General features: G+C 70.1%; 51 protein-coding genes, 1 tRNA gene and 4 pseudogenes (1 of these 56 running past the window's edge). 31 read left to right on the forward strand and 25 right to left on the reverse strand.

Features of this window, described 5'->3' with window-relative positions:
• Nucleotides 1-265: 265 nt before the first annotated feature.
• Both ACIPC1_RS02525 and ACIPC1_RS02530 read right to left on the reverse strand, forming a co-directional pair.
• Nucleotides 266-937, reverse strand: a complete 672-nt coding sequence (locus ACIPC1_RS02525) for an HAD family hydrolase (protein ID WP_384392090.1) — start codon at nt 935-937, stop codon at nt 266-268.
• Nucleotides 938-1,221: 284 nt separating this feature from the next.
• On the reverse strand, nt 1,222-1,803 hold the full coding sequence (locus ACIPC1_RS02530; protein ID WP_384392087.1) for a TMEM165/GDT1 family protein: 582 nt from the start codon (nt 1,801-1,803) through the stop codon (nt 1,222-1,224).
• Nucleotides 1,804-2,226: 423 nt separating this feature from the next.
• Between ACIPC1_RS02530 and ACIPC1_RS02535 the strand changes: the two genes are divergently transcribed.
• The 4 genes from ACIPC1_RS02535 (at nt 2,227) to ACIPC1_RS02550 (ending at nt 7,309) form a co-directional block, all read left to right on the forward strand.
• A complete protein-coding gene (locus ACIPC1_RS02535; protein WP_402512613.1) occupies nt 2,227-2,871 on the forward strand; it encodes an HNH endonuclease family protein in 645 nt (214 codons plus the stop codon).
• 93 nt (nt 2,872-2,964) lie between these two features.
• Nucleotides 2,965-4,602, forward strand: a complete 1,638-nt coding sequence (locus ACIPC1_RS02540; protein WP_402512615.1) for an alkaline phosphatase D family protein — start codon at nt 2,965-2,967, stop codon at nt 4,600-4,602.
• A gap of 190 nt (nt 4,603-4,792) precedes the next feature.
• Entirely contained in the window at nt 4,793-6,748 is a 1,956-nt protein-coding gene (locus tag ACIPC1_RS02545) for an FAD/NAD(P)-binding protein (protein ID WP_402512617.1), read from the forward strand.
• Between the two features lie 96 nt (nt 6,749-6,844).
• Nucleotides 6,845-7,309 carry a DoxX family protein gene (locus ACIPC1_RS02550; protein ID WP_402513368.1) on the forward strand — a complete coding sequence of 155 codons (465 nt, stop codon included), beginning with the start codon at nt 6,845-6,847 and terminating at the stop codon, nt 7,307-7,309.
• Nucleotides 7,310-7,383: 74 nt separating this feature from the next.
• Here the strand turns inward: ACIPC1_RS02550 and ACIPC1_RS02555 are convergent, their stop codons facing one another.
• Nucleotides 7,384-7,947: a superoxide dismutase family protein gene (locus tag ACIPC1_RS02555; protein WP_402512618.1), complete on the reverse strand. Its 564-nt coding sequence runs from the start codon at nt 7,945-7,947 to the stop codon at nt 7,384-7,386.
• 259 nt (nt 7,948-8,206) lie between these two features.
• Between ACIPC1_RS02555 and ACIPC1_RS02560 the strand changes: the two genes are divergently transcribed.
• Nucleotides 8,207-8,833, forward strand: coding sequence for a DedA family protein (locus ACIPC1_RS02560; RefSeq protein WP_402512620.1), 627 nt, complete (start codon nt 8,207-8,209; stop codon nt 8,831-8,833).
• On the opposite strand, the gene ACIPC1_RS02565 is transcribed toward ACIPC1_RS02560, so the two are convergent.
• Entirely contained in the window at nt 8,830-9,057 is a 228-nt protein-coding gene (locus tag ACIPC1_RS02565) for a DUF2277 domain-containing protein (protein ID WP_402512622.1), read from the reverse strand. The two genes, ACIPC1_RS02560 and ACIPC1_RS02565, sit on opposite strands and share 4 nt — an antisense overlap.
• Before the next feature lie 241 nt (nt 9,058-9,298).
• On the opposite strand from ACIPC1_RS02565, the gene ACIPC1_RS02570 reads away from it, so the two are divergent.
• Nucleotides 9,299-10,210, forward strand: coding sequence for a ketopantoate reductase family protein (locus ACIPC1_RS02570; protein WP_402512623.1), 912 nt, complete (start codon nt 9,299-9,301; stop codon nt 10,208-10,210).
• Nucleotides 10,211-10,398: 188 nt separating this feature from the next.
• On the opposite strand, the gene ACIPC1_RS02575 is transcribed toward ACIPC1_RS02570, so the two are convergent.
• From ACIPC1_RS02575 to ACIPC1_RS02585, 3 genes are read right to left on the reverse strand one after another with little or no spacing between them, the layout of a single operon-like run.
• Nucleotides 10,399-10,986, reverse strand: a complete 588-nt coding sequence (locus tag ACIPC1_RS02575; protein ID WP_402512624.1) for a hydrolase — start codon at nt 10,984-10,986, stop codon at nt 10,399-10,401.
• A 2-nt stretch (nt 10,987-10,988) separates the two neighbouring features.
• Nucleotides 10,989-12,395 carry an MFS transporter gene (locus ACIPC1_RS02580; protein WP_402512625.1) on the reverse strand — a complete coding sequence of 469 codons (1,407 nt, stop codon included), beginning with the start codon at nt 12,393-12,395 and terminating at the stop codon, nt 10,989-10,991.
• Nucleotides 12,396-12,420: 25 nt separating this feature from the next.
• Entirely contained in the window at nt 12,421-12,891 is a 471-nt protein-coding gene (locus tag ACIPC1_RS02585; protein ID WP_402512627.1) for a MarR family winged helix-turn-helix transcriptional regulator, read from the reverse strand.
• Nucleotides 12,892-13,029: 138 nt separating this feature from the next.
• Between ACIPC1_RS02585 and ACIPC1_RS02590 the strand changes: the two genes are divergently transcribed.
• The 5 genes and pseudogenes from ACIPC1_RS02590 to ACIPC1_RS02610 all read left to right on the forward strand — a co-directional run.
• Nucleotides 13,030-13,635: a GPP34 family phosphoprotein gene (locus ACIPC1_RS02590; RefSeq protein ID WP_402512629.1), complete on the forward strand. Its 606-nt coding sequence runs from the start codon at nt 13,030-13,032 to the stop codon at nt 13,633-13,635.
• A gap of 26 nt (nt 13,636-13,661) precedes the next feature.
• The gene (locus tag ACIPC1_RS02595; protein ID WP_402512631.1) at nt 13,662-15,011 is read left to right on the forward strand and encodes a HEAT repeat domain-containing protein; all 1,350 of its coding nucleotides are present in this window, start codon (nt 13,662-13,664) and stop codon (nt 15,009-15,011) included.
• Between the two features lie 123 nt (nt 15,012-15,134).
• Complete coding sequence (locus ACIPC1_RS02600; protein ID WP_402512632.1) at nt 15,135-16,079, forward strand: Dyp-type peroxidase; 945 nt, start codon at nt 15,135-15,137, stop codon at nt 16,077-16,079.
• A gap of 108 nt (nt 16,080-16,187) precedes the next feature.
• On the forward strand, nt 16,188-18,536 hold the full coding sequence (locus ACIPC1_RS02605) for an FdhF/YdeP family oxidoreductase (protein ID WP_402512634.1): 2,349 nt from the start codon (nt 16,188-16,190) through the stop codon (nt 18,534-18,536).
• A 22-nt stretch (nt 18,537-18,558) separates the two neighbouring features.
• A pseudogene (locus ACIPC1_RS02610) lies at nt 18,559-18,741 on the forward strand (MarR family transcriptional regulator); the annotation flags it as partial.
• 575 nt (nt 18,742-19,316) lie between these two features.
• On the opposite strand, the gene ACIPC1_RS02615 reads toward ACIPC1_RS02610, so the two are convergent.
• Entirely contained in the window at nt 19,317-20,078 is a 762-nt protein-coding gene (locus tag ACIPC1_RS02615) for a maleylpyruvate isomerase family mycothiol-dependent enzyme (protein WP_402512636.1), read from the reverse strand.
• Between the two features lie 86 nt (nt 20,079-20,164).
• Here ACIPC1_RS02615 and ACIPC1_RS02620 point away from each other — a divergent pair.
• Nucleotides 20,165-20,269 (forward strand): annotated as a pseudogene (locus ACIPC1_RS02620) (transposase); the annotation flags it as partial.
• Nucleotides 20,270-20,325: 56 nt separating this feature from the next.
• Here ACIPC1_RS02620 and ACIPC1_RS02625 read toward each other — a convergent pair.
• Entirely contained in the window at nt 20,326-20,679 is a 354-nt protein-coding gene (locus tag ACIPC1_RS02625; protein WP_402512637.1) for a hypothetical protein, read from the reverse strand.
• A 583-nt stretch (nt 20,680-21,262) separates the two neighbouring features.
• On the opposite strand from ACIPC1_RS02625, the gene ACIPC1_RS02630 reads away from it, so the two are divergent.
• A complete protein-coding gene (locus ACIPC1_RS02630; protein WP_402512638.1) occupies nt 21,263-21,595 on the forward strand; it encodes a hypothetical protein in 333 nt (110 codons plus the stop codon).
• Between the two features lie 10 nt (nt 21,596-21,605).
• Here the strand turns inward: ACIPC1_RS02630 and ACIPC1_RS02635 are convergent, their stop codons facing one another.
• Nucleotides 21,606-22,250 (reverse strand): chloramphenicol phosphotransferase CPT family protein, encoded by a 645-nt coding sequence (locus ACIPC1_RS02635; RefSeq protein ID WP_402512639.1) that lies wholly within the window; start codon nt 22,248-22,250, stop codon nt 21,606-21,608.
• A 154-nt stretch (nt 22,251-22,404) separates the two neighbouring features.
• Nucleotides 22,405-22,476: transfer RNA gene (locus ACIPC1_RS02640), tRNA-Val, on the reverse strand.
• A gap of 251 nt (nt 22,477-22,727) precedes the next feature.
• Between ACIPC1_RS02640 and ACIPC1_RS02645 the strand changes: the two genes are divergently transcribed.
• The 4 genes from ACIPC1_RS02645 (at nt 22,728) to ACIPC1_RS02660 (ending at nt 26,133) form a co-directional block, all read left to right on the forward strand.
• On the forward strand, nt 22,728-23,558 hold the full coding sequence (locus ACIPC1_RS02645) for a DUF4097 family beta strand repeat-containing protein (RefSeq protein ID WP_402512641.1): 831 nt from the start codon (nt 22,728-22,730) through the stop codon (nt 23,556-23,558).
• 74 nt (nt 23,559-23,632) lie between these two features.
• Complete coding sequence (locus ACIPC1_RS02650) at nt 23,633-25,069, forward strand: hypothetical protein (RefSeq protein ID WP_402512643.1); 1,437 nt, start codon at nt 23,633-23,635, stop codon at nt 25,067-25,069.
• A 223-nt stretch (nt 25,070-25,292) separates the two neighbouring features.
• The gene (locus ACIPC1_RS02655) at nt 25,293-25,877 is read left to right on the forward strand and encodes a DUF4383 domain-containing protein (RefSeq protein ID WP_402512645.1); all 585 of its coding nucleotides are present in this window, start codon (nt 25,293-25,295) and stop codon (nt 25,875-25,877) included.
• Nucleotides 25,878-25,917: 40 nt separating this feature from the next.
• Nucleotides 25,918-26,133 carry a zinc ribbon domain-containing protein gene (locus tag ACIPC1_RS02660; RefSeq protein WP_384392035.1) on the forward strand — a complete coding sequence of 72 codons (216 nt, stop codon included), beginning with the start codon at nt 25,918-25,920 and terminating at the stop codon, nt 26,131-26,133.
• A gap of 144 nt (nt 26,134-26,277) precedes the next feature.
• On the opposite strand, the gene ACIPC1_RS02665 is transcribed toward ACIPC1_RS02660, so the two are convergent.
• From ACIPC1_RS02665 to ACIPC1_RS02675, 3 genes are all read right to left on the reverse strand, one after another.
• Nucleotides 26,278-27,156: an HAD family hydrolase gene (locus ACIPC1_RS02665; RefSeq protein ID WP_402512647.1), complete on the reverse strand. Its 879-nt coding sequence runs from the start codon at nt 27,154-27,156 to the stop codon at nt 26,278-26,280.
• On the reverse strand, nt 27,156-29,621 hold the full coding sequence (locus ACIPC1_RS02670) for a phosphoribosyltransferase (RefSeq protein WP_402512649.1): 2,466 nt from the start codon (nt 29,619-29,621) through the stop codon (nt 27,156-27,158). Before ACIPC1_RS02670 ends, ACIPC1_RS02665 begins: the two co-directional genes overlap by 1 nt.
• Before the next feature lie 82 nt (nt 29,622-29,703).
• On the reverse strand, nt 29,704-30,873 hold the full coding sequence (locus tag ACIPC1_RS02675; protein ID WP_402512650.1) for an HpcH/HpaI aldolase/citrate lyase family protein: 1,170 nt from the start codon (nt 30,871-30,873) through the stop codon (nt 29,704-29,706).
• Nucleotides 30,874-31,061: 188 nt separating this feature from the next.
• Here ACIPC1_RS02675 and ACIPC1_RS02680 point away from each other — a divergent pair, with 188 nt between their 5' ends.
• Complete coding sequence (locus tag ACIPC1_RS02680; RefSeq protein ID WP_402512652.1) at nt 31,062-31,934, forward strand: TerD family protein; 873 nt, start codon at nt 31,062-31,064, stop codon at nt 31,932-31,934.
• A gap of 62 nt (nt 31,935-31,996) precedes the next feature.
• Here the strand turns inward: ACIPC1_RS02680 and ACIPC1_RS02685 are convergent, their stop codons facing one another.
• The 6 genes from ACIPC1_RS02685 to ACIPC1_RS02710 form a co-directional block, all read right to left on the reverse strand.
• Nucleotides 31,997-32,734: a Tellurium resistance gene (locus ACIPC1_RS02685; protein ID WP_402512653.1), complete on the reverse strand. Its 738-nt coding sequence runs from the start codon at nt 32,732-32,734 to the stop codon at nt 31,997-31,999.
• A 122-nt stretch (nt 32,735-32,856) separates the two neighbouring features.
• Nucleotides 32,857-34,005: a DUF475 domain-containing protein gene (locus ACIPC1_RS02690; protein WP_402512654.1), complete on the reverse strand. Its 1,149-nt coding sequence runs from the start codon at nt 34,003-34,005 to the stop codon at nt 32,857-32,859.
• Nucleotides 34,006-34,080: 75 nt separating this feature from the next.
• On the reverse strand, nt 34,081-34,656 hold the full coding sequence (locus ACIPC1_RS02695) for a TerD family protein (protein WP_384385520.1): 576 nt from the start codon (nt 34,654-34,656) through the stop codon (nt 34,081-34,083).
• Nucleotides 34,657-34,756: 100 nt separating this feature from the next.
• The gene (locus tag ACIPC1_RS02700) at nt 34,757-35,332 is read right to left on the reverse strand and encodes a TerD family protein (protein WP_384385523.1); all 576 of its coding nucleotides are present in this window, start codon (nt 35,330-35,332) and stop codon (nt 34,757-34,759) included.
• Nucleotides 35,333-35,444: 112 nt separating this feature from the next.
• Entirely contained in the window at nt 35,445-35,903 is a 459-nt protein-coding gene (locus tag ACIPC1_RS02705) for a peroxiredoxin (protein WP_402513370.1), read from the reverse strand.
• Between the two features lie 212 nt (nt 35,904-36,115).
• Nucleotides 36,116-36,556, reverse strand: a complete 441-nt coding sequence (locus tag ACIPC1_RS02710) for a DUF3052 domain-containing protein (protein ID WP_402512656.1) — start codon at nt 36,554-36,556, stop codon at nt 36,116-36,118.
• A 470-nt stretch (nt 36,557-37,026) separates the two neighbouring features.
• Between ACIPC1_RS02710 and aceE the strand changes: the two genes are divergently transcribed.
• Together aceE and ACIPC1_RS02720 are read left to right on the forward strand one after the other, a co-directional pair.
• Nucleotides 37,027-39,759 (forward strand): pyruvate dehydrogenase (acetyl-transferring), homodimeric type, encoded by a 2,733-nt coding sequence (aceE, locus tag ACIPC1_RS02715; RefSeq protein WP_402512657.1) that lies wholly within the window; start codon nt 37,027-37,029, stop codon nt 39,757-39,759.
• A gap of 105 nt (nt 39,760-39,864) precedes the next feature.
• A pseudogene (locus ACIPC1_RS02720) lies at nt 39,865-40,584 on the forward strand (potassium channel family protein); the annotation flags it as partial.
• A gap of 135 nt (nt 40,585-40,719) precedes the next feature.
• Here ACIPC1_RS02720 and ACIPC1_RS02725 read toward each other — a convergent pair.
• Nucleotides 40,720-41,028: a small hydrophobic protein gene (locus ACIPC1_RS02725; RefSeq protein WP_384385533.1), complete on the reverse strand. Its 309-nt coding sequence runs from the start codon at nt 41,026-41,028 to the stop codon at nt 40,720-40,722.
• A 200-nt stretch (nt 41,029-41,228) separates the two neighbouring features.
• Nucleotides 41,229-42,913, reverse strand: a pseudogene (locus tag ACIPC1_RS02730) (MFS transporter).
• 146 nt (nt 42,914-43,059) lie between these two features.
• Between ACIPC1_RS02730 and ACIPC1_RS02735 the strand changes: the two are divergent.
• The 3 genes from ACIPC1_RS02735 (at nt 43,060) to ACIPC1_RS02745 (ending at nt 46,078) form a co-directional block, all read left to right on the forward strand.
• Complete coding sequence (locus ACIPC1_RS02735; RefSeq protein ID WP_402512659.1) at nt 43,060-43,719, forward strand: TetR family transcriptional regulator; 660 nt, start codon at nt 43,060-43,062, stop codon at nt 43,717-43,719.
• A 214-nt stretch (nt 43,720-43,933) separates the two neighbouring features.
• Nucleotides 43,934-45,142 (forward strand): alpha/beta hydrolase, encoded by a 1,209-nt coding sequence (locus tag ACIPC1_RS02740; protein ID WP_402512661.1) that lies wholly within the window; start codon nt 43,934-43,936, stop codon nt 45,140-45,142.
• Between the two features lie 75 nt (nt 45,143-45,217).
• Complete coding sequence (locus ACIPC1_RS02745) at nt 45,218-46,078, forward strand: DUF4429 domain-containing protein (RefSeq protein WP_402512662.1); 861 nt, start codon at nt 45,218-45,220, stop codon at nt 46,076-46,078.
• Nucleotides 46,079-46,224: 146 nt separating this feature from the next.
• Here the strand turns inward: ACIPC1_RS02745 and ACIPC1_RS02750 are convergent, their stop codons facing one another.
• Together ACIPC1_RS02750 and ACIPC1_RS02755 are read right to left on the reverse strand one after the other, a co-directional pair.
• The gene (locus ACIPC1_RS02750; RefSeq protein WP_402512664.1) at nt 46,225-47,241 is read right to left on the reverse strand and encodes an aldo/keto reductase; all 1,017 of its coding nucleotides are present in this window, start codon (nt 47,239-47,241) and stop codon (nt 46,225-46,227) included.
• Nucleotides 47,241-47,723, reverse strand: a complete 483-nt coding sequence (locus ACIPC1_RS02755; protein WP_402512665.1) for a MerR family transcriptional regulator — start codon at nt 47,721-47,723, stop codon at nt 47,241-47,243. Before ACIPC1_RS02755 ends, ACIPC1_RS02750 begins: the two co-directional genes overlap by 1 nt.
• Nucleotides 47,724-47,817: 94 nt before the next feature.
• On the opposite strand from ACIPC1_RS02755, the gene ACIPC1_RS02760 reads away from it, so the two are divergent.
• The 3 genes from ACIPC1_RS02760 to ACIPC1_RS02770 all read left to right on the forward strand — a co-directional run bounded on the left by ACIPC1_RS02760 (nt 47,818) and on the right by ACIPC1_RS02770 (nt 51,025).
• A complete protein-coding gene (locus tag ACIPC1_RS02760; RefSeq protein ID WP_402512666.1) occupies nt 47,818-48,288 on the forward strand; it encodes a GNAT family N-acetyltransferase in 471 nt (156 codons plus the stop codon).
• A gap of 19 nt (nt 48,289-48,307) precedes the next feature.
• Nucleotides 48,308-49,132 carry a serine hydrolase domain-containing protein gene (locus tag ACIPC1_RS02765; RefSeq protein WP_384385557.1) on the forward strand — a complete coding sequence of 275 codons (825 nt, stop codon included), beginning with the start codon at nt 48,308-48,310 and terminating at the stop codon, nt 49,130-49,132.
• Nucleotides 49,133-49,228: 96 nt separating this feature from the next.
• Nucleotides 49,229-51,025 carry a serine/threonine-protein kinase gene (locus ACIPC1_RS02770; RefSeq protein ID WP_402512668.1) on the forward strand — a complete coding sequence of 599 codons (1,797 nt, stop codon included), beginning with the start codon at nt 49,229-49,231 and terminating at the stop codon, nt 51,023-51,025.
• 49 nt (nt 51,026-51,074) lie between these two features.
• Here ACIPC1_RS02770 and ACIPC1_RS02775 read toward each other — a convergent pair whose 3' ends face one another.
• The gene (locus tag ACIPC1_RS02775; protein ID WP_402513372.1) at nt 51,075-51,728 is read right to left on the reverse strand and encodes a pirin family protein; all 654 of its coding nucleotides are present in this window, start codon (nt 51,726-51,728) and stop codon (nt 51,075-51,077) included.
• Nucleotides 51,729-51,822: 94 nt separating this feature from the next.
• Between ACIPC1_RS02775 and ACIPC1_RS02780 the strand changes: the two genes are divergently transcribed.
• The 5 genes from ACIPC1_RS02780 to ACIPC1_RS02800 all read left to right on the forward strand — a co-directional run.
• Nucleotides 51,823-53,028: a PucR family transcriptional regulator gene (locus ACIPC1_RS02780; RefSeq protein ID WP_402512670.1), complete on the forward strand. Its 1,206-nt coding sequence runs from the start codon at nt 51,823-51,825 to the stop codon at nt 53,026-53,028.
• A gap of 89 nt (nt 53,029-53,117) precedes the next feature.
• Nucleotides 53,118-54,032: an ACP S-malonyltransferase gene (locus ACIPC1_RS02785; RefSeq protein WP_402512671.1), complete on the forward strand. Its 915-nt coding sequence runs from the start codon at nt 53,118-53,120 to the stop codon at nt 54,030-54,032.
• 16 nt (nt 54,033-54,048) lie between these two features.
• Nucleotides 54,049-55,080: a ketoacyl-ACP synthase III gene (locus tag ACIPC1_RS02790; protein WP_402512673.1), complete on the forward strand. Its 1,032-nt coding sequence runs from the start codon at nt 54,049-54,051 to the stop codon at nt 55,078-55,080.
• 71 nt (nt 55,081-55,151) lie between these two features.
• On the forward strand, nt 55,152-55,400 hold the full coding sequence (locus ACIPC1_RS02795; protein ID WP_266463227.1) for an acyl carrier protein: 249 nt from the start codon (nt 55,152-55,154) through the stop codon (nt 55,398-55,400).
• Between the two features lie 105 nt (nt 55,401-55,505).
• Nucleotides 55,506-56,173, forward strand: partial view of a beta-ketoacyl-[acyl-carrier-protein] synthase family protein gene (locus tag ACIPC1_RS02800; protein ID WP_402512675.1) — the 5' portion only. It continues 604 nt past the right edge of the window; the window shows 668 of its 1,272 coding nt (coding positions 1-668); it begins with the start codon at nt 55,506-55,508; the stop codon falls past the right edge of the window.

Consider the following 56,173-nt stretch of genomic DNA (forward strand, 5'->3'; position numbering starts at 1 on the left):
GGCGTTTGAGGACAAGGCCGTTCAAGCCGATCCCCCACCCACCCGCGGGGGCAGCACTTTCAGCCCGCCGGGCACTTGAGGACAAGGCCGTTCAAGCCGATCCCCCACCCACCCACGGGGGCGGTGTTTTCAGCCCGTCCGGCGTTTGAGGACGAGCGCGTTCAGCGCGACTGCGGGGGTCTGGGGGCGGCAGCCCCCAGGGACAAGGGACGGGTAGGGGCGGAGGGGGCGAAAAAACTCACGGCCCGCACCGGCGCAGCCGCCGTCACCCCACATGCAGCCGAATCCCCCCGCCCCACATGGCCTCCACCCGCACCTGGGTCAGGTCACGGACGAGGGCGTCGGGACGGTGGACGGATGCCCGAGGGCCGACCCCGACGACGCGCATCCCCGCGGCACGCCCCGCCGATATCCCCGCCCCGGAGTCCTCGAAGACGACACAGTCCTCAGGCGCGACGCCGAGTTCAGCGGCGCCCTTCAGGAACCCCTCGGGATCCGGCTTGCTCGCCCCGACGGACTCGGCGGTGACCCGCACATCGGGAAGCGCAAGCCCGGCGGCAGCCATCCGCGCGGTGGACAGCCCCACGTCCGCGGAGGTCACGAGCGCGTGCGACAGCCCCCCGGCGGCAAGGGAGGCCAGAAACTCCGACGCACCCGGGATCGCGAAGACGCCGTCCATGTCGGCGGTCTCCTCGGCGAGCATCCGCGCGTTGTCCGCGTAGTTCTGCTCCATCGGCCGGTTCGGCAGCAGCACCGCCATGGAGGCGTACCCCTGCCTGCCGTGGACGACCTTCATGACCTCGTTCCCGTCCAGCCCGTGCCGGTCGGCCCAGCGGCGCCAGCAGCGCTCGACGACGGCGTCCGAGTTGACGAGGGTGCCGTCCATGTCGAGCAGGAGGGCGCGGGCGGTCAGAACGGTGGGAGCCGTCATCGGCATGCTCCAGAGCGCGAGAGACGTGGGAAACGCGGGACGTGGGACGTGGGAAACAAAACTGGAGCGTGGAGAACCCAGTAAAGGGGATCGGCTACGCCTCCCAGGAACAAGGTGACCCCGCCCGCCGGTCAGGGAGTACGGACGGGAGTCACTTTGTTCCTCAACCATACAAAAGGGGAGACTTCGGCGCCACCGCCTCCGACCAGGCATTCAATCGCCAGGTCTACGTACGGTCACAATCAGAGCAGCGGAAAGTCACCGCCAGGACGCCACAGGGACCGCCCGCCTCATCCCGTCACCGCCTCGAACAGGCTCCATACCCCCAGCCCCAGCATCAGCACCGCCGCGACCTTGGTCACCAGGCTCAGCGGCACCCGCTTCATCAGCGCCTTGCCGCCGACGATGCCGAGCCCGGCGACCGCCCACAGCGCGAGAACCGCGCCCAGGCCGACGGAGAGCGGGTCGTCGTAGCGGGCCGCGAGGTTCGCCGTCATGATCTGGGTGAGGTCACCGAACTCGGCGACCAGGATGAGCATGAAACCCGCCCCGGAGACCTTCCAGAAGCCCTGGTTCTCGGGCTTGCGGATCTCCCCCTCGTCCTCGTCCTTCTTGAAGAGGAGGACGGCGGCGCCGCCCAGGAAGAGCACGCCGGTGAGCGCGTGCAGGATCTGCTGCGGCAGCAGGGTCAGGACGCTGCCCGCTGCCACGGCGAGCGCGACATGGAGGGCGAAGGCGGCGGCGACGCCGACGAAGACGTACGAGGCGCGGTAGCGCGTGCCGAGGACGAGTCCGGCGAGGGCCGTCTTGTCCGGGAGTTCGGCGAGGAAGACGACGCCGAAGACGAGCGCCATCACGCTGAAGCTGATCAAAATTCCTCAATCGGTCGGGCTGCCCCACCGAGAGTCTGTGCTGCGCTGCGACACCTCGGCATGGCAGCGCACAAGGAGCCCGGGCCGAAAGGCACAGGCAGGTGCACTGCTTGCCGAAGGTCTCGCTGGCCGGCCCCGTGTGACGAGGTCTGCCTCCGGGCGCCGGCTCAGACGAGCTGAGCAGTATGTCGACGGTCCGGCGAAGAGCTACTCCCCTTCTGCGCCATCCATCGTACGGGATGGCGCTGCGGGCCCCGCAGGGGCATTGGTCCCGCCGCAGGCGTAGGAGTTCTCGTGCGTCAGAAGTGTTGATATGTCATGCGCACGTCACTAGCTTCTCACCTGGCACACATCTCCTGGAAACACGCCGCCGCAAGCATGTGCTCGCCCGCCCCAACGTCCCCCCACTCCCATGGAGTTCGCATGCCCAAGGTCTACGCGCGTCGACGGCTGAGCATACTCGCAGCGGTCACCGGTCTGATAGCCATGGTCGGGATATTCAACGGCCCGACCGCCTCCGCCGCACTGCCCACCCCGGTCACCGCCGCCACCGCCCGCACCTACCTCGCCTCCCTCACCGTCGCGACGGAGGACCGCACCGGCTACGACCGTGACCTCTTCCCCACCTGGATCACCATCTCCGGCACCTGCAACACCCGTGAGACGGTCCTCAAGCGGGACGGCACGGGCGTCGTCACCGACTCCGCCTGTGCGTCCACCAGCGGCAGTTGGTACTCCGTCTACGACGGCGCGACCTGGACCGCCGCGTCCGACCTCGACATCGACCACCTCGTGCCGCTGGCCGAGGCCTGGGACTCCGGCGCCGACAGCTGGACCACCGCCCAGCGCCAGGCGTTCGCCAACGACCTGACCCGGCCGCAGCTCATCGCCGTCACGGACAACGTGAACCAGTCGAAGGGCGACCAGGACCCGGCCACCTGGATGCCTTCGCGCACCGCCTACGCCTGCACCTACGTCCGCGCCTGGGTCCAGGTGAAGTACTACTACAACCTCTCGGTCGACACCGCGGAGAAGACCAAGCTGACCTCGGTCCTCAGCGGCTGCTGAGCCTGCGGGATCGTTAGCAGGTCGGATCCCGGAACCTCCCCGCCGACCTCCGTCGTTCCGTACCGTACGGGGCGACGGAGGAGGCTGATCAACTTGGCGGAACTGCGCCTGGGACCCCTGCTGAGGTACGTCGACGGCTCGTCCGCGACCTTCTGGGTCGAGACGAGCCGTCCGTGCACCGCCGAGGTGAGCTGCGCCGACGGCAGCAGCGGCGAGGCCCGGACCTTCCAGATCGCCGGACACCACTACGCGTTGGTGGTGGTGAGCGGACTGACCCCGGGCACGAGGACCGCGTACGAGGTGCGGCTGGACGACGTACCCGTGTGGCCGCTGCCCGACTCCGCCTTCCCGCCCTCGGTCGTCAGCACCCCCGACGGCGAGGCCGTGCGGGTCACCTTCGGCTCCTGCCGCTGGGCCGCGCCGCCCGAGAACGAGAAGGACCCGGTGGGCCCGGACGCGCTGGACACCCTGGCGGCCCGCATCGCCGGAGCGCCGGAAGGCGAACGCCCGGACGTTCTCCTGCTGTTGGGCGACCAGGTGTACGCGGACGAGGTCTCCCAGGCCACGCTCGGCTGGATCGCCGCCCGCCGCGGCCTCGACGACCCGCCGGGCCACCAGGTCGCGGACTACGAGGAGTACACCCGCCTCTACTACGAATCCTGGCTCGACCCCGAGATCCGCTGGCTACTGTCCACCGTGCCGAGCTGCATGATCTTCGACGACCATGACGTCATCGACGACTGGAACACCAGCGCCGCCTGGGTCGCCGACATGCGCGCCACCCCGTGGTGGCGTGAGCGGATTCTGAGCGGCCTGACCTCGTACTGGGTCCACCAGCACCTCGGCAACCTCTCCCCGCGCGAACTGTCCGAGGACCCGCTGTACGCCGCCGTCCGCGAGACCCCCGACGGCACCGACGTGCTGCGCGCCTTCGCCGCACAGGCGGAGGCCGACCCCGCCTCCGTCCGCTGGAGCTACCGCCGCGACTTCGGCCGCGTCCGCGTCGTCATGCTCGACACCCGCGCGGCCCGCGTCCTGGACGAGCAGAACCGCCGGATGATCGACTCCGGCGAGGCACAGTGGCTGCGCGAACAGGCGCTGGAGGACCCCGGATCGTACGACCATCTCCTCATCGGCACCTCCCTGCCCTGGCTGCTTCCCCCGCTCATACACGACGCCGAGACCTGGAACGCGGCGCTGTGTGGGGGTGAACGGGGCGAGCGGTGGGCGCGGTTCGGGGAGAAGGTGCGCAGGGCGGCCGATCTGGAGCACTGGGCGGCGTTCCCTTCGTCGTTCACCGCGCTCACCGAGTTCATCGCCCAGGCCGGGTCGGGGGACGACGCCCCGGCCACGGTGTGCGTGCTGTCCGGGGACGTGCACCACGCGTACGTCGCCGAGCCGTCCTGGGTCGGCGGCACACAACCCGACGCCCGGGTCCTCCAGTTGACCTGCTCCCCCGTGCACAACTCCATCCCCTCCTACATAAAACTCGGCTTCCGCTTCGGCTGGAGCCGACTGGGGCGCACGATCGGACACCGGCTGCGCCGGCACGGCCGCTGCGCGCACCCGCCCGTCAACTGGGGCAGAACCGGCGGGCCCTGGTTCGGCAACCAGCTGATGACCCTGACGCTGCGCGGGCGTTCCGCGTCCCTGCGCCTGGACCAGGCACAGGAAGTACGCGGTGGAGACGTCCGCCTGAGGACGGTGGACGAGTCCGTACTCACCCCCTGATAAGCGATAAGCGCATTGGGTACGGTTGTTGTACGCGTTGTCCCTGATGCTCGTGAGGCATCCCACATGCGGCGCCGATGAGCTGCCCCGGGTCTCGGCTCCCGCACCGTACGACGGCATGATGAGGCGGACCGTCCGCTTCCGGTGGACGGTCCGCCGCCTTGCGCCCCACACGCCGGGAGTCCTCTCTTTGTCCGCACCCCCCGCACCGCCCACCGCGCCCACCGGAACCCGCCATGTCTCCGTCGCCCTCGTCGGTGCCGGGCCGCGCGGCACCAGCGTCCTGGAGCGCCTCTGCGCCTCCGTGCCGGAGCTCCTCGCACCCGGGGTACGGCTGACGGTCCACGTCGTCGATCCCGCCCCACCGGGACCCGGCCGCGTCTGGCGCACCACGCAGTCGCCGCAGCTGCTCATGAACACCGTGGCCTCGCAGGTGACCCTTTTCACCGACGAGAGCGTGGACTGCTCGGGACCGATACGTCCGGGGCCGAGCCTGCACACCTGGGCGGCAGGCGAAGTCGGCCCCGACGACTATCCGACCCGCGCCCGGTACGGCGACTATCTGGAGTGGGTCTTCGGCGAGGTGGTGCGTGAGGCGCCGCCCGAGGTGCGGGTCGAGGTGCACACCGCCCGCGCGACCCGGCTCGACGACGCGCGCGACGGCCGCCAGACGCTCACTCTCTCCACCGGCCGCACCCTGTCGGGCCTCGCCGCCGTGATCCTCGCGCAGGGCCATCTGCCGGTCCTCGCGGACCCCGCGGAGCGGCACCTCACCACGTACGCCGAACGGCACGGCCTGCGCCGCGTCCCGCCCGCCAATCCGGCCGATGTCGACCTCTCCCCGCTCGCCCCCGGCGAGCCGGTCCTGCTGCGCGGCCTCGGCCTCAACTTCTTCGACCACATGGCCCTGTTGACCACGGGCCGCGGCGGCCGCTTCACCCGCACCCGCCAGGGCCACCTGCGCTACCTCCCCTCGGGCGACGAGCCCCGTCTGTACGCCGGCTCCCGGCGCGGCATCCCGCACCAGGCCCGCGGCGACAACGCGAAGGGCCCGTACGGCCGGCATCTGCCTCTCGTCCTCACGGACGACGTGATCGCCTCCTTCCGCAAGCGCACGGACTCCGGTGACGCGCCGGACTTCCTGCGCGAGATATGGCCGTTGGTGGCGAAGGAGGTGGAAACGGTCTATTACGAGGGAATGTTGGAGGGGCGTGAGTCGAGGAACTTCAGGGACCGGTTCCTCGCCGCACCCCATCGCGGTCCCCAAGAGGGTTCGATTCTGGCCGAGTTCGGCATCACTTCCGCCAACCACTGGTCCTGGGACCGCATTTCGCGCCCCTACGCCGGACGGGTCTTCGCCGGCCCCGGCGCCTGGCGGAACTGGCTCCTCGGACATCTGCGCGAGGACGCCGAGGAGGCCGCGCGCGGCAATGTCGAGGGCCCGCTCAAGGCCGCCCTGGACGTGCTGCGCGACCTGCGCAACGAACTTCGCCGGATCGTCGACCACGGAGGGCTTTCGGGCGCTTCCCGCCGGGAACACCTGGACCGTTGGTATACGCCGCTCAACGCGTTCCTCTCCATCGGACCACCCCGGCAGCGCGTGGAGGAGATGGCGGCGCTGATCGAGGCGGGCGCACTGACCGTTCTCGGACCCCGCCTCGGCGTGCGGGGCGAGGACGGGGCCTGGGTCGCACACTCCCCCGACGTGCCGGGTTCGGCGGTACGCACGACGACGCTCGTCGAGGCACGGCTGCCGGAAGCGGACGTGCGGCGGACCGCCGACGAGTTGCTCGGGCGGCTGCTGAAGACGGGCCGGTGCCGTCCGCACACCGTCGACGGTTACGAAACCGGAGGCCTGGACGTAACACCGCGCCCTTACCGTCTGATCGACCGTCAAGGCCGGGCGCACACACGGCGTTTCGCGTTCGGCGTGCCCACCGAAGGGGTGCACTGGGTGACCGCGGCCGGGGCCAGGCCAGGCGTGGATTCGGTCATGCTGTCCGACGCCGACGCGGTGGCACGGGAGGTACTACGGGTCGCACAACGGGGCGCACCGCGTGCGGCGACGGCCGACACGGAAACCCAAACGGAAGCGCAAACGGAAGCAGATCCGTGGCCGAATGTTGAACTTGCAAGCATAGATTAAGCGCCCCTACCGTAAGGGGCTCACTCGGTTCCGTCCCCACGACCGGTCCGTCCCACCGGACCGGCCCTGACCGAAGGAGACCCCATGAGACCCGGCCTGTCCGGACGCCTCAACAGCGCCCAGCCCTACGCCATCGCCCTGTTCCGCATCGTCGTCGGCCTCCTCTTCGCCTGCCACGGCGCCGCCTCGCTCTTCGGAGTCCTCGGGGGCGCGATGGGCGGCGGCAGCATCGACGCCGGCACCTGGCCCGGCTGGTACGCGGCCGTCATCCAGTTCGTCGGCGGCATCCTGGTACTGCTCGGCCTCGGCACCCGCGCCGCCGCGTTCATCGCCTCGGGTTCGATGGCGTACGCGTACTTCGACGTCCACCAGTCGGGCGCCCTGTGGCCCATCCAGAACGGCGGTGAGGCCTCGGCGATGTTCAGCTGGGCCTTCCTGCTGCTGGTCTTCACCGGCTCCGGCGCCCTCGGCCTCGACCGCATCCTCGCCTCCCGCACGTCCTCGGGCTCGAACTCGGCGGACTCGGCGGACGAGCGGGCCTCGGAGCCCGTCCCGGCCTGATCACTTGCAGGACGGCGCCCGTCCCCTCGTACGAAGGCGTACGAGGGACGGGCGCCGTCGACCGTCGTACCCGCTCAGCCCGTCCCGGCCCCCCACCCGAACGGCACGGTGAAGCAGGCCACCCTGGAGCCGGCCATGCCCGGCGCGGAGTGCAGCACCACGGAGGAGGCCTCACCGCGCCTGAAGTTCCAGTCGTGCCGGGCGCTCGCCCCGCCGTCGCCGCGGTCGTCGGCGGTGAAGTCGAGCCAGACCTCGTTGTCGGCGTTGGCGTAGGCCGGGTCCGTCGGCGGCTGCACGGGGTCCTTGCGGTGCTGGTAGTGCCCGCCCGCGGCGGCCGGCTCGGTGCCGCACGGCTTCTGGTGCACATGCACGCCGTACACGTGCCCCGCCATCAGGCCCTCCACCTTCAGCCGTACGGTCGTGGCGCCACTCGCCTCGGTGTTTTGGCTCACCTCGATCCGGGCGGCCGCGGGTACGAGCGTCGTGTCGTACGTCAGTGCCGCCGACGGGACGAAGGCGGTGGGCGGCGCGAACCGCGCGTCCGTCTTCATCCAGTAGCCGTCGGGCGCGGCCGTGCCGCTGCCGCCCGACGCCAGTAGGGCCGACGCCAGAACGCCGACGAATATGCCTGCCACCATCGCTGTCCAACTCCTCTTGGGCTTGTGCTGCGCACCCCCGCCGAATCGATCTCCCTTTCGTTGGTACGGGAAGTCGGCGCGGTGCGCCGCGCGGAGGCGGCAGCCGGGTGAACGTGGTGTGAGAGACCCACGAGCCCCCCGTGGAACTCCTGTCACACCCGCGGCGTACGCTGTATGGCTGTCACAGGCCGCCCTGCCGCTCCCCGCTACGCCGCGGCGTGGTTGTGCCTACGGGGGGAAGTACAGGGGAGTGTTGCGGGTGCTGGAAAGTGTGGGGCTGCTGACAGGCGGCCCATGGATCTACGTGGCGGTGGCCACCTCGGTCCTGCTCGATGTCTTCCTGCCGGTGCTGCCGAGTGGCGTGCTGGTCATCATGGCCGCGACCGCCGCGGCGGCGGGCTCCGCGACCGGCGAAGTACCGCAGGCGGTGCCCGACATCCTGTTCCTCATCCTGTCCGCGGCCACCGCCTCCGTCCTGGGCGACCTGGTGGCGTACCACCTGGCCTGGCGCGGCGGCGAGCGTCTGGACCGGGCCATCGCCCGCTCCCGCCGCCTGACCAGTGCGCAGGAACGTCTCGGCGCGGCCCTCGCGCGAGGCGGCGGCCCGCTGGTCGTGGTCGCCCGCTTCGCCCCGGCCGGCCGCTCGGTCGTCTCACTCGGCGCCGGCGCCGCCCATCGCCGCGTCCGCGAGTTCCTGCCCTGGTCGATCCTCGCGGGCCTGTCCTGGGCCGTGTACAGCGTCGCCCTCGGCTATTTCGGCGGCCAGTGGCTGGGCACGACATGGCTCGCCACGGGGGTTTCGCTCGTGGCGCTGTTCGGCGCGGGCGCCGGCGCGGCGTATCTGATGCGACGGCCCGCGCCTGCGGAGTCGGGCAGCGGCGCCTAGGCGCTGTGGGCTGCCGCCCCGCGTACTTCCAGGCCGTCCAGGAGTTCGGCGGTGGCCGCCGCGATCGCCTCGACGGCCTGGTCGAAGACCGCACGGTTGTGGGCGGCGGGGGCACGGAAGCCGGACACCTTGCGGACGTACTGGAGGGCGGCGGCGCGGATCTCCTCCTCGGTGGCCTCTTCGGGGATCACGGGCGGACGGAGTGTCTTGATGCTGCGGCACATACGTCCAGTGTCGCGCGTACGCCGATGTCCGGTCTCGCGCTTACGCCGACGCCCGGTGTCACGCCCACGCCGGCGCCCGGTCCCACGCCCACGCCGGCGCCCGGTCTGGCGGTTGCGGCGGGCCGCGGCTGTCGTCCCCGTCTCCGTCCCTGGGGTATCGACAGGTCCGTACCGGCTGCGATGATCCGCTCCGAGGCGGCCACCCTTCCCGGGGGCCGACCGGCGAGAGGATCGAACCACCATGGAGACAGCACAAGTCACGCGTATGACCGTCGCGGTACTGGGCCCCGGCGGCGTCGGCGGTCTGCTCGCCGCGTTGCTGGCCCGCGCCGGGCACCGGGTGATCTGCCTGGCGGGGGACGAGACCGCGCGGACTCTGGGCGCGGGCGGCATCCGCGTACGCAGCGGGCACTTCGGCGACTTCACGGCGCGGGTCGAGGCGGACACCGAGCTGCGTGAGCCCGTCGACGCGTGTCTGATCGCGGTCAAGGCCACGGCGCTGGAGGCGGCCCTGGAGCGCGTCCCGGTGAAGGCGCCGGGCGCCGGGCTGCTCGTACCGTTCCTGAACGGTGTCGAACACCCGGCGGCCCTGCGCGAGCGCTACGGCCCCGACCGGGTGGCCCCCGCGGTGATCCGCGTGGAGTCGGCTCGCGTGGCACCGGGGCTGATCGAACACGGCAGCCCCTTCGCGGAGGTCGACCTGACCGGCGAGACGGTGGAGCGGGAACGGCTGGACGCACTCGCGGGCGCGCTGGAGGGGGCCGGGCTCGGCACCCGCGTCCAGGACGGCGAGGCGGCGACGCTGTGGGCGAAGATGTCCTTCCTCGCCCCGTTCGCCCTGCTGACCACCCGGTACGGGCTCCCCCTGGGTGACGTACGCACCCTCCACCGCGAGGAACTGGCGGCGCTGGTCGAGGAGACGGCGGCCGTCAGCGCGGCGTGCGGCGCTCCGGCCGACCCGGCAGCCGCCCTCGCCCGCTACGACTCCTTCCCGCCCGCCGCCAAGTCCTCCATGCAGCGCGACGCCGAAGCGGGCCTCCCGCTCGAACTGGACGCGATCGGCGGGGCGTTGTTGCGGGCGGCCGAGCGGTACGGGGTGCCTGTACCGGTGGCGAGCGGGCTGGTGCGGGAGTTGGCGATGGCGGGCCGCTGACCCGCGGGCCCTCAGGGGCGACTGGCTGCTGGCCCTCTGCCCCTCAGGGGCGACGGGCCACTGACCCGCAGACCTCCAGGGCGCCGCGCTGGCCCATGATGTCGCTGTTCTTCCCCGGCGGAGACGAGACGCCCGACCCGACCCGACCCCGGGGGCGGGTGTTGCCGACCCGTGCCCCTGGGGTCTCGTCAGGGGCGGGTCTTCGCCAGCAGCTCGACGATCTCGGCGGACGTCCCCGTCTCGCCGAGGCGGGGGAAGATCCGCTCGACGCTGTTGCGGTGGCTGTCGGGGTCGAGGTCGGACATGACGTCGGTGGCGAGGGTGACGTGGTAGCCGTGTTCGTGGGCGGCGCGGGCGCTGGACTCCACGCCGATGCTGGTGGCGATGCCGCCCAGCACGATCTGAGTGATCCCCCGGCGGCGCAGGTGCACATCGAGGTCGGTGCCGTGGAAGGCTCCCCAGTTCCGCTTGGTGACGGTGATGTCCTCGGGGCGCCCGGCCAGCTCGTCGACGATGACGTCCCAGCCCTCCGGCCAGCTGCGGGGCTGGGTGCCGCCGTCCGTGCGGCCGGGTGCGGCGTCCGCCCCGTCCGCGGCGAAGCTGACCCGTACGAGGACCACGGGGAGGCCGTGGCCACGGAAGGCGTCGGCGAGTTCGCCCGCGCGCTCCACGACCTCGGCGGCGGGGTACGGGGTGAGGGCCGGGTGCCCGACGACCCCCTTCTGCAGGTCGATGAGGACGAGCGCGGTACGGGGGTCGAGCGTGCTGAGAGCCATGATCAGGAGGCCTTTCGAGGAACGGGGGTGATGGTGCGGAGGGAACGGTCCAGGAGGGTCACCGCCAGGAGCAGTACGGCTCCGGCGAGCATGAACAGGGCCAGGTCGTGCAGCCCGTGGGAGTCGGCGCCGTGGGCGAAGAAGGTCGCGGTGGCGGCGGAGGCACCCATCGCGCCGAGGTAGGTGAAGGTGCGCAGCAGCCCGGCGGCGGAGCCGATGCGTGCGGGGTCGGCCTGCCGGTAGAGGGCGTTCTGGTTGGCGAGGCCGAGGAGGCCCTGCGGTACCCCCATGAGGACGCCGACGGCGGCGAGCAGCCAGACGGGGCTGCCGGAGCCCACCACCAGCAGCAGCGAACAGGCGGCGATCTGTACGAGGCCGCCGACGACGAGCTTGGCGCGGACGTCCTCACGCCGTCCGGTGGCGGCGGAGACGGCCAGCGCGCTCAACGACAGCGGCAGCAGGAGCAGTCCGGCGGCGGACGCGTGCAGCCCGCCGCCCTCCTCCAGCCACTGCGGGAAGCCGTACAGGAAGCCGTAGACGGCGGTGAAGCTCAGGAACTGGCGCAGAAAGGTGGCCAGCATGGGCAGGTTGCCGCCGAGTACCCGCAGATCGATGAAGGGCTCCGCGACGCGGAGTTCCCGCAGGACGAGCCCGGTTCCCGCGGCCGCCGTCACCCCGAGCAGATACAGGTCGGCGATCTCCGGCTTCATCAGGAACACCATCAGCGAGACGAGCATCGCGGCGAACAGGACCATGCCCACGAGGTCCACGGCCTGCTTCGTACGCGGTGCCTTGAGCCGGTGCTTCGGGAGCCGCAGCGCCCCGAGCACCAGACAGGCCAGCGAGAGCGGGACGTTGACGGTGAAGATGACGCGCCAGCCACCCGCACCGATGAGCAGTCCGCCCAGGGTGGGGCCGATGGCGACGACGGTCTGGTTGGCGACCGACAGCGCGGTCAGGACACCGGCCGGGCTGTCCTGCCCGGTGCGCTCGGCCTCGCTCCGGGTGAGGGACATGGACGCGGGGTACGCGGCCGACGTACCGAATCCGAGCAGTACCCGGGCGGCGATCAGCACGCCGAGAGACGGCGCGAGGGAGCCCAGCAGTCCGGCGACACCCACCAGTGCCGTACCGATGAGGTAGAGGCGACGGGGTCCGTACGTGTCGACCAGCCGTCCGACGACAGGCTGGCCGACGGCGGTGGCGAGGTAGAGCGCGGAGACGAGCCACGCCGTCTCCGAGGCCGGCGCCCCGAAGGCGGCTCCGATCGGCACCAACGCCACCGCGATCATCGAGGAGTTGATCGGGTTGAGGATGGAACCGAGGATCATCGGGGCGATGAGCCGCCGGTCGAATCCCGCGGGGGCCCCGCGCGGCGGCCGGGTGGAGCGGGTGAGTTTGGGTATCACGGGCGGGTGAGCCGTTCCCTTGCGTTCACGGGCGGGTGAGCCGTTCCAGTACGGCCATCGCCTCGACGACGGTCTGCCGCTCGGCCTCCGTGCAGTGGTCCTGGAAGGCCCGGGCCAGCCACTCCTCGCGGGCCTGCCGGGTGCCCTCGACGCGTTCGCGACCGGCGGCGGTCAGCGTGACGAGTTGGCGGCGGCCGTCGGACGGGTCCGGGTTGCGTTCGACGAATCCCTGCTCGTCGAGTGCGGCGAGTGTGGCGGCCATCGACTGCGGGCGGACCCCCTCGGCCGTCGCCAGCGCACTGGCCGTGGCGGCCCCGCTCTTGCTGACCAGCGTGAGCGCGGACACCTGCGAAGGTGTGAGGTCCTCCGTCTCGGAGACCTCCCTGATCCGCCGCCGCAGCCGGCTGAACGCCACCCGCAGATCACGCGCGGCACGGGCGGCGGACCCGGAGATGCCCTCGCCACGCTCCATGTCCTCGTCGCTGTCGTCGTCCATGCGACCAAGCTAATTCCTACAGTCCAGACTGTCCAGTCTGAACTGAACAGCCTTCCCTGAGGAACTCCTGGCAGGTCCGGATGCACGCCGACCCCTCGGCGACGTATCGTCACCGATGTCTCAGACATGGAGCCCAAAATGACCACACCGCGGGACCTGTTGATCATCACCATGGACGTCTCGTCCACTCGTCCCGTCGAGCAGGGCGACCTGTCACTGGCCCTCGCGGGAGCCGAACTGGTCGACCTCCTCGGCGCCCTGGCACTCACCCTGGACGACGACCGCATCGTGCCCGGCCCGCAGGGGACCGTGGGCGATCGCCTGCTGGACGAGGCCGCGTCGTCGCTCGTCCGACAGCAGCCGTACGAGTCGGTCGAGGACCGGCTGTGGCGGCGGGGCCGTGACCTGTCCTCGGCCTATCTCGCCGACCTGGAAGCGGAGGGCCGGCCCACCCCACGCCGCCACCGCTGGATTCCGGGCCGCACCGACCGCCCGGAACCGACCGACTCACCGGCCCGTCGCCGGGCGACCGACCGCCTCACCTCTGGCGAGCCCGTCCTCGCCGCCCTCGCGGCCGCCGTGGGCATCCAGGACGCGGGGCCCGAAGAGGCCACGACCATCACCGACGACTCGGTCGCGACCGTACTGGCCGCCGTGCACGACGCCATCACGGAACTGGAAGCCGTACGGCAACGGAAACGTGTCGAGGACGCGGCCTTCGACAACATCTGGCGAGGCATGTAAACGGTCGGCCCAAGGGGGGTGGGGACATGAGCGAGAGCGACGGTCGGCTCGGGGTGGCCGTCCGGGCGGGCGACGCCGAGACGGTGCGCGCCCTGGTGGCGGCGGGCGCGGATCCGGACGTGCTGGACGCGGACGGACTGCCGCTGCTGTGCGTGGCGGTGGCGGCGTACGACGGACCGGTCGCCGGCGCGTTGGTGGTGGGCGGCGCGGACCCCGACCGGGTGCTGCCGGACGGGAGCACGCCACTGTGGCGGGCCATCGAGGGCGGCTCCCCCGCGGTCTTCTCGGCGTTGCTGGGCGACGAGCCCCGGCTGCGGCTCCCGGAAGCCACCCGCGAACGGCTCCTCGCCCTGGCCCGGGGCTGGTACGAGACAGGCGCGGTCGAGGAGTTGCGGCGCAGGACCGGCGCACCGGGTCCCGCCACGACGGTCCGGGTCCAGGACGACGAGTACGACTGGGTCGATCAGGTCTCGCTCGGCGGTCTCGTCGTACGAGCCGGGCACGGCTCCATCCTGACCTCGCTGGAGTGGGCCTTCCGTATCCCGACCCCCGTCGACGAGCTGATCGCCCGCGCCGTCGAGCAGCCGGACGAGGACCATGTGAACTGGTCGACCGTCCGCTCGATCCTCTGCCAACGCCTCAGCCATGAGACCTGGTCGGCCGTGGTGGCCCAGCACCGCGACCCCGACCCGGCGCGCCGCCGGTTGGTGGTGGATTACCTGCGGTCGCGGGCGGTCAGGTGTTTCGACCGCCCCGATCCCTACGAGAAGGAGGAGAGCGAACTCCTGGTCACCTGGGCGGCCGAGGAAACGGACAGCGCGCTCCTCGCGAGGGTGCTGGACATCTTCGTCGGGTACGAGCATCCCGGCCAGGAGGCCGTCGGGCTCCGTCACGTCGGCCATCCGGACCCCCGCGTACGCCACGAAGTGCCCTACGCCCTCTGTAGGGACTACGTCGCCCGCAGCGCCGCAGCCAGGGCGGCACTGGTCACCCTCACACGCGATCCGGACACCCAGGTTCGGCTCAGCGCGTGCATGGCGGGCTCGCGGGACGCCGGCCTCCGCCCTGACATCACCCGGGCGCTGCTCCTCATGGCCGAGGATCCGGATGCCGAGACGCGGGGTGCGGCCGTTTCGACACTGGCCGAGGTCCAGGACCTGCCGCCGGCCGTCGCCGATGCCTTGGCGGGATTGCTCGACGACGACGACCTGCTCGTACGCCTGGCGGCCACCTACGGTCTCGCCCGCTGCGACGATCCGCGCACCGCCGAGGCCATCGAGCGACTGGGGCCTCTCCCAGCCGCCTACGAGCACGACCACCGGTCCAGCGCGCTCTGGCGGTGGAGTTGGCGGAAGGCGAACCCGGGCAGCGAGTAGTGGTGACGGACACCGTCGGGGCTGGTTCCCGCGCGGTTTTCTGCCGGACCGATCAGGATGGCCAGTGGGACCGGCGGTAGGGCCCAGGACAGATACTTCCGCATCTCATGAGGAGGCCGGTTCGTGGTCGAGTCGCAGGCCGTGATCGTCTCACCGGCCAGGGCCACCCTGTTTCTGGTGGCCACCCTTACGCCGGGCCACGAGGACACGGTCCGCGATCTGCTGGAAGACCTCTCGGGTCTGCGGCGTTCGGTCGCCTACCGCGCGCCCGACGACGAGCTCACCTGTGTCGTCGGCATCGGATCGGCGGCATGGGACCGGCTGTTCAGCGGGCCGCGCCCACAGGAACTGCATCCGTTCGCGGAGTTGACCGGTGAGCGCCACCGGGCCCCGTCCACGCCGGGCGACCTCCTGTTCCACGTGCGGGCCCGTCGTATGGACCTGTGCTTCGAACTGGCGCGGCTGATCGCGGAACGGCTGAGCGGCGCGGTCACGGTCGTCGACGAGGTGTATGCCTTCAAGTACTTCGACGAGCGCGACCTGCTCGGCTTCGTCGACGGCAGCGAGAACCCGGAGGGTGGGACGGCGGTCGAAGCCGTGTTCATCGGCGACGAGGACCACGCCTTCAAGGGCGGCAGTTACGTGATCATCCAGAAGTACCTGCACGACATGACCGCGTGGAACGCCCTGCCGTCGGGCGAGCAGGAGAACGTCATCGGGCGGACGAAGCTGGCCAACATCGAACTCCCCGACGAGGTCAAACCCGTCGACTCCCACGTGGCGCTCAACGTCATCACCGATGAGGACGGCAACGAACTCAAGATCGTGCGGGAGAACATGCCCTTCGGCAGTGTCGGCGACGGCGAGTTCGGCACGTACTTCATCGGCTACGCCCGTACCCCGGCGGTGACCGAACGGATGCTGCGGAACATGTTCCTCGGCGACCGGCCTGGCGTGCACGACCGCATCCTCGACTTCTCGACCGCGCTCACCGGATGCCTCTTCCACGTGCCGACGGAGACCTTCCTCGACGACCTGCCCGCCGCTCCCGGCGAAGGCGTCACCTGATCGCGTCACCTGATCGCGTGGCGTGGCAGCGTGCGAGTCCCCGGCATAGCCTGTGGAGAAGTGCCGGGGACCGGTCCACGACGCCCGGCCGGTGAGAGGGTGAGAGTCTTGACTGCCTCCCATGACGACCAGGAGCGGCCGGAGCCCCGGGAAGCGCCGGAGCCCCAGGAAGCGCCGGAGCCCCGAGTGGGGCCCACCGCCGAGGGCGATCCGTCTTCCCACCCCTACCACCACCCTGCCGCGGGCTGGGGCGCGGCCAGAAGCGTGGCCAAGGTTCTGGTGCACGAGCGTGCTCTCGTGGACGGGCCCCGGGCGATCATGCGCATGAACCACGAGAACCGGGGCTTCGACTGTCCCGGCTGCGCCTGGCCCGACGACACCAAGGGCCTGCACCTGGACATCTGCGAGAACGGCATCAAGCACGTCACCTGGGAGATGACCCACAAGCGGGTCGGCCGGGAGTTCTTCGCCGCCCACTCCGTCACGGAGCTGTCCGGCTGGAGCGACTTCGCCCTGGAGGACGCGGGCCGGCTCACCGAACCGATGGTCTACGACTCGGAGTCGGACCACTACGTCCCGATCGGCTGGGCCGACGCGTTCGAGCTGGTCGGCGGTGCCCTGCGCGCACTCGACAGCCCGCATCAGGCGTCGTTCTACACCTCCGGCCGCCTGGGCAACGAGGCCACCTTCCTCTACCAGTTGATGGCACGCGAACTGGGCACGAACAACCTGCCGGACTGTTCGAACATGTGCCATGAGGCGAGCGGCCGCGCGCTGCGGGCGTCGCTGGGCACCGGCAAGGGGACCGTCGACCTCAAGGACTGGGAGGCCACCGACGCCCTGTTCATCATGGGTGTCAACGCGGCCTCCAACGCGCCCCGGATGCTGACGGCCCTGGCCGAGGCGTACCGCCGTGGCGCCCAGATCGTGCACATCAACCCCCTGGTCGAGGCGGCCGCCACCCGAACCATCGTGCCGCACGACTTCACGGGTATGGCGTTGAACAAGTCGACGCGGACCAGCACCCTGAACCTGCAACCGCGGATCGGCGGCGACATGGCGCTCATGCGCGGTATCGCCAAGGCGGTCCTGGAGCAGGCCGAGACCGATCCCAAGGCGCTGGACCAGGAGTTCATCGACCGCCACACCACGGGCTTCGACGAGTACCGGACCCGGTGCGAGGAGACCTCCTGGGAGGAGATCGAGCGCCAGTCCGGAGTCGGGCGGGACGACATCCTCAAGACGGCGCGTGTCTACCGCGACGCCGACCGGAGCATCTTCAGCTGGTGTCTGGGGATCAGCCAGCACGAACACGGCGTCGACACCGTCCGGGAGATCGTCAACGTCCTTCTGCTACGCGGCAATCTGGGCCGCGAGGGGGCGGGACCGTCCCCCGTACGCGGGCACAGCAACGTCCAGGGCAACCGGACCTGCGGCATCGACCACCGGCCCACCGAGGAGTTCCTGGCTCGGCTCGCCGAGGTCTGCGAGATCGACCCGCCGGCCGCGCACGGTCTGGACACCGTCGGCACCATCCAGGCGATGCACCGCGGGGACGTGAAGGTGTTCGTCGGCATGGGCGGCAACTTCGCCCTCGCCGCGCCCGACACCCCGTACACCTGCGCGGCACTGCGCAAGTGCGAGCTCACCGTCCAGGTGAGCACCAAGCTCAACCGCAGCCATCTCGTCCACGGCAGCCGGGCGCTCATCCTGCCGTGCCTGGGCCGTACCGAAAAGGACCAGCAGCGCCGAGGCGTCCAGAGCACCTCGGTCGAGGACTCGATGAGCATGGTCCACCTGTCCGTCGGCATGCGGCGTCCGGCCTCACGGAACCTGCTGTCCGAACCCGCCATCATCGCCGGGATGGCCGGCGCCGCCCTGCCGGACGGCTCCACCCCGTGGGAGTGGTACGTCGAGGACTACGACCGCATCCGCGACACCATGGCCCAGGTCCTGGACGGTTTCGAGGACTTCAACCGCCGGGTACGCCTGCCGCTCGGCTTCCGGATCAAGCAGCCCGCCCGCGAACTGGTCTTCCTCACGCCGTCGGGCCGCGCCGAGTTCTCCGCCGCGCCGCTGCCCGACGTGGTCCCGGCCCCCGGCACCCTGGCGCTGAGCACCCTGCGCTCCCACGACCAGTGGAACACGACCATCTACTCCGACAACGACCGCTACCGCGGCATCAAGAACCTGCGCACGCTCGTCTTCATGAACAAGGACGACATGCGCGAGCGCGGCGTCTCCGAGTTCGACCCGGTCGACATCACCAGCACCGCCAAGGACGGCACCCATCGCCACCTCGACGGCTACCTCGCCATCCCGTACGACATCCCCCGCGGCTGCGCGGCCGGCTACATGCCGGAGATGAACGTCCTCTGCGCGATCGGCGACTACAGCACCCAGAGCGACCAGCCCCTCATGAAACACGTCAAGGTCACCATCACCCGGGCGGGCTGAGCGCCGGAGCGGGCCACGAAGCCGCACCCAGCCCCAGTTCTGGCTGCTGCGCAACCTGTCGAAGAACGATCTCTCGCCCGACGGCCCCGGAATGACCACTCCCGAACTCCAGCAGTCCATGAGTTCCTACCTCAGGCCCGCGGACGATCTGGCAGCCGAGCCGGAAGTCCTCCTTGATCGCGGCCGACTCACCCGCGACAGCGAGGTTCACTGCGACAGGTCAGGTCGGGTCAAGCGGTGGCGCCGCCGGTGTTCCGGATCATCGGCTGGATCCACAGCCCGCGCGGCTGGCTGGAGTTGGGCTGCGTGCGCACCGGTAGAACTCTCCCTGGGCATAGCCATGATCGCGGAGCCGGTACCCGTGCGGATCGACGCGGAGGTGGCGGCCCAGGCGCTGTACGGTGTCACCGCTGCCAGTACGCCTCGTCCGTCGACGGCAAGGCCCGGTGGGTCAATGTCCCGGTGAGCGTGGGCGAGTACGGGGTCATCTTCGACAACGGCCGCTCGCCGGAGTCTCCTTGAGGTTGTTGCCGTGAAGGGCCAGGAGCGGGACCGAGGCAAGGGACGGCGCGACGACGTCGCAACCGGGTGAAACACCGGCCGCTTGGGAAAGCCCGCCCGTAGCCATACCCCCTGCCTGGCTGAGTCGGCAGTGCTGCGGGAGGCTCTCGGGCCCGAGCTGTACGAGGCCGTACCGGCCGTCCGCCGCGCGGACGCGGAGCTGTTCGCGATGTTCACCGAGGCGGACGTCGTCAAGACCGTCCCGGCGGTATTGACTGGCTACTCCTCGGGCTCCCAGGCGATCAGATGCTCGAACACCTGCTGGTCGCCCTCGATCTTCAGGTCCCTCAGCGTGAGGCGGCCCCAGACGAAGAGGAGCAGCTGCTCCGCCGTGCCCGTGGCCGAAGCGGAGGGGGGCGCGGCGTCGTCGGTGAGGGGTGCGGGCCAGGCGCCGGTGCCGTCCAACGCGAGGAGCCAGGAGCGGCCCTTGGTGGCGTGGTAGTGGATGGTGGCGGCCTCGTGCGGCCAGGGCGCCGGGGTGGAGTTGCAGGTGTCGAGGAACTCGGCCACGCCGTCGATCGCGACGTCCGCCGGCATCGGCCGCACGGCGCCTGCGGCGAGCTGGGCGTCGTAGGTGTGCACCAGCACCTCGTGCACCCGGCGCCGGGCAACGCCCCAGGCATTCGCCGGCGACACGCCGGCGCCCCACCACGCCCAGCACTCGCGCTCCGGGCCGGCCTCGCGCAGCGCACTCAGCAGCAGCTCGTTCGACTCGGCGTACCAGGCCAGCAGCGCCTCGAGCTCGCACGGTACCCCCGCGGCATCCTTGCCCGGCGGAGCCTCAGCCGGGCCCGCGGCGACGATCGCGGCCCACCAGCGCTGGCCCGTACCCAGGTGCCGCACCAGATCGAACAACGTCCACTCGGGGCAGGACGGCACCGGCGCGTCCAGGCTGGGCGCGGCGGCAACCGCACTCCGGAACGCGGCCGACCGCTCGTCGATCAGTTGCAGCAGGGCGGAAAACTCAAGACTCTCTGTCACATCGCTTACCTATCACCCCGGCTCAGCCGACCGCACACCGTTTTCCAGGCCGTCAGCTGCGGGAGTTGGAGCACCTCATAGAAAGCCAGTGGGAGTGGCTGCCGCAGGGGCTCGGCTTCGGGTCCGGGATGACGTGCCGGCGCCGACTACGGGACTGGCACGAGGCCGGAGTGTGGGACCGGCTGCACCAGCCCGCCGGCCATCTCCTTCGGCGCGTGCAGCTCCTTCGGCGCGTGCAGCACGATGATCAGCGACCAGACCTCAGGCGATCGACCCAGCGGCCAAGGCCCCGACGTGAGCGGCGGCGGCGCACCTGACGTGGTCGACGGTCCTCTGCGCCGACCTGGCCGGCTTCGCCAGGGCTGCGCCCCCAGTGATCGTCCGGCGACAGGATCGGCGCCCTGCGTTCTGCCTGGGCTCGGATCTCCACGTGAGATTCGTGAGCGGTGATGCGGAACGCCTCTTCGTAGGAGGCCAGGGCGGCGCTCATGGCCCCGCCCGCAAGGCCCCGACGACGCATACGCGCGGCCAGCCACGCAAAGAAGCCCAGGACAGCGGCGAGGCCGCCGAAGAAGATCAGGAACGGTAGGAACGCACCCATGGACACGAGCCTACTGACCGACTGTGATGCTCGGTGGCCAACTACTCGGTCCCGGCTTCCGAGCCGGGCTCGACGGGAGTTGGTGGGAAGCGATGCCGAAGCGTTGTGCCGCCTCGGTCGGCAACTGGGGGTGGTGTCGCCAGTGCGGTGAGGCGAACAGGCCGGTGAGAATAACGACTTCGGGATAGGTCCCCTGCCGACGGGCGGCCGGGAAGTGCGGACGCGGCCCGGGTGCGCACGGCGATCCGCCGGTCCAGTCCTGCCCCGGCCCGGGTCAGCAGGTCCTCGGCCGCCGCGGCGATGGCGCCCTCGTCGGTGGTATCCGCTCCCCGCGCGGCCGGCAGCGACCGTGCACGGCGCCAGGTGAAATCGGCGAACGGGGCGGACACGGTGCCCAACCGGGTCCACGGGACGGTGATCCATCCTCCCGCCCGGGTGTCGCGTACCCAGACATGAAAACCCAGCGGTCACCGGACTTCGCCGACAATGCCCAACCTCGCTGCGAGAGATCACGCCCCACCCGTTCGCGTGAAGTCCCGGAAGGAACTCGCATCCCAAAATCGAACAGGCGTACCATTGCCGCGTGGCTGCGACCTATGACTTTCCGAGTGACCTCCTGGCCGGCCAGGAGGAGCTGCATCAGGTCCGGGCCGAGCTACTGGCCCTGCTGAAGCGACTCCCCTGGTCGGTCGAACCGCTGGACGGTTTCAGCGACGCCAACGGCTGGCGCAAGGTGGAACGCCCCGCCTCCCCCGGCTGGACCGCCGACGAACAGGCCGAGGTCGAAAAGCTCCGTCGGCGAGAGCGCGAGCTCGCCGTGTTCGTGACCTGCCACCGCTTCTGGTCGGAGGTCACCCCCGAGGAAACGGTCCATGCCCGCGCGAGCCTCAAGCACGCCCACGAGGACCCGGCGTGAACGCGCCGGCTCAGCCGGCCTTCGGCGAGGTCCGAAGAGCCTGAGGTGTACGCAGCGTCCGCCGGAGCGTCTCGAAGGCGGTGGGGCGAGGGCGGTCCGCCAGGAGGTCCCGTACCCGAAGAGCGCACTCCCGCGGGTTGAGAAGACTGCTGTCGACGTCGAGATCGTGCAGTTGGTGGGAATGGACCTCGCCGTACTGCATGGCGGCCAGCCCCCGCTGCCGGTCCCCGCGCTCGTTCTCCCGGCGCTCCAGCTCGGGCAGCGGGCACCTGACCCCGACCAGCACCGTGTCCTCGGGCACGAGCAGACCGAGAAGGTCCAGCAGCCGCCAACGACGGCTCAGCGGATGATCGACGACGAGATTGTTGCCACCGGCCGCCATACCCGCGACGGCACGGTGGAATCCCTTGGCCGTGCGGTCGATCTCCGCCTGAAGATCGTCGTCGGCGATCTCACCACCGCCACGCATCGCATGAAAGGCGTCCACCGGCATGTGGAACCACGTCCCGTCGAGCACGTCGAGGAGTTCCCGGGCGATGCTGCTCTTCCCCGAACTGGACGTGCCGTTGAGCAGAATGACGGTGCCCCCGGCCACGGTCTCGGGGATACGCGCGCTCTCCGGATCCGCGATCCCTTGAGCCGCCTCGGTCGCCATGTGTCGCCCTCCCTTCCGCCGTACAGCCATGATCGCGAACCGGGCGGGTCAGGTCGTGCTGGGGCTGTCCAACACCGTAGCGAGTGCGGGAAACGAGAAGGCCCAGGGCTCAGGGAAGGTTCTCCTGGCCTGGGCCCTCATCGCTTTATCCCGGTGGGCGCGGACGGTTTCGAACCGCCGACATCCGCCTTGTAAGGGCGGCGCTCTACCACTGAGCTACGCGCCCAGGACGAGTCGACAGCCTACATTGCCCGGGGGGATGCCCTGCAAACGCGTATCCGGGGGCCGGGTTCGGTGACCAGCACGGGACAGGCCCGGGAGCGGCCCGCGACCGGTTCGGGGGTTTGCCCCACCTCAGACCCGGGAGTCACCCGGATCCCCCCGCCGCCCGCGGATCCGTACGTTCGAAGAGCGTCGGAAGAGCAGGTGCCCGAGAGGCCCGGCGCACGTCGCGGTACTTCTCAGGGGGAGACCTTCATGGCTCGCACAGTACGTAATCGGACCGCACGTACCCGTACCCGCACAGCACGTACGCATACTCGCTCGACGCGTACCCGCGCGGTCGCCGTCACCGGCGCCATGGCCGTCGTGGCGCTGCTCGCCGCGGGATGCGGCGCCAGTGCCGGGGACGACAAGGAACCCGAGCACCGGTCCTTCGCCCTGAACGGCCGCACGCTCACCGTCGACTCCGACGACTCCGCGCTCGACCTCGTCGTGGCGGACTCGGACGAGGCCGACAAGGTCGAGGTCACCCGCTGGTTCCAGGGCAGCGTCGTCGTCGGCGCGGACCCGAAGGTGACCTGGAAGATGGATGGCGACCGGCTGGTGCTGCGGATGAAGTGCTCGGGTGTGGTCGCCGACTGCTCGGCCAGGCACCGGATCGTGGTGCCGCGCGGCGTCGCCGTCACCGTGAAGGACGCGGACGGAAGCGTGAACGCGCAGGGGTTCAAGGACGCGCTGAGCATCCGTACGTCGGACGGATCCGTACGGGTGAAGGACTCCTCCGGGCCGCTGGAGCTGCGTACCGCCGACGGCTCGATCCACGCGAGCGGCGTCGACTCGCGGCGCGTCCAGGCGCGCACCCAGGACGGCTCCGTACGGCTCGAACTCGACGCCGTACCGGACCTCGTGGAGTCCCGCACCGCGGACGGTTCCGTCACCATCGCGCTGCCGCAGGAGACGTACCGGGTGACGACGGAGAGCGGCGACGGCTCGGTGGATGTGTCGGTGCCGCGGAGTGACGCCAGTTCGCATGTGGTGTCCGCCCACACCGGCGATGGGAAGATCACGGTGCGAACCGCGAACTAACCAGCCCGTGTGTTCGTCCTTAACGGGTGGGAGAATGACACCGGGCAGGGCGTATCACCACACGGGAGAGGGATGTGACGGCGACACCTTCAGAGCCGTACACGGCGTCTGTGCCATGGGCACGGGCAGAAGGTGGTCGCCCTCCGGGCTCCAGGGAGGACCGCCCCTTCGGTTTCCCGCACACCATCTCGTACGCCGTCCGTGACGCGGTGACCCTCATGGCCCTGCCGCTGCTCGTCGCCCTCGCGCTGCCCGCGGCCTTCGCGGGCGGCGGCACCCGGCGCTGGTTCGGCGGGCGCGCCGAGGGTCAGCGGGCCGAGGCACAGGCAGCGAAGGACGCCGCCGCGGCCGCCTTTTACGAACTCGACACCGCCCAGCGTGATCTGCGGATCTCGATAGAGACCATCACGGCCGTCGACGCCTCCCCGGCGGCCCGCCGTGCCGTCTCCGACTTCGAGGCGCTGGGGCGGCGCATCGACGAGGCCAGTCAGCAGTACATCACCGCCGTCGACGCCCACGATCTCGACCGGGACGAGCTGGAGGCCTCGGTCGCCACCCGGGCCCGCACCGAGCTCACCGCCGCCAAGGACGAGCTGGACCGGGTCAAGACGGAGCTGGACCGGTTCGAGCAGGGGCTCGGGCCGCTGCTCGGCAAGGCCGAGACGCAGCTCGCCCGGCTCGCCCCGTCCGTGGAGCGCGCCCGCCAGGCCCTGCTGGCCGCCTCGAACGCGCTGGACGGCGTACGGGGGTCTGGGCTCAAGGCCGACGACCTCGCCGCCCGGCTGGCCGCCCTCGGACCCGAGCTGACCAGGCTCAACCAGGGCGCCGGGCAGCACGGCGTGCCGGAGACGCTGGAGCGCGCCGAGCGGGTCTCGAAGGAGGCCGAGGCGGTACGGACGGAGGCGGAGCGGCTTCCCGAGCGGGCCGCCGAGATCGACCACCGGCTGGTCTCGCTGCGGACCCGCGCGCAGGCACTGACCACGCGATCCGGGCAGGTGGAGCCGGTGCTGAGCGAGCTGCGGCGGCGGTTCTCGGCCGCGTGCTGGCAGGACCTTCAGCATGTGCCGGAGCAGGCCGCGGAGAGCGTACGGCAGGCCGAGCTGAAGCTGAAAGAGGCGCGGACCGCGCGTGACGAGCAGCGCTGGCCGGACGCGACCTCTCTGCTGTCGACCGTCCGGGCGCTGCTCAACAACACCGACGAGGCGGTCTCGGCGGCGGGCGACCGGCTGCGGCGGCTGAACGCCGTGGCGAAGGACCCGCAGCAGGAGATCGACCGCACCCGCTTCGCCATCCGTGACGCCCAGCGCCTGGCCATGGCGGGCCGCAACACCCCCGACCCGCGCCAGGCCCGCCCCCTCGACGAGGCGGTGGCCCGCCTGGAGCGCGCCATCACCTCGCTGGAGGGGCGCCACCCCGACTACTGGCACTTCCTCACCGAGACCGAGGCGGTACGGCAGACGGTGGCGCGGGTGGTCTCGCAGATCCGCGAGGAGCGGGGCGGCGGGGCCTGAGCACCGGGGCAGGTACGGCTCCGGGGCGACGGAGCCTGAACACCGCGTACGGCCCCGGGAGCGGCGAGGCCTGAACACCACGTACGGCTCCAGGTGCGGCGGGACCTGAAATCCGCATACCGCAACACCACGTACAGCCCCGGGGGTGGCGATCCCGGTGTCCCGGGCGGATCCTGAAGATACGTACGGCCTCCGCTAAATGCGTGAGCGTGAGGAGGCGGACATGGCCACACACGTACTTCGCCCGGGAACCAGGCGGCGGCGCATCGACTTCGACGAACATCTGCCCGTCGATCACCGCCTCAGCACCTTCTACCGGATCGGCGCGGGCCTGATGGGCCTCGTACTGCTCGCGTTCGGCATCCTGGGGCTCATCGACAAGGTCGGCTTCTTCGACACCCGCGGGGACCAGGTCGCGGGGCTGAGCACCAACGGCGCGCTCAGCGTGCTGTCGATCTGCGTCGGGCTGCTCCTGTTCGCGGGGATGGTGATCGGCGGGAACTTCGCCTCCACCCTCAACATGGTCCTCGGCGTCCTCTTCATCCTCAGCGGCTTCGTGAACCTGGCGCTGCTCGACACCGGCGCCAACTTCCTCGCCTTCCGCATCCAGAACGTGCTGTTCAGCTTTGTCGTGGGCGTCACGCTGATGTTCTTCGGGATGTACGGAAGGGTCGGCTCGGCCCTGCCTCACGACAACCCGTACTGGAAGGCCCGCCATCCCGAGCGGCAGGAACAGGAGCAGCGTCTGCGGGCCAAGGCCCACGCACTCGCCCTCCAGCGGGCGGGCGGGCGCGAGCTACGCAAGTGACCCTCGGCAGAGGCACGGGGCGCCAGCTAACCTGTGCCCCATGCCTCGCTACGAGTACCGCTGCCGGACCTGCGGCGACACGTTCGAAAAGAGCCGCCCGATGGCGGAGTCCTCCGCCCCCGCGGCCTGCCCCGCCGGCCATGACGACACGGTGAAGCTGCTGTCGACGGTCGCCGTGGGCGGGTCGGCCTCCGCGCCGGCACCCGCCCCGGGCGGTGGCGGTGGCGGCTGCTGCGGCGGGGGCTGCTGCGGCTGACCTACAGGTGTTTCGCCCCCGCCGCCCCTTCCCGTCCCATCCCTGGGGCTCCGCCCCAGACCCCGGACCTAGACCCCGCGGGGTTGTCTTGAGTGTCTTTTGGCTGCGGACCGGTGGGGTCTTGTCGCGCCGTTCCCCGCGCCCCTAGACGGGGCGCGGGTCGTGGTGTTCGCACCCACCCAAGAGCTCCCGCAGTATCCGCTCCCCCGCCGCGACCCCGAACTCCGCAAGCGCCGTAACCGTAGGCGCCATCCACCCCGCCTCCGCCAGTTCCCCATGCCCCGGGCGCCATCCCCGGTCGGCGGCGAGCAGCAGGTCGGCGTCGAGGAGAGAGTCCCCGGCGGCCAGCGTCAGGGACGCTCCCGTGCGCCGCGCGACCTCGTACATCGCCGCGCTCTTGGTGAGCGGCTTCGGTACGGCGTAGATCTTGCGGCCCTGGAGGGACACGGTCCAGCCGCGGTTCTCGGCCCAGACGGCGAGTTCCTTGACCCAGTCCTCGGGGAGCAGTTCGCGCTCGACGACGAGATAGGCGAACAGGTCCTCGGCGACGCGGTGTTTGCGGACCCAGGCCGGGTCGGCGGTGGCCTCCATGTGCTCGCGCACCTCGGTGAGGGAGGCGCACTCGCTGGCCAGCCGTGCGGTGACCCGCGCGTACCAGTCGGGGTCGGAGATGCCGTCGACGAGCAGGTGCCCGCCGTTGGCGCAGATCGCGTACTTCGGGGCAGGGCCCGGCAGGCTGATGCGCTGGTACTGCTTGCGGGTGCGGGTCGTGGTGGGGACGAAGTCCGCCACCTCGCCGAGTTCGGCCAGCAGGGCGGCCGCGGTCTCCGTCATGTACGACAGCGGCCTGCTCTCGTGCACCTCGACGCAGAGCAGCCGGGGCGCCTGCGCGTCCGCCATGGTCAGCGAGAGGGCGGCGGCGGAGTAGATGAGCGTGCGGTCGAGGTCACTGGCGACGAGCACCTTGGGCGAGGCCGTCGAAGGCGCCGAGGCCGACGCGGAAGTATTCGAGACTCCGGGCATCAGACCGTCACCGTCCTGCCGTCGGCACCCGTCGCACCGCGGGTGAACTTCGGGTGGATCAACCCCACGCAGGTGTACGGGAGTTCGGCGACCTCCTCGACGGGCACCCCGCGCTGCTCGGCGAGCAGGCGTACGTGGTCGAGGTCGGCGCCCGCTCCGGCGCGGGCCAGGATCTTCCAGGGGACGCGGCGCAGCAGCACCCGGGTGGTCTCGCCGACGCCCGGCTTGACGAGGTTCACGTCATGGATCCCGTACTCCTCGCTGATCCGCTCGACGGCCCCCCAGCCCTCCCAGGTGGGCGTGCGGTCGGCGGCGAGCAGCTCCTTGGCCTGGGCGCAGGCCGCGTCGGTGATGTCGGGGAAGCGGGCGGCGACGGCGTCCAGGAAGTCGACGGAGACGTCGGATCCGGCGAGCTCGCGGTAGAACTTCGCACCGTGGAAGTCGTGTTCGCCGACGAGGTCGGAGCGCAGGACGGTGCGCGAAATCAGGCCGGACACCGTCGAGTTGAGGCAGGCGGAGGGGATGAGGAAGTCCTCGCGGGTGCCGTACGTCCGCACGCACGAGCCCGGGTCGGCGAGCACCGCGATCTCCGGGTCGAAGCCGGTGACTCCTTCGGCCTCCTCGAACTCCCTTATCGCGTCGGCGAGTTCGCGGGTGATCGCGCCCTTTCCGGTCCAGCCGTCGACGAACACGACGTCGGCGGGGTCGTGGTGGGCGGCCAGCCAGCGCAGCGCGTTGGCGTCGATGCCGCGGCCCCGGACGATGGAGACGGCGTAGTGCGGGAGGTCGAGGCCGTGCCGGTACTGGGCCCAGCGGCGCATCAGGACGCCTACCGGGGTGCCCGCGCGGGCCAGCGACACGAGCACGGGGCGGGGTGAACGCTCGGCGAGCACCAGCTCGGTGACCGCGCCGACGGCCTGGGCGATCCGGGCGGCCGAGGTGTCGAGCGCCGCGTGGAACAGCTCCTGGTAGTGGGCGTTCGGCTGGTACTCGACCGGCAGCGACTCCGCGTAGTGGGCGCCGCCGCTCTGGATGGCCTCCTCGCGCTCCTCGGTCGGCGCCTCCAGCGTCACGTCCGAGAGGTCCTGTAGCAGCCAGCCGACGTCCTCCGGTGCGTACGAGGAGAAGGCTGGGCCGCGGAGGGGCTCGGGGAGCATGGAGGGCCTTTCGGTGGACGGGCGCCCGGGGACGTACGAGGGGACGACGGCGAGCAGGACGTTCGGCGTGTGGGCGGCGAGCTGCGCCAACAGGCCGTCCACGGCGTGCAGTTCGGCGGTGTCGGCGGTGGAGTCGACGACGGCGATGACGGCGTCGAAGCCTGCGCCTGCGACGTTGTAGGCGTAGCGCTCGCCGGGGCCGTCGCCCGGGTTGTCGTGGGCGGGGAAGACGAGCCGGCTGCGTATCGCGTAGCCGGGGTCGTCCAGGGCGAGCACCGGGGACCGGGTGGTCGTGGAGTAGCGCACCTCGGCGGCCACCACCTGCTCCAGCTCGCGGGCCAGTCGCAGCGGCGCGTACATCAACTCCTCGCAGCCGAGTACGAGTACCCGCCGGGCGTCGTCGGGCAGTGCGTCGGCGATCCGCGCGGCCAGCGTGGGCAGGGCGCCGTCCAGCCGTATTCGCTGGCCGGGCGCGAACCCGTGCCGTCCGCCGTCGGGAACGCCACGCGGCCAGCCGAGCTCGACGCGGGTGATTCTCCCGGCACGGGAGCGAGCAAGCGCCGCGAGTGCCGCGGGCCCCGCCGGCGCCGCGAGCGCCGCCGCCTCGTGCTCGGCGACCAGTGCCTGCCCCTTCTCCAGCACCCCTTCGGGAAGGTTCACCGTGCCCGATGCCGCGGTCACCAGATCGACCCGCGCGCCGATCTCCCGGGCGAACTCGTCCAGGCGCCCCAGGTCGGCGGCGGACCGCATGTCGACCAGGGCGACGACGACGTACCGCTCGCGCGGGTAGCGGGCGTGCAGGTCACGGATGGTGTTGAGGACCGTGTTGCCGGTGGAGAACTCGTCGTCGACGAGGACCAGCGGGCCGGAGCCGGCCAGCAGGTCCGGGTTCTCGGGGAGGAGCAGATGCGAGGTGGCGTGCGAGTGGGACTCCTCGAAGCCGCCCGCGCTGGTCACGCCGGGGACGGGTCGGCGGGTGGAGTGCAGGTAGGGCGCGAGGCCCACGCCGTCCGCGACACAGTGGCCGAGCCCGGTGGCCGTCTCGGCATAGCCGAGGACCACCGCGGCACGGCACTCCTCGGCGCCCAGCAGGTCCCGCACGCGCCGGCCGAGCGCGAATCCGTACCCGTACACCACGGACGGCGACTGCGGCACATGCTTGCCGAGCACGTTCGACACGAGCAGATGCGCCCGCTTGGGGTTGCGCCGCAGCGCGAGCCCCAGCAGGTCGCTCAGCTTCTCGTCCCCGACCAGCTCGACGCCGAGCCGCTCGGCGACCCAGGTCCCCGTCCACACCACGTTGCTCATCAATTCCTTAGTCGGTATAGGCCACTACGGCTGGTCGGGCCGCTCAGGTCTCAGCCGGGAAGTCCGGCCTGAGTCGGGAAGTTCAGTCGGGAAGTCCCGCGGCCAGCAGTTCCACGAAGCCGATGTCCTCGTTGGCGACGCCGAAGACCTCGGCGCGCTGAAGGGTGCGCTCGGCCCAGGCGCGGTGCGGCTTCACCTCGTTCATCTTGTTCGTGTACGCCGACCGCAGCACACCCCCGCCGCAGCGCTCGGGCCGCAGGATGTCCTGCGCGTCGCTGTACTCCTCGTGGCTGACCACGGACAACGCGTGCACGGCCGGCACGTGCGAGGGGTGGATGCAGGTCTTGCCGAGCAGGCCGTTGGCGCGGTCGAGGGCGATCTCGCGCAGCAGCCCGTCCAGATCGTGCTCGATGAGTGTCTGGCGCAGTCCCTCGACCTCACCCTCCTGGAAGGGGCTGCGGCGCAGCTGCGGCTTGAACATGCGCTCCTGGACCCGGAAGTACTCCCACACCGGGCCGGTCACCGTGAAGCCGGTGCCATCCGCCCGCCCGAGCACGTTCACCACGTCGGCGATCACGGAGGCGACGATCTGGACGTCGTACGCGGTCATGTCGGGCGCCCTGCGCAGTCCGTACGCCGAGCAGAAGTCGGTGACGCCGAGGCGCAGCGCGAGGACGCGGTCGCGGTATTTGGTGACCGTGCGGTGGATGCCCTCCAGGGTCTCCCTGCGGGTCTCCAGGTGCAGCAGGCCGGGCGATTCGAGGACCGGCATCGCGAAGAGGCGCCGTCCGCTCGTGTTCTCGGCCGCCGTGAGCGCCTCCAGGAAGGGGACGCCCCGCTCCTCGGTGAACTTCGGCAGGACGAATCCGGACAGCAGCCGCACCGCCGGGCCGAACCGCTGGACGAGGTCCGGGATCTGCTCGGGTTCACGGACCCGTACGAAGAGCAGGGGCAGCTCGGAGAGGTGCGGCCGTTCCGCGAGGTCGGTGAACTGGCGGACCAGGTTCTCCTCGGCGCCCACGACCTCGGCGTCGTCGATCGAGTCCTCCAGGCACAGCACCATGGAGACCACGCCGCGCCTGGCCTGCTTGACGATGTCGTCGGCCAGCTGCGGCCTGGTCGCGGGGCTGTAGAGGGTGGCTCCCAGGGCGGCCGCGAGCACGTGCGCCGGCGATTCGGCGGTGAAGACGCTCGGCTCCCGGTGGAAGAGGCGCTGCCGCTCTTCCGGGGCGATATGACCGAAATGACGCATGAATCTCCCCGTGGCGGCTAGGCGGCCAGATCTGATGTGGCCGGTAATAGTACGTATAGATCAATGTCAAGGGTTCCCACCGGGCATGAAGTTCTGGTAACTCAGCCATGTCGACTGTTCGCCGATCCAGGCCGGGGATCTTCACCCCCGCGTTGTCCTGACCAGGCCCCAGAGGGCAGGATGACCGCATGACGCACGCGATGCTGAAAGGGTCGAACGTCCCGCTGGAGGCCACAGCGGTGCGCGCGGTGCTGCGCTGGGCGCCCGGACAGGGTGTCCCGGACGTGGACGCCTCGGCGCTGCTCCTCGGCCACGACGGTCGTGTGCGATCCGACGAGGACTTCGTCTTCTACAACCAGCCCCGCCACCCCTCGGGCAAGGTCAGACTGCTCGGCAAGAAACGCGGGACCGAGGGCCTTACCGACACCATCCAGACGGATCTGTCGGGTGTCGAGTCCGCTGTCGGACAGATTCTGCTGGTCGCATCGGCCGAGGACGTCACCTTCGACCGCGTACGCGGCTTGCGCATCCTGCTGTACGACGCGTCTCTCGCGGACGCCGAACCGCTGGCGTACTTCGACATCACGCCGGAGACCGGCACCGAGACGGCGCTGATCTGTGGCGAACTGTACCGGCGCGACGGGGGCTGGAAGTTCCGGGCGCTCGGCGAGGGCTACTCGGAGGGCCTGCAGGGGCTGGCGAGCGACTACGGGATCCTGGTGGACGAAACGGAGGCCGCCGCCCCGCTGACGGACCCCGCCCCCCACGCCCCGGCGTGGTCCGCGCCCGCCGCCGCCCCCGAGACCTCCGTACCCCTGCCGCCCGAGCAGCCCGCCCCGGTGCCGCAGCAGCCCGCGTACGGCTATCCCGGGCCCCAGGCGGCGCCGGCCCAGCCCTCGTACGGATATCCCCAGCCGTCCAGCCAGCCCGCCTACGGATATCCGGGGCCCCAGACCGCGCCGGCCGCGGCGCCCGCGTACGGCTTCCCGCAGGCGGTCGGCACGCTGCCTGACCCGGACTTCAAACTGCCGCCGCAGGGGCCGCAGTTCATCGGGCGCTGAGCTCCGCCCTGGAGACATCCGCCTTATAAGGGCGGCGCTCGGCGGTCGGCGTACGCCCCTCGCTAGCGGCCGGCCTTGGACTTGTACCCCCGCCCCCATTGCAGCCCCCAGCCGTACAGCCGGTCGAGTTCGGCCTGGAATCCGTACACGAACCGCACCTCGCGGCGCACGATCAGTTCGCCCTTGACGTTCTCGATCATCACGACGGCGCAGGAACGGGCCTGCGGATGGCGTTCGTCGAGGCTGATCTCGACCCGTGGGCCGTTGCTCGGGAAGAGCGTGACGATGGCGTGCGTACGGTCGAAGGCGGGGGTCTGGTCGTAGATGTAGACGAAGACCAGGAGCCGCTGGATGTCTTCGCGGTGGTCGAGGTTGACGTAGATCGTCTCGCCGGACGCCGAGCCGAAGCGGTCGTCGCCGCTGAGTTTGACGTACGGCGGGCCGTTGAGTTCGCCGAAGAAGCTGCCCAGCGGCTGGACGACGCCCTTGGAGCCGTCCTTGAGTTCGTACATGACGCCGAGGTCGAGGTCGACGTTGACCATGCTCTGGGTGTGCGCCTGGACCACTTCCGGCTTGAACGTGCGGAAGGGGTGGCGCAGCAGGCTGCCGCGTTGCGGCCCGCCTATGTCGGAGGTGCGCATCCGCCAGGACAGGTTGATGCGCAGGTTGCCGGTGGCCGCGCCCTGCTTGGTGAGCGAGACCGTGTGGTTCCGCTTGGTCAGCTCGATGGAGTTGGTGGCCGCGCTGCCCGAGTCGAAGTCGGCCGAGCGCCCGCGCCACAGGTCCTGCCAGATGCCCATTCCGCCCCCACGTTCCCTCTGTATGCCTGCGGGGCGGCCGCGAGGACTCGTCCTCAACGGCCGCCCCGTACAAGAGCGTTCCTCACCTGGGCCCGGGTCACACCCCGGAACCCGGACCGGGGTCAGACCCCGGACGAGACCTCGGCCTTGTCGTCCGAGGTCTCACCTTTTCCCTCGGCCGCCGCCAGCGCGTTGTTGCGGCGCACGGAGGACCAGAAGGACCAGGCGATCAGGACGACACCGGTGAGGCCGGTGATGAACTCGTTGATCTCGAAACGGATGGTGACGAGCAGGATCGCCGCGAGGGCGCCGATCGCGTAGTGCGCGCCGTGCTCCAGGTAGACGTAGTCGTCGAGGGTGCCCTGGCGGACCAGGTAGACCGTGAGCGAGCGGACGTACATGGCGCCGATACCGAGGCCGAGCGCCATCAGGATGATGTCGTTCGTGACGGCGAAGGCGCCGATGACACCGTCGAAGGAGAAGGACGCGTCCAGGACCTCGAGGTAGAGGAACATGAAGAACGCGGCCTTGCCGGCGAGGGTCACCGCGGAGACCGGCTTGCCCTCGCGCCTGGCCTCTTCCTCGGCCTCGTGCTCGCGCTCCTCTTCCTCCTCCAGCCGGTTCTCGAAGAAGCCGGAGAGGCCGCCGACCACCAGGTACGTGATGAGACCGCCGACGCCGGAGAGCAGGACCGTCTCCGCCTTGTTGACGTGGATGCCACCGTGCTGGTGGGCGTGCGAGGCGAAGTACAGCGCGGAGACGAGCAGGACGACCAGGGCGATGCAGACCGACAGCATGTCGACCTTGCCGAGCTTGGCCAGCGGGCGCTCGATCCAGCCGAGCCACTTGATGTCACGCTCCTCGAAAATGAAGTCGAGGAAGATCATCAACAGGAACATGCCGCCGAAGGCCGCGATCGCCGGGTGCGCGTCGGTGACCAGCTGCTGGTAACGGTCCGCGTCATTCAGCGCCAGGTCGACGGCATCGATGGGGTTGAGCGACGCGGTGATCGCCACGATCACGACGGGGAAGACCAGCCGCATTCCGAAGACGGCGATCAGAACGCCGACCGTGAGGAAGATCTTTTGCCAGAACGGGCTCATCTTCTTCAGGATTCCGGCGTTGACCACCGCGTTGTCGAAGGACAGCGAGATTTCGAGAACGGAAAGGATCAGGACGATCCCGAACGCCGTCCATCCGTCGATCAACACCGCCGCGACCAAGCCGACCGCGGTGACCGCGAACGACCAGCCGAAGGTTTTCAGGACCACTGGTTACCCCATCGTGTGTTGGGGGGCTACCCCCGGACGAAGTCCGGAGAGGGTTTCCCCCCGCCGTACCCGGCTTTACGAAACGTTGACTCCGAAGTCTAGAGCGATGCCCCGCAAGCCCGACGCGTACCCCTGTCCCACTGCGCGGAACTTCCATTCCGCTCCATAGCGGTAAACCTCGCCGAAGATCATCGCCGTTTCCGTGGAGGCGTCCTCGGACAGGTCGTAGCGCGCGAGTTCCTGGCCGTCGGCCTGGTTGACGACGCGGATGAAAGCGTTGCTGACCTGGCCGAAGGTCTGGCCACGGTTGTCGGCGTCGTGGATGGATACCGGGAAGACGATCTTGTCCACATTGTCCGGAACCTTGGAGAGGTCGATCAGGATCGACTCGTCGTCACCCTCGCCCTCACCCGTGAGGTTGTCCCCGGTGTGCTCCACCGAGCCCTCCGGGCTCTTGAGCTGGTTGTAGAAAACGAAATACTCGTCGCCGAGCACCCGGCCGGAGTTGCACAGCAGTGCGCTGGCGTCCAGGTCGAAGTCGGCTCCGGTGGTGGAGCGTGCGTCCCAGCCGAGCCCGATCAACACCTGTGTGAGGTTGGGTGCGGCCTTCGAGAGGGAGACATTGCCTCCCTTGGCGAGCGTGACGCCCATGATTCTGGTCCTCCCCGAGGTCATACGTTGGGTTGCCGAGCGCGTCCGGCGCCGCACGTGAAGTGTGCGGCGCCGGACGGATGGGCCGAAGGGCTTTTGCTCAGACGTTGACGCCGAAGTCCTGCGCGATACCGCGCAGGCCCGAGGCGTAGCCCTGGCCGATGGCGCGGAACTTCCACTCCGCGCCGTGCCGGTAGAGCTCGCCGAAGACCATGGCGGTCTCCGTCGAGGCGTCCTCGGACAGGTCGTAGCGCGCGATCTCCGCCCCGCCCGACTGGTTCACCACGCGAATGAACGCGTTGCGGACCTGGCCGAAGGACTGCTGGCGGTTCTCGGCGTCGTAGATCGAGACCGGGAAGACGATCTTCTCGATGTCGGCCGGGACGCCGGCGAGGTTGACCTTGATCTGCTCGTCGTCGCCCTCGCCCTCACCGGTGGTGTTGTCCCCGGTGTGCTCGACCGAGCCGTCCGGGCTCTTCAGGTTGTTGAAGAACACGAAGTTGGCGTCACTGCTGACCTTGCCGTCCGGGTTCGTGAGGATGGCGCTGGCGTCGAGGTCGAAGTCGGTGCCGGTGGTGGTGCGGATGTCCCACCCCAGACCGATGATGACCGCGGTCAGTCCCGGGGCCTCCTTCGAAAGCGATACGTTGCCGCCCTTGCTGAGGCTGACTCCCACGAGTCCTCCATTGGTGTTCAGGGGCGGGATGCCCCGACTGCGTTCGGTATCGGATCAACGTGTCGATCCTAGTGACGGGTTCCCGCACCCTGCAGGGCTTGGGACCGAACAATCACAGGGTGTCGAGCGCCTTGACGTACTCGTTCAGGTCGCGCGCGTCCGGCAGGGCGTTGACGACGGTCCAGCGGACGACGCCCTCCTTGTCGATGACGAACGTGCCGCGCACCGCGCAGCCCTTGTCCTCGTCGAAGACGCCGTACGCGCGCGAAGTGTTGCCGTGCGGCCAGAAGTCGGAGAGCAGCGGGTACTCCAGGCCCTCCTGCTCGGCGAAGACGCGCAGGGTGTGGATGGAGTCGTTCGAGACGGCAAGGAGCTGGGTGTCACGGTCGGTGAACTGCGGCAGGTTGTCGCGCAGGGAGCACAGCTCGCCTGTGCACACACCCGTGAAAGCGAACGGGTAGAAGAGCAGCACCACGTTCTTCTCGCCGCGGAAGTCGGACAGTCGCACGGTGGCGCCGTGGTTGTCCTTGAGCTCGAAGTCCGGCGCCTTGGTGCCGACCGCGATCGCCATAGTCACACGCTTCCCTTCCAGGGGGCTGTTCGGGTGAGTCCACCCTACGCAGCGACCCCCGCGACCCGGGGAAGGGCGACACGGCAGAACGCCGGACCGGCTGAACGTGTCAGCGGGTCCGGCGTTCGAGGACGAGGCCCTTCAGGCCGCATGTCCGGGGGTCCGGCGGCGGGAGCCGCCGGAGTGGTTGCCCGGATCGGCCCGGCGGAGTATCAGCGCTTGCCGGACTTGGCCCCCTTCGGGGTGGCCAGCCGGCTGCCGCTCCAGTCCTTGCCCACGCTGGCGCTCTTGGTCGCCGACAGACCCGCAGTCGTCGCCGCTTCGGCGATGTCGCTCGGCTCCACGTAGCCGTCACGGCCGGTCTTCGGCGTCAGCAGGAGGATCGCGCCGCCGTCTTCGATGTACGTGGTGGCATCCACCAGTACGTCGGTCAGGTCGCCGTCCTCGTCGCGGAACCACAGCACCACGGCATCGGCGACGTCGTCGTACTCCTCGTCCACGAGCTCGCTGCCGATGACTTCCTCAATGGCCTCGCGGAGCTCCTGGTCGACGTCGTCGTCGTAGCCGATCTCCTGGACCACCTGCTCGGGCTGGAACCCCAGCCTTGCGGCAGGGTTCGTCCTCTCCTCCGCGTGGTCCGCGGTCGCGCTCACGGGTTGCCTCCTGATCATGTTTCTGGTTGGGGTCTCCCCCGGCTTTGTCGGAGCTTGGGGAGTCTTCTGGCCACGCGCGTACGCGAAGCATTGGCCGTAGTCCACACGGACGGGGCGGATCGCGCAAGTACCCGGCCGTCGAGACCGCCGAAACGGTGACGATCCTGGCGGTGTCGACGCAACTCCAGGCACGGAATCGCGGCACCCAGTGACGCGCACCACACCCTTCTGTCCGGTTTGTGAATTTCACAACCCTTGAAGCGTACGAGACCCGAACGACTTTGCGGAACGCGTCACGGACTGAGCGTATCGTTGCGTTTTGGCCCGGCACGTCCCAACGTACTGCGCGAACGTGCCGGTTACCCCTCGGTAGAGGTGACGATTCCGTTCGCCGGGTACACGATGGGGAACGGTGTGAACACAGCGAAGTACAGCCCCCTCTGACAGCCCTCTGACAGCGAAGGAACAGCGTGGCTTCCGGATCCGATCGCAACCCGATCATCATTGGCGGCCTTCCCAGCCAGGTCCCGGACTTCGACCCTGAGGAGACTCAGGAGTGGCTCGACTCCCTCGACGCCGCCGTCGACGAGCGCGGCCGGGAGCGCGCCCGCTATCTGATGCTGCGGCTCATCGAGCGGGCCCGCGAGAAGCGCGTGGCCGTGCCCGAGATGCGCAGCACGGACTACGTCAACACGATCGCCACCAAGGACGAGCCGTTCTTCCCCGGCAACGAGGAGATCGAGCGCAAGGTCCTGAACGCGACCCGCTGGAACGCGGCGGTGATGGTGTCCAGGGCCCAGCGTCCGGGCATCGGCGTCGGCGGTCACATCGCCACCTTCGCGTCCTCCGCCTCGCTGTACGACGTGGGCTTCAACCACTTCTTCCGCGGCAAGGACGAGGGCGACGGCGGCGACCAGATCTTCTTCCAGGGGCACGCCTCGCCGGGCATCTACGCCCGCGCGTTCCTGCTGGACCGGCTGAGCGAGCAGCAGCTCGACGCGTTCCGGCAGGAGAAGTCGAAGGCGCCGTACGGGCTGTCCTCGTACCCGCACCCGCGGCTGATGCCGGACTTCTGGGAGTTCCCGACCGTCTCCATGGGCCTGGGCCCGCTCGGCGCGATCTTCCAGGCGCGGATGAACCGCTACATGGAGGCGCGCGAGATCGCCGACACCTCCAAGTCGCACGTCTGGGCGTTCCTCGGCGACGGCGAGATGGACGAGCCGGAGTCGCTCGGCCAGCTGTCGATCGCGGCGCGCGAGGGCCTGGACAACCTGACCTTCGTCGTCAACTGCAACCTTCAGCGGCTCGACGGCCCGGTGCGCGGCAACGGCAAGATCATCCAGGAGCTGGAGTCGCAGTTCCGGGGCGCCGGCTGGAACGTCATCAAGCTGGTCTGGGACCGCACCTGGGACCCGCTGCTCGCGCAGGACCGCGACGGCGTGCTGGTCAACCAGCTGAACACCACGCCGGACGGCCAGTTCCAGACGTACGCCACCGAGACCGGCGCGTACATCCGTGAGCACTTCTTCGGGCACGACCACCGGCTGCGCGCGATGGTCGAGAGCATGACGGACGACCAGATCCTGCACCTGGGGCGCGGCGGTCACGACCACAAGAAGGTGTACGCGGCCTTCGCGGCGGCCAAGGCGCACAAGGGCCAGCCGACGGTGGTCCTTGCGCAGACCGTCAAGGGCTGGACGCTCGGCCCGAACTTCGAGGGCCGCAACGCGACCCACCAGATGAAGAAGCTGACGACCGCGGACCTCAAGGGTTTCCGCGACCGGCTGCACATCCCGATCACCGACCAGCAGCTGGAGGGCGGCGCCCCGCCGTACTACCACCCGGGCCGGGACTCGGAAGAGATCCAGTACATGCACGACCGCCGCAAGGGCCTGGGCGGGTACGTCCCGACCCGTGTCGTGCGGTCGAAGCCCCTCGTGCTGCCCGAGGACAAGACGTACGCGAGTGTGAAGAAGGGCTCGGGCCAGCAGTCGATCGCCACCACCATGGCGTTCGTCCGGTTGCTCAAGGACCTCATGCGGGACAAGGAGATCGGCAGGCGGTTCGTGCTGATCGCGCCCGACGAGTACCGCACCTTCGGCATGGACTCGTTCTTCCCGAGCGCGAAGATCTACAACCCGCTCGGCCAGCAGTACGAGTCCGTGGACCGCGATCTGCTGCTCGCGTACAAGGAGTCCCCGACGGGCCAGATGCTGCACGACGGCATCTCGGAGGCGGGCTGTACGGCGTCGCTGATCGCCGCGGGTTCGGCGTATGCCACGCACGGCGAGCCGCTGATCCCGGTCTACGTCTTCTACTCGATGTTCGGTTTCCAGCGCACCGGCGACCAGTTCTGGCAGATGGCCGACCAGTTGGCGCGCGGTTTCGTACTGGGTGCGACCGCCGGCCGTACGACTCTGACCGGTGAGGGTCTCCAGCACGCGGACGGCCACTCCCAGCTGCTCGCCTCGACGAACCCGGGGTGTGTCGCGTACGACCCGGCGTACGGGTACGAGATCGCGTACATCGTCAAGGACGGGCTGCGCCGGATGTACGGCCCCGATAGCGAAGATGTGTTCTATTACCTGACCGTCTACAACGAGCCGATCCAGCATCCGGCAGAACCGGAGAGCGTGGACGTGGACGGCATTCTGAAGGGCATCTACCGCCTGAAGTCGGGCGATCAAGGCACCACGACGGCGCAGATCATGGCCTCCGGTGTCGCGGTGCCGTGGGCGGTCGAGGCGCAGCAGATCCTGGCCGCCGACTGGAACGTGAAGGCGGACGTCTGGTCGGCGACCTCCTGGAACGAGCTGCGGCGCGAGGCCATCGAGGTGGAGCGGCACAATCTGCTGCACCCCGAGGAGGAGCAGCGCGTCCCGTACGTGACGCAGAAGCTGTCGGGGGCCGAGGGTCCGTTCGTCGCCGTCTCCGACTGGATGCGGTCCGTCCCCGACCAGATCTCCCGGTGGGTACCGGGGACCTACCAGTCCCTGGGCGCCGACGGCTTCGGCTTCGCGGACACGCGTGGGGCGGCCCGGCGCTTCTTCCACATCGACGCGCAGTCGATCGTGGTCGCGGTGCTGACCGAGCTGGCGCGCGAGGGCAAGGTCGACCGGTCGGTGCTGAAGCAGGCGATCGACCGCTACCAACTGCTCGACGTGCAGGCGGCCGACCCGGGGGCCGCGGGCGGCGACGCGTAGTTCGTTCTCCCTTGCGTACGTCTCCTTTCGTACGTCTCCTGAGGGGCGGTGGGGCCACGGGCCTCGCCGCCCCTTCGCTGTCTTCTTATTACTTACGATGCGGGCATGAAGGAGCAGTCGGCACAGGTCCGCCGGGAACGGCGCACGCAGCGGCCGCTGCTGGGGTTCGCCCTGGCGTTCGCCGTCGCCTACGCCGTGCCGATCGCGTGGCCCGCCGCGGGTCACGACGTGGCGTCCGTGTGCACGGCGGTGGAGTGGGTGGTGTGGGGCGCGTTCGCGGCGGACTACGCCGCCCGGCTGGTGCTGGCCGAGCAGCGCAAGGAGTTCGTACGGACACACTGGCTGGACCTGATCGCGGTGGTGCTGCCGCTGGTCCAGCCGTTGCGGCTGCTGCGGCTCGTCTCCACGCTGCTGCTCGTCGGGCAACGGGCCCGGATCGCCTCACAGATACAGCTCACGACGTACGTCGCGGGCTCGGTGGTGGGCCTGTTGATGTTCGGCTCGCTCGCGGTCCTCTCCGTGGAGCGGGACTCGCCGAACGGGAACATCAGGACGCTGGGCGACGCCGTGTGGTGGTCGTTCACGACGATGACGACGGTGGGGTACGGGGATCACGCCCCGACCACCGGTCTGGGCCGCGTGCTCGCGGTCGGTCTGATGCTCTCCGGCATCGCCCTGCTGGGTGTCGTCACCGCCAACATCGCCGCCTGGTTCATCTCCCGCTTCGAGATGGACGACGTCGAGGAACGCCGGCAGACGGCCGCGATCACCGCCCTCACGGAGGAGGTACGCGCCCTGCGGGCGGAGGTGGCGACGCTGTCACGGGGTACGGCGCCTGAAGGCACGCCCTTCACGGCGGCGCCGCACCCGGTGCCGGGTGCGGCGGAGGAACACTCGTCGCTCTGGTCAACCGCCGTGTGCGAAGCGCGAGTCGGTGCGAGTTACCGTCCTGGACCGCGCTCAGAGCAGTCCGGTGCCCGGGCCTGCCGTGCCGGCCAGCCACATGATGGCCAGCAGCGTGTCGATCGCCCCCAGGACGAGCGCGACGACGGCCGGGATGGGACGGGCTCCGGCCCAGCTGCGACCCATGGCGAGCCAGCCGCAGACGATCGCCACCGGGCCGAGGATGATCCCCAGCACGAAGAATCCGGCGATCGCACAGATGAGCCCCACGGTGCCCAGCGTCGCGCGATCCGGCCCGGTCCGTGACCTCGTACGGCTACGTGAACGGGGGTACCTGCGCGTGCCGTTTCCAAAGCCCGCCATCATCCATCAACTCCTGAACTCCCGGAAAGGCTCGGTCGGTTCGGGTCGATATGCGGGTACCCCGGTATCCCGGATTGAGACCTGTCGGCGCGCTGCCCCCCTCCGGCAGCGCGCCGCAAGTCCGGTCGTCCTCCAGGTCGTACGGAGGACTTGACCCACTGTGACGTGCGGCGCGTGCCGGGTGCGAGGGATCTTTAGCGTTGTCACCCTGATAGGGGAAACGGCCCCTGGAGCGGGCCCCGGGACAGGCCCTGGACAGGAACAGGTCCTAGATGTGGCCGGCGCCGGCGCCCGCCTCCGCGTTGTCGCCCCGCTTGGTGAGCAGTGCGACGAAGACCGCCACGACGGCGACCCCGGACGCGACCAGGCAGGCCAGGCTCATGCCGGAGATGAACGTGTCGTGGGCGACGTCCGTGATCTGCGCGGCGAGGGCGGCGGGCGTGTCCGGGGTGACCGGCGCGGCGCCGACCTGGACCGCCTCGGAGGCCGCGTCCAGCTGCTCCGGGGTGAGCGGGGGCAGTTTGGCGTCGGCCCAGTTGCCCGCGAGGTCGCCGTCGACCTTGGAGGCCATGACGGCGCCGAGTACCGCCGTACCGAGGCTGCCGCCGATCTGCATCGCGGCCTGCTGGAGGCCACCGGCGACACCGGAGAGCTCCATCGGCGCGTTGCCCACGATGACCTCGGTGGCGCCGACCATGACCGGCGCGAGACCGAAGCCGAGACCGCCGAACCAGAGCGACATGACGAAGCTGCCGGTGTTCGTGTCCAGCGTGGACATGCCGTACATGGAGATCGCGGTGAGGGCCATACCGCCGGCGAGCGGGATGCGCGGGCCGGTCTTGGTGATCATGATGCCGGCCAGCGGGGAGGCCACGATCATCATTCCGGTCAGCGGGAGAAGGTGCAGGCCCGCGTCGACCGGGCTCATCCCGTGCACGTTCTGCAGGTAGAAGGTGACGAAGAACAGGCCGCCCAGGAAGGCGATGGCCATCAGGACCATGAGGACCACGCCCGCCGACAGCGGCACGGAGCGGAACAGCCCCAAGGGGATCAGCGGTTCCTTCACCCGCTTCTCCCAGAAGGCGAAGAGCGCGAAGCCGAGCACCGAGGCGCCCAGGAAGGCCCAGGTCAGACCGTCGCCCCAGCCCCAGGTCGGGGCCTTGATGAGGGCCCAGACCAGACAGAACATGGCGATGGAGAGCAGCGCTATGCCGAGGATGTCGAAGGAGCGGGGCGCGTTCTTCGCGCGGTGGTCGGTCAGGATCAGCGCGCCGAGGACCAGCGCGGTGACGCCGACCGGCACGTTGATGAAGAACACCGACTGCCAGCTGACGTGCTGGACGAGCAGACCGCCGAGGATCGGGCCGCCCGCGGTGGACGCGCCGATGACCATGCCCCAGATACCGATCGCCATGTTCAGCTTCTCGGCCGGGAAGGTGGCCCGCAGCAGACCGAGCGCGGCCGGCATCAGCAGCGCGCCGAACAGACCCTGAAGGACGCGGAAGGTGACCACCAGGGCGATGCTGCTGGAGAACCCGATGGCCCCGGAGGCCGCGGCGAAGCCGATCACGCCGATGAGGAAGGTCTGCCGGTGGCCGAACCGGTCGCCGAGCTTGCCCGCGGTGATCAGGGTGACCGCGAGCGCGAGGAAGTAGCCGTTGGTGATCCACTGGACGTCGGCGAAGCTCGCGCCGAGGTCCTTCTGGATGGCCGGGTTGGCGATGGCCACGATGGTGCCGTCCAGGGCGACCATCATGACGCCGAAGGCGACGGTGAACAGGGTGAACCAGGGGTGGCCGCGCAGCCCCGCGGACGGCGTCGGTCCGGAGACGGGTGCCGGGGCCTTGTCGGCCGGTCCCGTCGCGTCGACGGTGGTCTGACTAGTCATGTTTTCGAGGCTAGTGTCAGCCGCTGACAGTTGACAAACCAATTGACAAGTCGGTAACTGTCACGTCACTCGCGAGTACTTTGAACTGGGCAGACGGTTCACAAGGTGCGGACGATCCGGAGGCGAGGGACCAGAGAAGAGGGACCATGGACACGGCGGACCATACCGGCCCGGCGCCTCGGCTGGGACTGCGCGAGCTCAAGAAACAGCGCACCCGGGACGCGCTCCTGCACGCCGCCCTCGAACTGTTCACCAGCCAGGGGTACGAGCGGACGACCGTGGACGAGATCACCGAGGCCGTCGACGTCTCCCAGCGCACCTTCTTCCGCTACTTCGCGGGCAAGGAGGAGGCCGCCCTCTTCACCCAGCGGCTCACCGAGTCGCACTTCGTCGCTGCCGTGCGCGAACGCCCGCCCCACGAAGCCCCGTTGGAGGTTCTGCGGCGCTCCGTCCTGGAGAGCTGGGACACCATCGGCGAGGCGATCGAGGCCGTCATCCCGATCGAACTACACATGCGCACCCTTCGGTTGATCGAGTCGACACCCGCGCTGCTCGCCGTCAATCTGCGCCGTTCCGCGGAGCTGGAGGAGGAGATCGCCCAGGTGATCGCCGAGCGCGAGGGGCTCGACCTGGACGCGGACCCGCGCCCGCGCGTCGCGGTCGCCGCGTTCAGCGGGGTGATGCGTGTGACGAGCCGCCTGTGGGGCCAGGGCGAGGACATCGGCGTCGAGGGGATCCGCGAACTGACCGCCTCCTACCTGAGCCATGTGGGGCCCGCACTGGCGGAAACATGGCGTAGGGAATAACTCCTGCCGTACGGAGAGACGTCCGACCGGCGCACCCCACACCGCCCATCCAGCACACAGAGTCACAGATCACCCACAGGAGTTCGACTTTCCTTACTCAGTGTGACGATTTAGCTCAAACTGAACACGCTTTGCCCCAGTTACCCCACCAGAAACGTGATCCGCCTCACTCGGTTAACGCGAGACCCGTTTGTTCTCCTAGTGTGTCCTCCCAGTGACTTCCTTCGACGCTTCCCCCCAACTGAACGTCTGGCGCGCACTGCTCGCGCTGGCCGTGGTGTTCGTGATGCTGGCCACCAGTGGCTGGACCGCGATTCACAGCCATCGGGGGTCGTCGGCCCTCGAATCCTCACGCTCCGCGTGGGAGCACGGCAGCCTCGCCGGGCACCCGCTCCCGGACACCGACTCCGCGCCTAGCGTCGTGGCCCGCTTCTTCGCCTCGCTCGACGCCGGCCAGCGCGACCGTCTCGCCCACAGCTACCCACTCGCGGTCGGCAACATGAACGGCGCGCCCGTGACCCTGCGCTACCAGGCGAACCGCCTCGCCCTGGAGAAACAGCGCAAGGTCGAGCTCAAGCGCATGCACGACACCCGGCTCTCGCCGCTCGGGCAGCACGAGGCGGGCCGCCGTATGCACCGCTACGAGGCGCTGCTCGAAAAGGGCCGCAAGATCCTCGCCTTCGACCCGATGGGATCGGGCCGGATCGCCGAGGTCGTCGGAGACCTCGACACGGCCGAACGCGTCTCGGTCGTGGTGCCGGGCGTCGACACGAACCTGCTCACCTTCCAGCGCACGGCCAAGAAGTACACGGCGCCGGTCGGCATGGCGCAGTCCCTGTACGCGGCGGAGCACGAGGCGAGCCCCACCACGCGTACGGCCGTGATCGCCTGGGCTGACTACACCGCACCCAGCGGGCTCGGCATCGACTCGGCCACCGCGATGCGCGCCGAGGAGGGCGCGGTCCGGCTGAACGCACTGGTACGAGCGCTGCCGGGAAGCTCATCGGTGGCGCTGTACTGCCACAGCTACGGATCCGTGCTGTGCGGGGTCGCCGCCAAGGAGCTGCCCTCCCGGGTCTCCGACATAGCGGTCGCGGGCAGCCCCGGGATGCGGGCCGACACGGTCACGGCACTGCACACCACGGCCCAGGTCTGGGCGATGCGGGACGCCGACGACTGGATCCAGGACGTACCGCACCTCGAGGTCGGAGGGCTCGGACACGGCGCCGACCCGGTGTCGGCGGGGTTCGGGGCGCGGGTCCTGTCCGCGCGGGGCTCCAAGGGCCACACCGGCTACTTCGAGCCGGGCACCGACAGCCTCCACAACTTCGCGGAGATCGGCATCGGCGCGTACGGCTCGGTGGACTGCGCGCACACGGATGAAGCGTGCCGGACGGGTTTGCCCGGCGGGTCGTCAGCCTGACGCGCGTAGAAGCGAAAGGACCGCGGTCCGCCAAGGGAGGCGACGCGGGCCTGCGCGCCGCATACGATGGCCCGCATGGGTGACGTACTGGCCGGGTTTCATGCCGTCTGGGAGTTCGAGTCCGACTCCGTGCTCATCCGCTTCGAACGGGGAATCCGCACGCCGAAGCTGTTCCAGGCGCTCGGCGAACGCCGTATCCCGCTCGAGGCGATCGCGGCGGTGACACTGACGCCCGGGAAGCGCGGCACGGTGGTCCTGCATGCCGTGCCCAGACCCGGCGCCGACCCGCTGATGGAGGCGGCCGCGGGACAGCTCAAGGAGGGGTGCGACCCCTATCGTCTGGTGCTGCCCGCCGAGCGCGAGACGCTCGCCGAGTACTACGCGGACGAGCTGCGCGCGCAGCTCACGAAGGACGACGAACCCGCCGAGCGGTATCTCGTCGCAGCGCCCGAGGCGCCGTTGCACTTCAAGGCGTACGACGGCAAGGCGTCCTTCGACGGCCGGTCGGTGTCCTTCCGGTGGTTCTGGACGGGAGCCTCGTCGGCGAAGTGGAAGGCCGGTGACCAGACCTTCCCCATCACGGGTCTCAGCGGTGTCGCATGGCGTTCGCCCGAGGTCTTCGAGGGGCATCTGCGGCTGTTGCGCCGTGAGCCGGCTGTGGCACAGCCCGCGCAGGCCGATCAGGATCCGGCGGCGGTCGTGTTCGGGCTCGGGTACGGGCCGGTGCACGAGTCGTTGCCGTTCGCGGCGGCTGTGCTGGCTGCGGTACGGGGGTCCGGCGGGGCGCCTGTACCGGCCCTCGCCCCTCCCGCGTCCCGGCGCGATCCCGCCGACATCGCCGAGCGCATCCGGCACCTCGGCGAGCTCCGCGACGCCGGCCTCGTGACGGACGAGGAGTTCTCTACGAAGAAGGCGGAGCTGCTGGCGGAGCTGTGACCCGAGGGGCTGGGGTGGAGCAGTTTTCGCCCCTCCGCCCCTGCCCGTCCCGTACCTGGGGGCTGCGCCCCCAGACCCCCGCTGTCGGCCTGAACGGCCTCGTCCTCAAACGCCGGACGGGCTGAACCCCGCAGAGCGGGGTCCCGCTACTCCCGGCCCGCGGACGTAAAGTTCATGTCCGCGTAGCGGTCGCCCGCGACCTTGGCGGCGATGGGCTCCAGCAGATCCAGCTCGGCCTCACTGAGGACGATCCGGGTGGCGGCCGTGTTCTCCTCGACGCGCTTCGCCTTGGTGGTGCCGGGAATCGGGACGACTGCGAGCCCGTACACGGCGGCCCGCTGCTGCGCCCAGGCGAGCGCGACCTGCCCGAGCGAGGCGCCATGCGCGTCGGCGACGGAGCGTACCGACTCCAGGAGCGCGACGTTGGCGGCCGCGTTGTCCCCGTTGAAGCGGGGCTGGCGACGCCGGAAGTCATCCGCCGCCAGCTCCTTCCCGGCGTCCGCGAAGGACCCCGTGAGGAACCCACGCCCGAGCGGCGAGTACGGCACGAGCGCCACACCCAGCTCACGCGCCGCCGGTACCACCCCGGCCTCGATGTCACGGCTGAACAGCGACCACTCCGACTGCACGGCGGCGATCGGATGCACGCCCTGTGCCGCACGCAGCTCCCCGCCCGTCACCTCGCTCAGCCCGAGATGCTTGACCTTGCCCTCGCGCACCAGCTCGGCCATGGTCCCGACGGTCTCCTCGATCGGGATGTTCACGTCACGCCGGTGCATGTAGTAGAGGTCGATCACATCGACGTCCAGCCGTCGCAGGCTCGCCTCGACGGCCTGCCGGATGTAGGGCGCGTCGTTGCGGATGATCCGCTTGGTCGGGTCGTCCGGCGGGATCGTCATGGCGAACTTCGTCGCGATGACGAGTTCGTCGCGGTGCGCCTTGAAGAACGGGGAGAGGAACTTCTCGTTCTCACCCTCCCCATAGGCGTCCGCGGTGTCGTAGAGCGTGACGCCGAGCTCCAGCGCCCGCTCCAGGGTGGCCCGCGACTCGTCGGCGTCAGCGGGCCCGTACGCGAAGCTCATGCCCATACAGCCCAGGCCCTGCACCCCGACCTCGGGGCCGCCGGTTCCGAGCTGCACCTTCGCGATCTTGCTGTCCGTCATCAGGACCTCTCCGACGCCAGGGCACGCCCGGCGTCCGCGTAGAAAGTGATTTTGCGGTCGAGCACCGCGAGGGTGTCCTGGAGCTCGGCGATCCGGGACTTCACGTCCCTGCGGGTCGCTTCCAGGAGTTCGTAGCGCTCGATGTAGGTGTGGTCGCCCGCGCGCACCAGCTCCGCGTAGCGCACCATGTCGGCGACCGGCATGCCGGTGAGCCGAAGCTTGCCGACGAGGCCCAGCCAGTCCAGGTCGCGGTTGGTGTAGCGGCGCTGTCCGGTGTGCGAGCGGTCGATGTGCGGCATCAGCCCGATCCGCTCGTACCAGCGCAGGGTGTGCGCCGTCAGGCCGGTGTAGACAACGACCTCGCTGATCGTGTAGTTGTCCTGGCCGTCCGGGCGCCGCAGCTCCCGCTCGGGGGGCGCGGCACAGAGATCGGGACTGCTACCGGTCTCGGCGGCCTCGGCCGTGGTCTCCATCACCGTCATGACCTCCACGCTAAAACCCTGGAGTGCACTCCAAGCAAGCGGAACCATGAAAATCCGGTGACATCACCCGCTCACGGTGTCTACGTTGCGGATCATGACTCATGTACGCCGTGCCGTGCCCGAGGACGCCGAGGAAGTGCTGCGTCTGCGCCAGGTGATGATCGACTCGGTCTTCGGCACCGATTCGCCCGGCACCTGGCACGCCGAATCGCTTCCCACCGTACGGGGCAGGCTCGGCGACCCCGACGGGGACTTCGCTGCCTTCGTCATCGACCATCCGGACCGGCCGGACGCGCTGGCGGCACTCGTCGCCGGGACGATCGACTACCGCATCGGGAACGGGGGCAATCCGCAGGGCGCGATCGGATACGTCTTCAGCGTCGCCACCGATCCGGACGCGCGGCGCCGCGGCTACGCCCGCGCCGTCGTGGAGGCACTTCTCGACTGGTACCGCGAACGGGGTGTCCCCCAGGTCGACCTCAACGCCTCTGCGGAAGGCGAGCCGCTGTACGCCTCGCTCGGTTTCGTGCGCAAGCCGGACCCCTCGATGCGGCTCCAGCTCTGAGCCGCTTAGGCTCGTAGGCATGTCCCTGCAGAGCCTTGCGCTGATCGAGAACTGGCCCGTTCCCACCGCCGCGGCGGCCGTCGTCCGCGCGGACGGCACGCTGCTCGGGAGCCATGGGCCCGGTGCGCGGCCCTTCGCGCTCGCCTCGGTGACCAAGCCGCTTGCCGCCTACGCCGCCCTCGTCGCGTACGAGGAAGGCGCGATCGAACTCGACGAACCCGCCGGGCCCGAGGGCTCGACCGTTCGTCATCTCCTCGCGCACACCTCCGGACTCGCCTTCGACGAGCACCGGGTGACGTCGGTGCCCGGGGAGCGGCGGCTGTACTCCAACGCCGGGTTCGAGGTGCTCGGGGAGCACATCGCCAAGGCGACCGACATTCCGTTCGGGGAGTATCTGCGGCAGGCGGTGCTGGATCCGCTGGGGATGGCGTCGACCACACTCGACGGGTCGCCCGCGAAGGACGGGGTGTCCACGGTGGACGACCTGGTGCGCTTCGCGGCCGAGGTGCAGGCTCCGCGGCTCCTGGATCCTCGTACCGTCGCGGAGGCGATGACCGTCCAGTTCCCGGGCACGAAGGGCGTCCTGCCGGGGTACGGGCACCGCAACCCCAACGACTGGGGGCTCGGCTTCGAGATCCGCGATTCCAAGTCGCCCCACTGGACGGGGAGTTCGTCCTCACCGCGGACCTTCGGTCATTTCGGGCAGGCGGGCACGTTCCTGTGGATCGACCCCGACGCGGGGGTGGCCTGCGTGGCCCTCACCGACCGGGGGTTCGGGCCGTGGGCCGTCGAGGCGTGGCCGCCGTTCACGGACGCCGTGCTCGAAGACGTCAAGAATCGGTGAACGAAGCTGGAGTTGAAGGCTCCACCTGAGACGGTCACTGATCCGTTCGACTAGCCTCCCCCTGCACACATGCCTCACAAATTTCGGGGGAGAACAATGGGCGAGACACAACCGGGCGGGCATTTCCGCCCGTTGGAGGTCGGCGACCCGACGGTCGTGGCGGGCTACCGGCTCGCGGCACGGCTCGGCGCGGGCGGCATGGGCACGGTGTACCTGACGTACACGCCGGGCGGGCACCCGATCGCGCTGAAGACGATCCGGCCCGAGCTGAGCGAGGACCCCGAGTTCCGTCGCAGGTTCAAGCAGGAGGTCCAGGCCGCCCAGCGCGTCCAGGGCCTCTACACCGCGCCGGTCCTCGACCACGACACCGAGAGCACCACCCAGCCCTGGCTGGCCACCGCCTACGTACCCGGCCCCTCGCTGGCCGCGGCGGTCACCGAGCACGGACCGCTGCCGGTGCCGACGGTCCTGCTGCTGATCGCGGGGGTCGCGGAGGCCCTGTCGGTCATCCACGGCGCGGGCATCGTCCACCGCGACCTGAAGCCCTCGAACGTGCTGCTCGCCGCCGACGGCCCGCGGGTCATCGACTTCGGCATCGCCCGCGCCGCCGACGCCACCGCGCTGACCAACACCGGTGTCTCCATCGGCACCCCGGCCTTCATGTCACCGGAGCAGGCCTCGGGGCGGGGTGAACTCGCCCCCGCGTCGGACATCTTCGCCCTCGGCCAGGTCGCCGCGTACGCGGCACGGGGCAGTTCCGCGTACGGGGACGGGCCCTCGCACGCCGTGCTGTACCGCATCGTCCACGAGGAGCCGGACCTCACCGGCCTCCCGGACGAACTCCGGTTCATCACACGCCTGCTGGCCAAGAACCCGGCCGACCGGCCCTCACCGGCCGAGGTCATCGCCCTGTGCCAGGAGGCCTCGCCCACCCCGCTGCGCCAGTCCGGGTCCTGGCTGCCGGACCCGATCGGCGAGCAGATCACCCGGCGGGTCTCGGCATCGGCGGAGCTCCTCGCGGCCCGCACAGACGCCCCGGCGACACCGACCACTCCGGTGGACTCGGTGCCTCCGCCGACCGCTCCGGTCACCCAGCTGAGCGCTCCGGGCGTCGACCCGGCCGCGCACACGGTGCACGCCGCCCACGTCCCGACACCTCCGCCGACCCCGCCGCCGTACGTACAGCAACCCGCGCACCAGACACACCCCACGCACCCCACGGCGCCGTACCCGCCGCAGAACACCTGGCAGCCGCAGCCGCCGGCCCAGCAGTACCCGTACCCGTACCCCCAGCCCCTCCCGCCGCCCAAGAGCAACTCGGGCAAGGTCCTCGCGATCATCGCGGGGGTGCTCGTGCTGATGCTCGGCGGCTGCGTCTCGCTCTTCGCCAACATGGACGACGGCACGAAGGACAGCTCCGCCTCCGGTACCAGCGGAAGCTCGGACTCCAGCAGCTCCGCGCCGCTCCCCGACCCCAAGCCGGCCACCTACAAGGGCATCAACATCCCCGGCGACTACTACGTGCGCTTCGCCGACTCACCGCCCAGGCCCGTCACCAGCGACATGGGCGGCGCGTACGAGGACGACGGGGACTTCTACTACTCCTCGTTCGACACCCTCAACGACAAGCACGTGGGCAGCAGCAGCCATAAAATCGTCCTGCTGAACAACTCCGTGAAGGGCTCCCTCAAAACCTGCCGCGCCGAGACCCGGTACGCGGAGACGGTCACCCTCGGCCAGCTCTCCAAGGGCACCCAGATGTGCGTCCACACCGCGTCCGGCCACATCGGCCTGATCACCTTCCAGGGCTCGGCCCCGAGCGGCGACCCCAGCGACTACGTGTCGGTGGACATCACGGTGTGGCGGAACGCGGAGGAGCCCACGTCCGGCTGAGCCCCGTCGTCCGACGGTTGCGCCCGGTCGTCCGACGGCCGGGCCACCGTCACGCCGTCATCTCCCACACCAGTAGCTCCGCCGGAGACCCCGCCACCGCCTCCAGGTCCTTCGCGTCGGTGATGCGGGCCGCGTCGCCGGGGCCCAGCTCCTCGCCGTCCAGGCGCACTTCACCGCGTACGACATGGACGTACGCGTACGCCGCGTCCGGAATCGCCGTCCGCTCCCCCGCCGTCAGGCGGCGTACATGGAGCATGGCGCCCGCCTCCGGGACGGCGTACGGCGTGGAGTCCGCGATGCCGTGGACGATCTCGTAGGCGGGCTCGCCGCCGGGCTCCAGCGGGGCCAGCCACATCTGGACGAAGGTCAGCGGCTCCGTGCCGTCGTTGCGCTCCACGTGGCGGACGCCGCCCCCGGCGCTGAGGCGCTGCACGTCACCGGGGCGGACCACCGACTCGTGGCCGGTGGAGTCGCGGTGGGTCAGCTCGCCCTCCACCACCCACGTGACGATCTCGGTGTGGCTGTGCGGGTGCTCGTCGAAGCCGGCGCCGGGGGCGAGCCGCTCCTCGTTGCAGGCGATCACGGCGCCGAAGCGGAGGTTGTCCGGCTCGTAGTGGGGGCCGAAGGAGAAGGCGTGGAGCGAGGAGATCCCGGTCGCCGGGTCCCCTCCGCTGTAGCGCTCGTCGGCGCGGCGGACATCCATCACAGCCCCACCGTAGCCCCGCCCGCGCGCTCTCCCGGCGCTTACCCGCGACCCGCCGCCGCACACCTCCGTCCGGATAAGGCAGTCTTGTCCCGTGCCCGAACCCGAAACCAGCAACACCGCACGCCCACCGCTCGACGTCCGCGCACATGCGGCGACCCTGAAGCGGCTGGAGAAGTCGTCCGGAAGTCTCGCCGCGCAGGCCATCGCGCGGATGGACGAGGCGCTGCCGTGGTACCGGGCGATGCCCCCGGAGAACCGTTCCTGGATCGGTCTGGTCGCCCAGGCCGGAATCGCCGCCTTCACCGAGTGGTTCCGGCACCCGGACGCCCCGCAGGCCATCTCCACCGATGTGTTCGGGACCGCGCCGCGCGAACTGACCAGGGCGATCACCCTGCGTCAGACCGTCGAGATGGTGCGGACCACGATCGAGGTGATGGAGAGCGCGATCGACGAGGTCGCGGCGCCCGGGGACGAGTCCGTGCTCCGTGAGGCGCTCCTCGTCTACGCCCGCGAGATCGCCTTCGCGACCGCCCAGGTGTACGCCCAGGCCGCGGAGGCGCGGGGGGCCTGGGACGCCCGCCTCGAATCGCTCGTGGTGAACGCGGTGCTGTCCGGCGAGGCCGACGAGGGCGCCGTCAGCCGGGCCTCGGCACTGGGCTGGAACTCACCCGAACATGTCTGCGTGGTGCTGGGTACGGCGCCCGACGGTGACAGCGAGCTGACGGTCGAGGCGATCCGCCGGGCCGCCCGGCACGCCAAGCTCCAGGTGCTGACCGGAGTGCTCGGGGACCGGCTGGTCGTCATCGCGGGCGGCAGCGACAACCCGCTCGCCGTCGCCAAGTCGCTGATCGGGCCTTATGCGGCCGGCGCCGTCGTCGCGGGGCCCGTCGTGCCCGACCTGCTCGCCGCCACCCGCTCCGCGCAGGCCGCCGCCGCCGGGCTGAAGGCGTGTTTCGCCTGGCAGGACGCGCCACGGCCGGTACTCGCGGACGATCTGCTGCCCGAGCGCGCGATCGCCGGTGACCCCGCCGCCCGCGACCAGCTGGTGGAGGAGATCTACAGACCGCTGGAGGAGGCCGGCTCCGCGCTCCTGGAGACACTCGCCGTCTATCTGGAACAGGCGAGCAGTCTCGAAGGCGCGGCCCGGATGCTCTTCGTCCACCCCAACACCGTGCGCTACCGGCTCCGACGTGTGACTGACGTCACCGGTTGGTCGCCTTCGGATGTACGCTCCGCGTTCACGCTGCGCATCGCACTGATCCTGGGGCGTTTGGCGAGCGGAGATCCACAAACCTAGGCTTTTGTCGGGGCCCTACAATTCCGCTTCGTGTTCTTCGTCCCTGTCCCCACGGGCGGTCCTGGCCGTCCACAAGAGAGAGTGTGAGAGTGCTCGTACTCGTCGCTCCCGGCCAGGGTGCCCAGACGCCCGGCTTCCTGACTCCTTGGCTCGACCTCCCCGGCGCGGCCGACCGCCTCGCCGGCTGGTCGGACGCCATCGGGCTCGACCTTGCCCACTACGGCACCCAGGCCGACGCGGACGCGATCCGCGACACGGCCGTGGCGCAGCCGCTGCTCGTCGCGGCCGGACTGCTGTCCGCCGCCGCGCTGGGCGAGGTGACCCCGGGTGCCGTCGCGGGCCACAGCGTTGGTGAGATCACCGCCGCCACGCTGGCGGGAGTGCTGGACGACACGGCCGCGCTCCGGCTCGTACGCAAGCGGGGCCTGGCGATGGCCGAGGCCGCCGCCATCACCCGGACCGGGATGTCCGCCCTGCTGGGCGGCGATTCCGAGACGACGGTTGTGCATCTGGAGAAGGTCGGCCTGACGGCGGCGAACGTGAACGGCGCGGGCCAGATCGTGGCGGCCGGCACGCTGGAGCAGCTCGCCGAGCTCGCCGAGAACAAGCCCGAGGGCGTCCGCAAGGTCATCGCGCTGAAGGTCGCCGGTGCCTTCCACACGCGCCACATGGCACCCGCCGTCGACGCGCTGGCCAAGGCCGCCGAGGAGCTGGCTCCCGCGGACCCGAAGTTCAGGTACGTCTCGAACAACGACGGCAAGGCCGTGGCCACCGGTGACGAGGTCGTCGCCCGGCTGGTCGGCCAGGTCGCCAACCCGGTCCGCTGGGACCTGTGCATGGAGACCTTCAAGGAGCTCGGCGTGACCGCGCTGCTCGAGGTGTGCCCCGGCGGCACCCTGACCGGACTGGCCAAGCGCGCCCTGCCCGGCGTGCGGACGCTGGCGCTGAAGACCCCCGACGACCTCGACGCGGCTCGCGAGCTCATCGCCGAGCACAGTGCCTGACAAGGAGCTTGAGAGCATGTCGAAGATCAAGCCCAGCAAGGGCGCCCCGTACGCGCGCATCCTCGGCGTGGGCGGCTACCGTCCCGTGCGGGTCGTGCCCAACGAGGTGATTCTCGAGACGATCGACTCGTCCGACGAGTGGATCCGTTCGCGCTCCGGCATCGAGACCCGGCACTGGGCGAACGACGAGGAGACCGTCGCCGCGATGTCCATCGAGGCGTCCGGCAAGGCGATCGCCGACGCCGGGATCAGCGTCGAGCAGATCGGCGCGGTCGTCGTCGCCACCGTGTCGCACTTCAGCCAGACCCCTGCCATCGCCACCGAGATCGCCGACAAGCTCGGCACCAACAAGGCCGCCGCCTTCGACATCTCGGCCGGCTGCGCGGGCTTCGGCTACGGCCTGACCCTCGCCAAGGGCATCGTCGTCGAGGGCTCCGCGGAGTACGTCCTTGTCATCGGCGTCGAGCGTCTCTCCGACCTCACCGACCTGGAGGACCGCGCGACGGCCTTCCTCTTCGGCGACGGCGCGGGAGCGGTCGTCGTGGGCCCTTCCAAGGAGCCGCACATCGGCCCGACGATCTGGGGCAGCGAGGGCGACAAGTCCGGCACGATCAAGCAGACCGTGCCGTGGGACGAGTTCCGCGCCTCGGACCTGTCCGCCCTGCCGCGCGACTCCAAGGGCGAGATCAAGTTCCCCGCCATCACGCAGGAGGGCCAGGCGGTGTTCCGCTGGGCCGTCTACGAGATGGCGAAGGTCGCTCAACAGGCTCTGGACGCGGCCGGGATCACCTCGGCCGACCTGGACGTCTTCATCCCTCACCAGGCCAACGAGCGGATCATCGACTCGATGGTGAAGACACTGAAACTGCCGGAGCACGTCACGGTCGCCCGCGACGTACGCACCACCGGCAACACGTCGGCCGCCTCGATTCCGCTCGCGATGGAGCGGCTTCTGGCGACCGGCGAGGCGAAGAGCGGCGACACCGCGCTCGTCATCGGCTTCGGGGCGGGTCTCGTGTACGCCGCCACGGTCGTTACCCTCCCCTAGGTACACCGTCCGGATCTCTCCGGACGGAGTACCGCCACCCCCTCTGGATACATACCGAAGGAGCGCCTGACATGGCCGCCACTCAGGAAGAGATCGTCGAAGGTCTCGCCGAGATCGTGAACGAGATCGCCGGGATCCCCACCGAGGACGTCCAGCTGGACAAGTCCTTCACCGACGACCTGGACGTCGACTCGCTGTCCATGGTCGAGGTCGTCGTCGCCGCCGAAGAGCGCTTCGACGTGAAGATCCCGGACGACGACGTCAAGAACCTCAAGACCGTCGGCGACGCGACGAGCTACATCCTCAAGAACCAGGGCTGATCCTTCCGGTCAACTTTGGGCTGACTGCCCGATCCCTGGGCTGACTGCCCCGCCACCCGGCGGTGGCGCCGCTGAATCCTCGTATCCGTTGGAGAAAGAATTCCCGTGATCCCGACCAATCGCACCGTGGTCGTCACCGGTATCGGCGCAACCACACCGCTGGGTGGCGACGCAGCCTCAACCTGGGAGGGCCTGGTCGCCGGACGTTCCGGCGTCCGCGCCCTGGAGCAGGACTGGGCCGCCGAGCAGGCGGTCCGTATCGCGGCGCAGATCGCCGTGGAGCCGAGTGAGGTCATCCCGCGCCCGCAGGCCCGCCGACTGGACCGCTCGGCGCAGTTCGCGCTGATCGCGGCCAAGGAGGCGTGGGCCGACGCCGGTTTCACCGACAAGGCGGGCGAGGACAAGAGCGTCGACCCCGACCGGCTCGGCGCGGTCATCGCCTCCGGCATCGGCGGCGTCACCACCCTCCTCGACCAGTACGACGTGCTGAAGGAGAAGGGCGTACGCCGCGTCTCCCCGCACACCGTCCCGATGCTGATGCCGAACGGCCCGTCCGCCAACGTCGGTCTGCTCGTCGGCGCCCGCGCCGGTGTGCACACCCCGGTCTCCGCCTGTGCGTCGGGCGCCGAGGCCATCGGCTATGCGATCGAGATGATCCGTACCGGCCGCGCCGACATCGTCGTCGCCGGTGGTACGGAGGCGGCCATCCACCCGCTGCCCATCGCCGCGTTCGGCAACATGATGGCGATGTCCAAGAACAACGACGACCCGCA

This window comes from Streptomyces sp. NPDC087263 (genome assembly GCF_044744645.1).
In the GTDB taxonomy this organism is placed as follows: Bacteria; Actinomycetota; Actinomycetes; order Streptomycetales; family Streptomycetaceae; genus Streptomyces.

What these genes read in the sequence shown, in the direction of transcription:
- ACIPC1_RS02680 (WP_402512652.1), top strand. Translation starts at nt 31,062, where the DNA reads ATGACGCACGCGATGCTGAAAGGGTCGAACGTCCCGCTGGAGGCCACA.
- ACIPC1_RS02770 (WP_402512668.1), top strand. Translation starts at nt 49,229, where the DNA reads ATGGGCGAGACACAACCGGGCGGGCATTTCCGCCCGTTGGAGGTCGGC.
- ACIPC1_RS02570 (WP_402512623.1), top strand. Translation starts at nt 9,299, where the DNA reads ATGGAGACAGCACAAGTCACGCGTATGACCGTCGCGGTACTGGGCCCC.
- ACIPC1_RS02595 (WP_402512631.1), top strand. Translation starts at nt 13,662, where the DNA reads ATGAGCGAGAGCGACGGTCGGCTCGGGGTGGCCGTCCGGGCGGGCGAC.
- ACIPC1_RS02755 (WP_402512665.1), bottom strand. Translation starts at nt 47,723, where the DNA reads ATGACGGTGATGGAGACCACGGCCGAGGCCGCCGAGACCGGTAGCAGT.
- ACIPC1_RS02645 (WP_402512641.1), top strand. Translation starts at nt 22,728, where the DNA reads ATGGCTCGCACAGTACGTAATCGGACCGCACGTACCCGTACCCGCACA.
- ACIPC1_RS02675 (WP_402512650.1), bottom strand. Translation starts at nt 30,873, where the DNA reads ATGCGTCATTTCGGTCATATCGCCCCGGAAGAGCGGCAGCGCCTCTTC.
- ACIPC1_RS02625 (WP_402512637.1), bottom strand. Translation starts at nt 20,679, where the DNA reads ATGGGTGCGTTCCTACCGTTCCTGATCTTCTTCGGCGGCCTCGCCGCT.
- ACIPC1_RS02655 (WP_402512645.1), top strand. Translation starts at nt 25,293, where the DNA reads ATGGCCACACACGTACTTCGCCCGGGAACCAGGCGGCGGCGCATCGAC.
- ACIPC1_RS02745 (WP_402512662.1), top strand. Translation starts at nt 45,218, where the DNA reads ATGGGTGACGTACTGGCCGGGTTTCATGCCGTCTGGGAGTTCGAGTCC.
- ACIPC1_RS02705 (WP_402513370.1), bottom strand. Translation starts at nt 35,903, where the DNA reads ATGGCGATCGCGGTCGGCACCAAGGCGCCGGACTTCGAGCTCAAGGAC.
- ACIPC1_RS02735 (WP_402512659.1), top strand. Translation starts at nt 43,060, where the DNA reads ATGGACACGGCGGACCATACCGGCCCGGCGCCTCGGCTGGGACTGCGC.
- ACIPC1_RS02555 (WP_402512618.1), bottom strand. Translation starts at nt 7,947, where the DNA reads ATGGTGGCAGGCATATTCGTCGGCGTTCTGGCGTCGGCCCTACTGGCG.
- ACIPC1_RS02665 (WP_402512647.1), bottom strand. Translation starts at nt 27,156, where the DNA reads ATGCCCGGAGTCTCGAATACTTCCGCGTCGGCCTCGGCGCCTTCGACG.
- ACIPC1_RS02765 (WP_384385557.1), top strand. Translation starts at nt 48,308, where the DNA reads ATGTCCCTGCAGAGCCTTGCGCTGATCGAGAACTGGCCCGTTCCCACC.
- ACIPC1_RS02790 (WP_402512673.1), top strand. Translation starts at nt 54,049, where the DNA reads ATGTCGAAGATCAAGCCCAGCAAGGGCGCCCCGTACGCGCGCATCCTC.
- ACIPC1_RS02590 (WP_402512629.1), top strand. Translation starts at nt 13,030, where the DNA reads ATGACCACACCGCGGGACCTGTTGATCATCACCATGGACGTCTCGTCC.
- ACIPC1_RS02760 (WP_402512666.1), top strand. Translation starts at nt 47,818, where the DNA reads ATGACTCATGTACGCCGTGCCGTGCCCGAGGACGCCGAGGAAGTGCTG.
- ACIPC1_RS02635 (WP_402512639.1), bottom strand. Translation starts at nt 22,250, where the DNA reads ATGGCGACCGAGGCGGCTCAAGGGATCGCGGATCCGGAGAGCGCGCGT.
- ACIPC1_RS02670 (WP_402512649.1), bottom strand. Translation starts at nt 29,621, where the DNA reads ATGAGCAACGTGGTGTGGACGGGGACCTGGGTCGCCGAGCGGCTCGGC.
- ACIPC1_RS02575 (WP_402512624.1), bottom strand. Translation starts at nt 10,986, where the DNA reads ATGGCTCTCAGCACGCTCGACCCCCGTACCGCGCTCGTCCTCATCGAC.
- ACIPC1_RS02565 (WP_402512622.1), bottom strand. Translation starts at nt 9,057, where the DNA reads ATGTGCCGCAGCATCAAGACACTCCGTCCGCCCGTGATCCCCGAAGAG.
- ACIPC1_RS02685 (WP_402512653.1), bottom strand. Translation starts at nt 32,734, where the DNA reads ATGGGCATCTGGCAGGACCTGTGGCGCGGGCGCTCGGCCGACTTCGAC.
- ACIPC1_RS02585 (WP_402512627.1), bottom strand. Translation starts at nt 12,891, where the DNA reads ATGGACGACGACAGCGACGAGGACATGGAGCGTGGCGAGGGCATCTCC.
- ACIPC1_RS02750 (WP_402512664.1), bottom strand. Translation starts at nt 47,241, where the DNA reads ATGACGGACAGCAAGATCGCGAAGGTGCAGCTCGGAACCGGCGGCCCC.
- ACIPC1_RS02775 (WP_402513372.1), bottom strand. Translation starts at nt 51,728, where the DNA reads ATGGATGTCCGCCGCGCCGACGAGCGCTACAGCGGAGGGGACCCGGCG.
- ACIPC1_RS02695 (WP_384385520.1), bottom strand. Translation starts at nt 34,656, where the DNA reads ATGGGCGTCACGCTCGCCAAGGGAGGCAATGTCTCCCTCTCGAAGGCC.
- ACIPC1_RS02725 (WP_384385533.1), bottom strand. Translation starts at nt 41,028, where the DNA reads ATGATGGCGGGCTTTGGAAACGGCACGCGCAGGTACCCCCGTTCACGT.
- ACIPC1_RS02535 (WP_402512613.1), top strand. Translation starts at nt 2,227, where the DNA reads ATGCCCAAGGTCTACGCGCGTCGACGGCTGAGCATACTCGCAGCGGTC.
- ACIPC1_RS02660 (WP_384392035.1), top strand. Translation starts at nt 25,918, where the DNA reads ATGCCTCGCTACGAGTACCGCTGCCGGACCTGCGGCGACACGTTCGAA.
- ACIPC1_RS02525 (WP_384392090.1), bottom strand. Translation starts at nt 937, where the DNA reads ATGCCGATGACGGCTCCCACCGTTCTGACCGCCCGCGCCCTCCTGCTC.
- ACIPC1_RS02795 (WP_266463227.1), top strand. Translation starts at nt 55,152, where the DNA reads ATGGCCGCCACTCAGGAAGAGATCGTCGAAGGTCTCGCCGAGATCGTG.